The 57,671-nt window shown below is 48.3% G+C and carries 53 protein-coding genes and 1 tRNA gene (1 of these 54 running past the window's edge); 10 read left to right on the top strand and 44 right to left on the bottom strand.

Translation table 11 applies throughout. The features are described 5' to 3' along the window. The 12 genes from cobA to BBG47_RS12840 all read right to left on the bottom strand — a co-directional run. Window positions 1-1,306, bottom strand: the 5' portion of a protein-coding gene (cobA, locus tag BBG47_RS12895; RefSeq protein WP_065292029.1) for a uroporphyrinogen-III C-methyltransferase. Its footprint begins 281 nt before the window's first position; only the first 1,306 of its 1,587 coding nucleotides appear in the window; it begins with the start codon at window positions 1,304-1,306; the stop codon falls past the left edge of the window. Window positions 1,307-1,311: 5 nt separating this feature from the next. Continuing rightward, entirely contained in the window at window positions 1,312-2,244 is a 933-nt protein-coding gene (gene hemC, locus BBG47_RS12890) for a hydroxymethylbilane synthase (protein ID WP_065292028.1), read from the bottom strand. 33 nt (window positions 2,245-2,277) lie between these two features. Continuing rightward, window positions 2,278-2,925: a precorrin-2 dehydrogenase/sirohydrochlorin ferrochelatase family protein gene (locus tag BBG47_RS12885; protein ID WP_065292027.1), complete on the bottom strand. Its 648-nt coding sequence runs from the start codon at window positions 2,923-2,925 to the stop codon at window positions 2,278-2,280. Window positions 2,926-2,928: 3 nt separating this feature from the next. Then, window positions 2,929-3,756, bottom strand: coding sequence for a cytochrome c biogenesis protein CcsA (ccsA, locus tag BBG47_RS12880; RefSeq protein ID WP_065292026.1), 828 nt, complete (start codon window positions 3,754-3,756; stop codon window positions 2,929-2,931). 27 nt (window positions 3,757-3,783) lie between these two features. After that, window positions 3,784-5,169: a glutamyl-tRNA reductase gene (gene hemA, locus BBG47_RS12875; RefSeq protein ID WP_065292025.1), complete on the bottom strand. Its 1,386-nt coding sequence runs from the start codon at window positions 5,167-5,169 to the stop codon at window positions 3,784-3,786. A gap of 196 nt (window positions 5,170-5,365) precedes the next feature. Beyond that, entirely contained in the window at window positions 5,366-5,905 is a 540-nt protein-coding gene (locus BBG47_RS12870) for an S-adenosylmethionine decarboxylase (RefSeq protein WP_065292024.1), read from the bottom strand. A 151-nt stretch (window positions 5,906-6,056) separates the two neighbouring features. Further along, entirely contained in the window at window positions 6,057-6,455 is a 399-nt protein-coding gene (speD, locus tag BBG47_RS12865) for an adenosylmethionine decarboxylase (protein WP_021252328.1), read from the bottom strand. A gap of 338 nt (window positions 6,456-6,793) precedes the next feature. Beyond that, window positions 6,794-7,378, bottom strand: a complete 585-nt coding sequence (locus BBG47_RS12860; RefSeq protein ID WP_065292023.1) for a non-ribosomal peptide synthetase module — start codon at window positions 7,376-7,378, stop codon at window positions 6,794-6,796. A gap of 157 nt (window positions 7,379-7,535) precedes the next feature. Continuing rightward, entirely contained in the window at window positions 7,536-8,129 is a 594-nt protein-coding gene (gene yihA, locus BBG47_RS12855; RefSeq protein ID WP_021252330.1) for a ribosome biogenesis GTP-binding protein YihA/YsxC, read from the bottom strand. A gap of 119 nt (window positions 8,130-8,248) precedes the next feature. After that, complete coding sequence (gene lon / locus BBG47_RS12850; RefSeq protein ID WP_065292022.1) at window positions 8,249-10,585, bottom strand: endopeptidase La; 2,337 nt, start codon at window positions 10,583-10,585, stop codon at window positions 8,249-8,251. Window positions 10,586-10,681: 96 nt separating this feature from the next. Continuing rightward, window positions 10,682-12,418, bottom strand: coding sequence for an ATP-dependent protease LonB (lonB, locus tag BBG47_RS12845; RefSeq protein WP_065292021.1), 1,737 nt, complete (start codon window positions 12,416-12,418; stop codon window positions 10,682-10,684). Between the two features lie 102 nt (window positions 12,419-12,520). Then, on the bottom strand, window positions 12,521-13,936 hold the full coding sequence (locus BBG47_RS12840; RefSeq protein WP_175400529.1) for an alanine/glycine:cation symporter family protein: 1,416 nt from the start codon (window positions 13,934-13,936) through the stop codon (window positions 12,521-12,523). 287 nt (window positions 13,937-14,223) lie between these two features. Here BBG47_RS12840 and BBG47_RS12835 point away from each other — a divergent pair, with 287 nt between their 5' ends. Both BBG47_RS12835 and BBG47_RS12830 read left to right on the top strand, forming a co-directional pair. Continuing rightward, window positions 14,224-15,285, top strand: a complete 1,062-nt coding sequence (locus tag BBG47_RS12835; RefSeq protein WP_065292020.1) for a M23 family metallopeptidase — start codon at window positions 14,224-14,226, stop codon at window positions 15,283-15,285. Between the two features lie 27 nt (window positions 15,286-15,312). Further along, on the top strand, window positions 15,313-15,717 hold the full coding sequence (locus tag BBG47_RS12830) for a bactofilin family protein (RefSeq protein WP_065292019.1): 405 nt from the start codon (window positions 15,313-15,315) through the stop codon (window positions 15,715-15,717). Between the two features lie 115 nt (window positions 15,718-15,832). On the opposite strand, the gene ispG is transcribed toward BBG47_RS12830, so the two are convergent. The 5 genes from ispG to BBG47_RS12805 all read right to left on the bottom strand — a co-directional run bounded on the left by ispG (window position 15,833) and on the right by BBG47_RS12805 (window position 21,594). Beyond that, on the bottom strand, window positions 15,833-16,930 hold the full coding sequence (gene ispG, locus BBG47_RS12825; protein WP_021258198.1) for a flavodoxin-dependent (E)-4-hydroxy-3-methylbut-2-enyl-diphosphate synthase: 1,098 nt from the start codon (window positions 16,928-16,930) through the stop codon (window positions 15,833-15,835). Window positions 16,931-16,973: 43 nt separating this feature from the next. After that, window positions 16,974-18,221 (bottom strand): ATP-dependent protease ATP-binding subunit ClpX, encoded by a 1,248-nt coding sequence (gene clpX / locus BBG47_RS12820; protein WP_021252337.1) that lies wholly within the window; start codon window positions 18,219-18,221, stop codon window positions 16,974-16,976. A gap of 13 nt (window positions 18,222-18,234) precedes the next feature. Continuing rightward, on the bottom strand, window positions 18,235-18,831 hold the full coding sequence (gene clpP / locus BBG47_RS12815; protein ID WP_021252338.1) for an ATP-dependent Clp endopeptidase proteolytic subunit ClpP: 597 nt from the start codon (window positions 18,829-18,831) through the stop codon (window positions 18,235-18,237). Window positions 18,832-19,184: 353 nt separating this feature from the next. Beyond that, on the bottom strand, window positions 19,185-20,471 hold the full coding sequence (gene tig / locus BBG47_RS12810; protein WP_065292018.1) for a trigger factor: 1,287 nt from the start codon (window positions 20,469-20,471) through the stop codon (window positions 19,185-19,187). A gap of 172 nt (window positions 20,472-20,643) precedes the next feature. Next, on the bottom strand, window positions 20,644-21,594 hold the full coding sequence (locus BBG47_RS12805; RefSeq protein ID WP_065292017.1) for a hypothetical protein: 951 nt from the start codon (window positions 21,592-21,594) through the stop codon (window positions 20,644-20,646). 258 nt (window positions 21,595-21,852) lie between these two features. Here BBG47_RS12805 and BBG47_RS12800 point away from each other — a divergent pair. After that, window positions 21,853-21,929 (top strand) — tRNA-Arg (locus tag BBG47_RS12800). Between the two features lie 180 nt (window positions 21,930-22,109). On the opposite strand, the gene BBG47_RS31075 is transcribed toward BBG47_RS12800, so the two are convergent. From BBG47_RS31075 to BBG47_RS12790, 3 genes are all read right to left on the bottom strand, one after another. Then, window positions 22,110-22,238, bottom strand: a complete 129-nt coding sequence (locus tag BBG47_RS31075; protein WP_260612424.1) for a hypothetical protein — start codon at window positions 22,236-22,238, stop codon at window positions 22,110-22,112. Between the two features lie 96 nt (window positions 22,239-22,334). Further along, entirely contained in the window at window positions 22,335-22,685 is a 351-nt protein-coding gene (locus BBG47_RS12795) for a carboxypeptidase (RefSeq protein ID WP_065292016.1), read from the bottom strand. A gap of 7 nt (window positions 22,686-22,692) precedes the next feature. Then, window positions 22,693-23,001, bottom strand: a complete 309-nt coding sequence (locus tag BBG47_RS12790) for a hypothetical protein (RefSeq protein WP_021252342.1) — start codon at window positions 22,999-23,001, stop codon at window positions 22,693-22,695. 205 nt (window positions 23,002-23,206) lie between these two features. On the opposite strand from BBG47_RS12790, the gene asnB reads away from it, so the two are divergent. Further along, entirely contained in the window at window positions 23,207-25,054 is a 1,848-nt protein-coding gene (gene asnB, locus BBG47_RS12785) for an asparagine synthase (glutamine-hydrolyzing) (protein WP_065292015.1), read from the top strand. A gap of 94 nt (window positions 25,055-25,148) precedes the next feature. Here the strand turns inward: asnB and BBG47_RS12780 are convergent, their stop codons facing one another. The 4 genes from BBG47_RS12780 to BBG47_RS12765 form a co-directional block, all read right to left on the bottom strand. Further along, entirely contained in the window at window positions 25,149-26,456 is a 1,308-nt protein-coding gene (locus BBG47_RS12780) for a homocysteine synthase (protein WP_065292014.1), read from the bottom strand. A gap of 274 nt (window positions 26,457-26,730) precedes the next feature. Continuing rightward, window positions 26,731-27,390, bottom strand: a complete 660-nt coding sequence (locus BBG47_RS12775) for an XTP/dITP diphosphatase (RefSeq protein ID WP_065292013.1) — start codon at window positions 27,388-27,390, stop codon at window positions 26,731-26,733. Beyond that, on the bottom strand, window positions 27,374-28,159 hold the full coding sequence (gene rph, locus BBG47_RS12770) for a ribonuclease PH (RefSeq protein WP_021252346.1): 786 nt from the start codon (window positions 28,157-28,159) through the stop codon (window positions 27,374-27,376). Before rph ends, BBG47_RS12775 begins: the two co-directional genes overlap by 17 nt. An 81-nt stretch (window positions 28,160-28,240) precedes the next feature. Beyond that, window positions 28,241-29,299, bottom strand: coding sequence for a GerMN domain-containing protein (locus BBG47_RS12765; protein WP_065292012.1), 1,059 nt, complete (start codon window positions 29,297-29,299; stop codon window positions 28,241-28,243). Window positions 29,300-29,572: 273 nt separating this feature from the next. Between BBG47_RS12765 and BBG47_RS12760 the strand changes: the two genes are divergently transcribed. After that, complete coding sequence (locus tag BBG47_RS12760; RefSeq protein WP_065292011.1) at window positions 29,573-30,118, top strand: phosphatidylglycerophosphatase A family protein; 546 nt, start codon at window positions 29,573-29,575, stop codon at window positions 30,116-30,118. Window position 30,119: 1 nt separating this feature from the next. Here the strand turns inward: BBG47_RS12760 and BBG47_RS12755 are convergent, their stop codons facing one another. From BBG47_RS12755 to BBG47_RS12720, 9 genes are all read right to left on the bottom strand, one after another. Next, on the bottom strand, window positions 30,120-31,097 hold the full coding sequence (locus BBG47_RS12755; protein ID WP_083189270.1) for an MBL fold metallo-hydrolase: 978 nt from the start codon (window positions 31,095-31,097) through the stop codon (window positions 30,120-30,122). Between the two features lie 95 nt (window positions 31,098-31,192). After that, window positions 31,193-31,930: a class I SAM-dependent methyltransferase gene (locus tag BBG47_RS12750; protein WP_036590195.1), complete on the bottom strand. Its 738-nt coding sequence runs from the start codon at window positions 31,928-31,930 to the stop codon at window positions 31,193-31,195. A gap of 202 nt (window positions 31,931-32,132) precedes the next feature. Further along, window positions 32,133-33,293 carry a glycosyl hydrolase family 8 gene (locus tag BBG47_RS12745; protein ID WP_065292009.1) on the bottom strand — a complete coding sequence of 387 codons (1,161 nt, stop codon included), beginning with the start codon at window positions 33,291-33,293 and terminating at the stop codon, window positions 32,133-32,135. Window positions 33,294-33,310: 17 nt separating this feature from the next. Continuing rightward, entirely contained in the window at window positions 33,311-33,472 is a 162-nt protein-coding gene (locus BBG47_RS29915) for a hypothetical protein (RefSeq protein WP_175400528.1), read from the bottom strand. A 266-nt stretch (window positions 33,473-33,738) separates the two neighbouring features. Then, window positions 33,739-34,794 carry a Gfo/Idh/MocA family protein gene (locus BBG47_RS12740; RefSeq protein WP_083189268.1) on the bottom strand — a complete coding sequence of 352 codons (1,056 nt, stop codon included), beginning with the start codon at window positions 34,792-34,794 and terminating at the stop codon, window positions 33,739-33,741. Between the two features lie 87 nt (window positions 34,795-34,881). Next, window positions 34,882-35,601, bottom strand: a complete 720-nt coding sequence (locus BBG47_RS12735; protein ID WP_065292008.1) for a ThuA domain-containing protein — start codon at window positions 35,599-35,601, stop codon at window positions 34,882-34,884. Between the two features lie 155 nt (window positions 35,602-35,756). After that, window positions 35,757-36,725, bottom strand: coding sequence for a sugar phosphate isomerase/epimerase family protein (locus BBG47_RS12730; RefSeq protein WP_065292007.1), 969 nt, complete (start codon window positions 36,723-36,725; stop codon window positions 35,757-35,759). A gap of 56 nt (window positions 36,726-36,781) precedes the next feature. Further along, complete coding sequence (locus BBG47_RS12725) at window positions 36,782-37,864, bottom strand: Gfo/Idh/MocA family protein (protein WP_065292006.1); 1,083 nt, start codon at window positions 37,862-37,864, stop codon at window positions 36,782-36,784. Between the two features lie 115 nt (window positions 37,865-37,979). Then, window positions 37,980-38,747, bottom strand: coding sequence for a sugar phosphate isomerase/epimerase family protein (locus BBG47_RS12720; RefSeq protein ID WP_094183161.1), 768 nt, complete (start codon window positions 38,745-38,747; stop codon window positions 37,980-37,982). A 124-nt stretch (window positions 38,748-38,871) separates the two neighbouring features. Between BBG47_RS12720 and BBG47_RS12715 the strand changes: the two genes are divergently transcribed. From BBG47_RS12715 to nagA, 4 genes are all read left to right on the top strand, one after another. Continuing rightward, window positions 38,872-39,816: an AraC family transcriptional regulator gene (locus BBG47_RS12715; protein WP_254659813.1), complete on the top strand. Its 945-nt coding sequence runs from the start codon at window positions 38,872-38,874 to the stop codon at window positions 39,814-39,816. Between the two features lie 158 nt (window positions 39,817-39,974). Next, complete coding sequence (locus BBG47_RS12710; protein ID WP_021252358.1) at window positions 39,975-40,832, top strand: MurR/RpiR family transcriptional regulator; 858 nt, start codon at window positions 39,975-39,977, stop codon at window positions 40,830-40,832. A gap of 8 nt (window positions 40,833-40,840) precedes the next feature. After that, a complete protein-coding gene (gene nagB / locus BBG47_RS12705) occupies window positions 40,841-41,569 on the top strand; it encodes a glucosamine-6-phosphate deaminase (protein WP_065292005.1) in 729 nt (242 codons plus the stop codon). Further along, a complete protein-coding gene (nagA, locus tag BBG47_RS12700) occupies window positions 41,562-42,740 on the top strand; it encodes an N-acetylglucosamine-6-phosphate deacetylase (protein WP_065292004.1) in 1,179 nt (392 codons plus the stop codon). Before nagB ends, nagA begins: the two co-directional genes overlap by 8 nt. 289 nt (window positions 42,741-43,029) lie before the next feature. Here nagA and BBG47_RS12695 read toward each other — a convergent pair whose 3' ends face one another. Both BBG47_RS12695 and BBG47_RS12690 read right to left on the bottom strand, forming a co-directional pair. After that, the gene (locus BBG47_RS12695) at window positions 43,030-43,254 is read right to left on the bottom strand and encodes a helix-turn-helix domain-containing protein (protein ID WP_005547175.1); all 225 of its coding nucleotides are present in this window, start codon (window positions 43,252-43,254) and stop codon (window positions 43,030-43,032) included. A 240-nt stretch (window positions 43,255-43,494) separates the two neighbouring features. Beyond that, window positions 43,495-44,385, bottom strand: a complete 891-nt coding sequence (locus BBG47_RS12690) for a YhcN/YlaJ family sporulation lipoprotein (protein WP_065292003.1) — start codon at window positions 44,383-44,385, stop codon at window positions 43,495-43,497. A gap of 336 nt (window positions 44,386-44,721) precedes the next feature. Between BBG47_RS12690 and BBG47_RS12685 the strand changes: the two genes are divergently transcribed. After that, entirely contained in the window at window positions 44,722-45,732 is a 1,011-nt protein-coding gene (locus BBG47_RS12685) for a ketoacyl-ACP synthase III (RefSeq protein WP_065292002.1), read from the top strand. Between the two features lie 223 nt (window positions 45,733-45,955). On the opposite strand, the gene BBG47_RS12680 is transcribed toward BBG47_RS12685, so the two are convergent. The 9 genes from BBG47_RS12680 to kdpF all read right to left on the bottom strand — a co-directional run bounded on the left by BBG47_RS12680 (window position 45,956) and on the right by kdpF (window position 57,324). Then, a complete protein-coding gene (locus tag BBG47_RS12680; RefSeq protein ID WP_254659814.1) occupies window positions 45,956-46,984 on the bottom strand; it encodes a DUF4340 domain-containing protein in 1,029 nt (342 codons plus the stop codon). Window positions 46,985-46,989: 5 nt separating this feature from the next. After that, on the bottom strand, window positions 46,990-48,378 hold the full coding sequence (locus BBG47_RS12675) for a GldG family protein (RefSeq protein WP_254659812.1): 1,389 nt from the start codon (window positions 48,376-48,378) through the stop codon (window positions 46,990-46,992). Window positions 48,379-48,381: 3 nt separating this feature from the next. Further along, window positions 48,382-49,089: an ABC transporter permease subunit gene (locus tag BBG47_RS12670; RefSeq protein ID WP_021252365.1), complete on the bottom strand. Its 708-nt coding sequence runs from the start codon at window positions 49,087-49,089 to the stop codon at window positions 48,382-48,384. Next, on the bottom strand, window positions 49,076-50,026 hold the full coding sequence (locus BBG47_RS12665) for an ABC transporter ATP-binding protein (RefSeq protein WP_065292000.1): 951 nt from the start codon (window positions 50,024-50,026) through the stop codon (window positions 49,076-49,078). Before BBG47_RS12665 ends, BBG47_RS12670 begins: the two co-directional genes overlap by 14 nt. Before the next feature lie 235 nt (window positions 50,027-50,261). Beyond that, window positions 50,262-52,592, bottom strand: a complete 2,331-nt coding sequence (locus tag BBG47_RS12660; RefSeq protein WP_065292035.1) for a histidine kinase — start codon at window positions 52,590-52,592, stop codon at window positions 50,262-50,264. A gap of 48 nt (window positions 52,593-52,640) precedes the next feature. Continuing rightward, window positions 52,641-53,225: a potassium-transporting ATPase subunit KdpC gene (gene kdpC / locus BBG47_RS12655; protein WP_065291999.1), complete on the bottom strand. Its 585-nt coding sequence runs from the start codon at window positions 53,223-53,225 to the stop codon at window positions 52,641-52,643. A gap of 183 nt (window positions 53,226-53,408) precedes the next feature. Next, complete coding sequence (gene kdpB / locus BBG47_RS12650) at window positions 53,409-55,418, bottom strand: potassium-transporting ATPase subunit KdpB (protein ID WP_227775126.1); 2,010 nt, start codon at window positions 55,416-55,418, stop codon at window positions 53,409-53,411. Window positions 55,419-55,512: 94 nt separating this feature from the next. Next, the gene (gene kdpA, locus BBG47_RS12645) at window positions 55,513-57,192 is read right to left on the bottom strand and encodes a potassium-transporting ATPase subunit KdpA (RefSeq protein WP_094183160.1); all 1,680 of its coding nucleotides are present in this window, start codon (window positions 57,190-57,192) and stop codon (window positions 55,513-55,515) included. Between the two features lie 54 nt (window positions 57,193-57,246). Next, window positions 57,247-57,324 (bottom strand): K(+)-transporting ATPase subunit F, encoded by a 78-nt coding sequence (gene kdpF / locus BBG47_RS31210; RefSeq protein WP_227775128.1) that lies wholly within the window; start codon window positions 57,322-57,324, stop codon window positions 57,247-57,249. Window positions 57,325-57,671 lie beyond the last annotated feature (347 nt).

The following is a 57,671-nucleotide window of genomic DNA, read 5'->3' as shown; positions in this document are numbered from 1 at the left end:
ATTCCACTAAATAAGGATCATCGTACTCAGGCAGCACAGTCTCGTACAAATCGACCTCATCCACAAGCAGGCCATGCTGCTGCAGCATCTCCTTCAGCCAAGGGCGCGCCAGATCACCCCGCGCAAGAAGCACGCGCTCTTCTGGCGAGATTAATGGACGAAGGGCATCCCATACCCCTTCTTGGCTATACTGAGCAGCAGATACATCTGGCTGCACTCCATATTCGCGAAGCGCTTCAGCAGTCTTGGGGCCTACCGTTACGATTCGTACATTCGCCCATTGGCGAATATCCTGTCCTTGCTCCTGCAAGTGTTGGAACCAATACTTGACGCCATTCACACTCGTCAGAACTAGCCATTGATATTGCTGTGCATGGATAAAAGCCTGATGAATCGCTTGTTGTTTCCCAAGAGAGACAGGCGCCCGCATCTCAATGACCGGGTATTCATACGTCTCCCCTCCAAGCTGTTCAATGGCCTTAACAAGCTCGCTAGCCTGCGAACGACTTCTCGTGACAAGTACTCTCTTACCGAACAGCGGCCGCTCTTCTGCCCAAGCTAGCTGTTCTCGCAGCTTCACGACATCCCCCACGACAATGACAGCCGGCGACTCGAAGTGAGCACGCTCAGCTTCATCCGCGATCGTCGCTAGAGTCCCTACGAGCGTGCGCTGCTCAGCCCTTGTTCCCCAGCGCACTAATGCAACAGGCGTATCCGCTGCCCGCCCGTGACTCATCAATCGTTCGGCTATTACACGCAGCTTGCCGATACCCATAAGGAACAGCAAAGTTCCAGCAGATTGGGTCATCTGCTCCCACTCGATGAACTCATCCAGCTTGTCCGGGTTCTCATGACCAGTCACTACACAAAAGGAAGATGCGTAGTCCCTGTGAGTCACAGGGATGCCCGCATACGCAGGAACCGCAACAGCGGAGGTGACACCCGGAACGATCTCATACGGAACTCCATGCTGCTTCAGTACAGCTACTTCTTCTCCCACTCTACCGAACACACAAGGATCGCCACCCTTTAAGCGAACAACCTTGTTTCCTTCCTGAGCTAAATCAGCAAGCAGTTGGTTAATATCCGCCTGCTTCATCGCATGTCGATCAGGCAGCTTGCCTACATAGATTTTGCGAGCGCCTTGCTTCATATATCTGAGCAATTGAGGGCTAGAGAGACGATCATAGACAACAACATCTGCTTCCTGCAAACAATTCATGCCTTTGACCGTAATCAATCCCACATCACCTGGCCCAGCGCCAACCAGATAGACAATACCTATTTCAGAGGAATGCCGTTTCATTCATATCAGCCCCTTAATTGGGATAGCATTTGTTCCGCTCCTCGATCCAGCAGCCGCTCTGCAACAGCAATGCCAAGTTCCTCTGGATGTCCACCTTCCATAGTTTCACTCAGTATCGTATTCTCTTCAGCCGAGCCTACAAGACCAGTCATGCGTATCGTGTCATCTGCCTTATGAAGCTCTGCATAGGCTCCGATCGGCACTTGGCACCCGCCATTCAAGCGCCCTAAAAAAGCCCGCTCCGCCTGAACGGTACGAGCAGTATCTACATCGTGATAACGCGCAAGCAGCGACAACACTTCCACATCATCTGCACGGCATTCAATACCTAATGCCCCTTGCCCTACCGCGGGGAGACTTAGTTCTGTCGGCAAATAGGATGTGATACGATCCTGCCATCCCATCCGATGAAGTCCTGCTGCAGCAAGAACGATTGCATCGAATCCTTCCGTCTCTAGCTTCTTCAACCGTGTATCAATATTGCCGCGCAATGGCTCGATCTGCAAATCCGGTCTATGCGCCTGCAATTGACAAGCTCTGCGCAGACTGCTCGTGCCTACCTTCGCACCTATAGGCAAATCCTCAATCGAGGTGCCAAACTTCATAATCAAGCAATCTCTTGGATCTTCCCGCTTGGGCACAGCGCCAACCGTCAGTCCATCCTGAAGTTCCCAAGGCATGTCCTTCATGCTATGAACCGCGATATCCACTTCCTTATCCATTAACGCTTGTTCAATCTCCTTCACGAACAACCCTTTGCCGCCTACCTTGGACAAGGTGACGTCCAGGATGCGATCTCCTTTCGTTACGATCTTCTTAATTTCGAATCGGAACGGAAGATTGTTCTCTTTGCAAATGGTCTCCAACGCCGCAATCACATGCCCGGTCTGCGTCAATGCCAAGGCGCTCTGCCTTGTCCCAACAATGATAGTACGCATCTAGTTCCCCTCCTGCTTGCCTATAGTATTCATTCATTTATTGATATTTGCGAGCCACGCCATGACCCAGTCCTCCCATTTGGGAAGTGTGACATTACATTCATAGGCCCGCCAGCATTCTTCTGCATAGTGCCGCATTGCTCGCTGGCGATCTACCGTGTCTGGCAGCACATCATGCGAAACCTTGCGTGCGTACAGCAGCATCTCCGCTACTTGCGCTAACTCATCATCCATTAACTTGGACAGCTTGGCTAATATGCTTCTCGTCAAGGTTGGACTAGCGCCGCCAGTCGATACAGCGAGATGAACATCTCCGTGCTGCACCGTCCCAGGATTGGCGAAGTCACTCTGTTCCGGACTATGAGCAATATTGATGAGCGCCCCACAGCGCCTTGCTTCCTCAGCTACTCGCTCATTCACTTCACAGTGATCTGTCGCAGCAAACACAAGCAGTGCTCCAATGGCGTCCCCCTCTTCATACTCTCTTGCGATATGAACAATGCTACCTTCATGGACAAAGTGCCACAGCTCTGCAGTCAATACGGGACTGACCACTTTCACTTCAGCACCACTCGCCAGCAAGTGACGAACCTTGCGCGCAGCTACCTTGCCGCCGCCAATCACTGTACATGGCTTGCCAACAAGCTTCAGCATAATCGGATACAGAGGGGAATCTCCCATTCGCTACACTCCAATCCAGCGATGAAATGTCGACAATGAATTCAATGCGAAATTGAGCATCATTACCGCATAACATCCTAAATTCAACAAAGAAAGTCGAAATCCTGTTGAATCATTTCGTGAGCGTTTCACAATATAAGAGCCATAGAATAAAAGCGCTAATAACGTAAACCATATCTTAAAATCAATCAGCAATTCCGTACGATTGTCGAGCAGAATAGCCCCAACTGCTACGGAAAGCGACAGTAAAATCATCGGAATGCCAATTACGACAGCTAGAAACGAAAAGCGTTCAATTCGTTCAAGACTAGGCAAGCGCCGCACCGCGTCAGACCATTGCTTAGCCTTCAACTTATGATGGAGAAATACATACATGCCCGCGAATACGGCACTAATCGTTAAGGCCGCGAAACCAAAGGCTACAAGCGAGATATGGAAAGAGAGCAAATTGCGCATCATCTCCCATTCCTTCATCGATGCAGGCATTGTCGGGTCGTTAAGCATGTTCACGAGCAATAAGGCAAACCCAATAAGATTGACGAAAAAAACGATAAATTCGATATGAAAGAACCTGCTAATGACAATGGATACGGTCACGAGGAACCATGAAAACAAAAACATAAATTCAAAACTACTAAAAACGGGCACATCCTGATGCCTCACCATTCTTACAATCAAGAAGATCGTCTGAAGTACCCATACAAAAGTAAGAAGCCCTGCGCCCATCCGCTTCGCTTTCCGATTGACTCCTACCACATCGGAAAAATAAAACAGAAGGCTCAGGGCGTATGTGTAGATAATCGCATCGTAAATCCAACTATTCGTAACCATCGATGCCTGCCGCCTCCTGTTCTTCCTCTACCATGTGACGGCTGCCCAAGACAGCACAGACTTCCCCCGCTCGGGTTCCGTATTTCGATTCACGGTGACTTGGGATGAGGGCTGTTCCTTGCCTCGCTCCTCCTTGCCACCTGCTTCTGGCTGCTCCAGTGCGAAAATTTGCGAAAATAACCGCAATGCCTCGTCCCCATTTTTCTCAGCGGCGAGCTCTTTAATTTGATTAATTGGGTCGTGCATCATTTGGTTCAACATGCTCTTCGTCAGACGGCGTATCAATTTTTCTTCCCGTTCAGACAGCGCGGGAAGCTTATTGAACAAGCTTTGCAGCGTATCCTGGTGGATACGTTCTGCTTTGGACTGTAAAGACCGAATCATCGGAGTTACACCCAGCATTTTGAGCCAATGACGATGCTCCTCGAGTTCATCTGCGATGAAAGCTTCGATCTTCGCCGCTTCCTTGCGGCGACGTGCCAGATTGCTCTCCACAATACCTTGCAGATCATCGATATCATATAAGAATACATTCGACACGTCACTAATCGCCGGATCCAAGTCACGCGGCACGGCAATGTCAATGAAGAACAGCGACCGAGATTTGCGCCTGCTCATCGCCCGCTTCACATCATCCGCTGTCAGTACATATTCCTTCGAACCCGTTGAGCTAATCACAATATCAGCCTCAACCAGCATCTGTTCGGCCGCATCAAGCGTACCTGCCCGGCCGTTAAACTGCTTCGCCAGCTCTTCCGCGCGAGATAGGGTACGGTTTGCCACCATTACCTCCGCAGCCCCGTTGGCATATAAGTGCTTCACAGTCAGCTCGCTCATTTTGCCTGCGCCTAGAATGAGCACCTTCTTTCCTTGGAACGATCCGAATATTCGCTTGCCAAGCTCCACTGCGGCATAGCTGACCGATACCGCATTTTCGTTAATGCTTGTTTCGGCATGTGCTCTCTTCGCGAGTGTTATCGCCTGCTTAAATACTGTATTCAGCCACGTCCCGGTTACCCCTTCATTTTGCGCGAACAAGAAGGCATTACGGATTTGGCCTAAAATTTGCGTTTCGCCGATGACCATGGAATCCAAGCCGCAGCTGACCCGGAACAAATGCTCGACAGCCTGATCATCTTCATATATATAGAGGTACGGTGTAAATTGCTGTCTGGAAATGCCGAACCACGTCTCCATAAAGCTGCGGATGAAGTGACCGCACATGTGCAATCTGTCGACAACCACATACAGTTCTGTGCGATTGCATGTCGACACCATCACGCATTCGAGCACGCTCTTCGTCTGTCTCAATTGTCTCAGCGCCTCTTGCCAATCACTTTCGGGCACCGCAAACTTCTCCCGAATTTCTACGGGCGCCGTACGATAGTTCATGCCGACGACGATGATGTGCATTCATTTCACCTGCTTTTCAAAATTTAGTACATTCTCAGATGATAATCATTATAACATAGATCAACAAGAACATTCGTTCGTAATTTGAAAATATTATGAAATGCATGTCAAATTTTAGTTTGTACGGGCTAACTGCACCTTATACTATCATTGCAACGCCCCAATGTCATTCTTTTTTTATGTACTTTTTGCCAGTTCACTTCGGTGTAAAATAAGATTCCAGCACTTCCTTCAAATCCTTGTCTGCGCTAACCAGTTCTTCACGCTTGGATGCGATCCATCCCCCGCTGCTGTTATAGACGAGCGCATAGCTGTCATAGAGTCGGGTCATTGCCTCAGCGCTCATGCTGATCATCTCTTTCTCACTGTCCGTTAATGGGCGATCGCCATTTAACTGCATCAATGTGATGGTTTCTACAACCTTATTCAGACTTGGCAGCTCTGGCAGCTGCTTCTTCCCTGCCGCACGAACCAGTCTTTCATGTGCAAATGCTGCTGAATAAGCAACAAGCTTCAATTTTTGAAGTGGTTCTGTCGAGTCATATCGCGCCGCTTCCTGCAATGATCCTTTTAACAGGTTCGTTTGAAATTGAGCTACTTCGTACAGCATTTTAAGCGGATCGGACGCTTCTGCCTTCGGAGAGAATAAGTTGTACACTTGAATGGAAGGCCATATTAACAGCATGAACAACACAACCATCCATACGATACCGCCTCGAAATCGTCTAGGTCTCATCAGCATTCTCCTACTATATATGATTATGTATATAGCTTATGGAGCAACAAGTGGACAAATAACCGAGCTATGAGGTTGACTCTCTATAAGAATAAAAAAAGCCCGCTCCACCCTGTGCCAAGCACGAGGATGAGCGGGACTTTATTGTCGTTTATACCAATTCGGATACTTTCATATCCGGAGTAACCACTTGCAATTCGCCTAATCCGCGAATAAGTTTCTTCGCGTACGTTTTCTCCGGTTTCAACACAGAGACCAGGTAATCAATGGCTAGCTGCGGGTCTACTGTTTCTCCGCAAGTGTAACAATCGATTGCTGCAAATCCACGTTCAGGATAAGTGTGGATTGAAAGATGACTTTCTGACAACATAACTAGAACTGTTGCCCCTTGTGGGTCAAACTGTTTAGATTGAACAGACAAGACCGTTGCACCACACGCTTCAGCGGCTTCTACCAGTTGTGCTTCAAGCAATTGAGCATTGTTCAGCAAATCGAAGTCGACTCCCCACGTGTCAACAGCAACATGTCTTCCGAAAGTTGAGTATTCCATCTTTCGGTTCCCCCTTCCTAGGAATAAAATGTTTGAAAAAATAATTTCATCCGCTAGGACCTACGTCATTCACTTCCCGAGGGAAAAATCTCTCGCAACATGCAATGTCCTGAGTGAATCCTGGTTCCTATATTGTTTTCAACGAGATTAAAAATAACATCTTACTCACATAAATGCAACACTTTTTTATCCACTTATCCCCTGACTATTCCATTTTCCCTGTCTACTATATGGCGAAAGCCTCTAATAGGTGTCTAGTACGCCCGCCCAATATTCGCTGTAGAACAAAAAAAGAACTTAAGGCATACGCCTTAAGTTCTTTCATATTCAAGTGCCGCTCAGGCTTCCAAGATGAACAATTGCTTTGCCAGTGCTGTTAGCTGCTGATCTACAGCTTGAACCTCATCTGCTGACAGGCTTCGATTGCGCTTATCGAGCAAATTGTTGATGCGCTCCTTAATACTCGCAATTCGTATTTCTACATGTTCGTTACGATACATGTTATGCAAGTCCTGTACCGTATCCTTATGCTCGAAAATAACGCGAGGCTCTTCCTTCTGCTCTACAATCTTGCGAACAGCCCCATCTGCGTAATAATAAGTGATTGTAAATCCCGCAAAAATCCGATTGACTACCGCTTCGCCACGGAATGTCGCCACAAGCTTATGCATCACTTGTGTCAATTTCGGATGAACCAAGCGGCAAGACGTTACACAGACATACCGATTGCCTTGTTTCTCGAACAGGAATATGATCTCATCACCCTGGCCGTCCTCAAGAACCACCTCTTGATTACCGTTTTCTAATACTTTCACCCGCCCCACAATAGATTGCTTCGCGAGCGATTGCACAAATCGGGTCAATTGAGCTTCCGTTAACTGTAAACTGGCTTTCACATACTCTGTGGCTAACCGCCGAGCCATAAAAACTCTCCTTACCTGTATTCAACATATAATATTTATACATGTTTATTATACTACAGGGAGAATATGAATTCCTGTTCATGAGCCGCCATTTTATGGTGCATTTCGCAAAAAAACGGACTGAGGCCGGAACTACCCCGCTTTTTATCCAACATGCTTACGAATTAACGCTTGCATGCTGATTAATAATGTCCCATAACTCTTCACGGCCTTGTCCTGTCTCCGCGGAGAACATGACAAACGGAGCATCCGATGACAACCCAAGGGTGGTACGAACTTGCTTCACATGCTTCGGAAGATGGTTTCTCGATATTTTATCAGCCTTCGTCGCAACCACACATACCGGGACGCCGTAATGCGTAAGCCAGTCATGCATCATGCAATCGTCTGCTGTAGGCGCATGGCGCAAATCAACAACCAGCAGCACAAGGCGAAGTGTCTCACGCTCTTGGAAGTACGCTTCAATCATGCGTCCCCACGCAGCGCGCTGCGTCTTCGATACCTTTGCATACCCGTATCCCGGCACGTCCACGAAATACATATTGTCATTAATGCGATAGTAGTTCAACTGCTGTGTCTTTCCCGGCTGCGAGCTTGTACGCGCCAAGTTCTTGCGCATAATCATGCGATTGATTAACGATGACTTCCCTACATTCGATCGGCCTGCCAGACCAATCTCCGGGAACCCGTCATCTGGATACTGTGCAGATCCAACAGCACTAATAATAAATTCAGCATTTGTTATTTTCATACGCGATTATCCTCACCTTACATTCTGTTCTGTCTATTGTACAATTGTACACGATTCCCGTCATTTCACAAAAAGAAAAACGGATGCGCTGCACGCGCATCCGTCTTGTTGCTATGCCATTATGATGAAGTCGCCTCCAGCAACGCATGCTGCAGCACTTCATCCATATGAGCTACTGGTATAAAGGTCAGCTCCCGCCGTACTGTATCCGGGATATCCGCTAGATCGCGTTCATTGTCATGCGGGAACAGAACCGTCTTGATTCCTGCACGAAGCGCGGCCAGCGACTTCTCTTTCAATCCACCAATCGGGAGTACTCTCCCGCGCAATGTAATCTCACCGGTCATTGCAACATCCTTGGATACATACCGATTAGTGAACGCCGATACAAGTGCCGTCGCAATTGTGATTCCGGCGGAAGGGCCATCCTTCGGAATCGCTCCTTCAGGGACATGGACATGAATATCCAGCTTCTCATGGAAGTCGGGCTCCAATCCCCACTGCGCCGCCTTCGAGCGGATGTAGCTAAATGCAGCCTGTGCAGACTCCTTCATGACATCGCCAAGCTTGCCTGTCAATTGCAGCTTGCCGGAACCAGGAACAACGGTAACCTCAATATTAAGCGTATCCCCTCCCGCTTCGGTCCACGCAAGACCTGTCACCGTTCCTATCTGATCATCTTGTTCTGCCAGACCATAGCGATATCGAGCTACACCTAAATATTCGGATAATTGCTGGGCGTGAATCTGTATGTCTTCCACCTGTTCAGATACAATTCGCTTTGCAGCCTTGCGGCATAGCGCAGCCAATTGCTGTTCCAGTTGACGAACTCCCGCTTCACGTGTATATTCACGAATCACTTTCAGAAGGCAGTCCTCTTGAACCGTCAGTTGATTCGCCTGCAATCCATGGGCTTCCTTCTGCTTCGGAAGCAGATGCCTGTTCGCGATTTCCAGCTTCTCAAGCTCCGTATATCCAGACAAGGACAGCAGTTCCATCCGATCTAGCAGCGGACGCGGTATATTGTGAACCGCATTGGCAGTTGTCACGAACAGAACCTTGGACAGATCGACCGGGAGCTCAACGAAATGATCACTGAATGCATTATTCTGTTCTGGATCCAATACCTCCAGCAGTGCAGATGCCGGATCCCCACGGAAGTCAGATGCCATCTTGTCGATTTCATCAAGCAGCATTACTGGGTTCATCGTGCCCGCATTTTTGAGCGCCTGAACAATTCGTCCTGGCATCGCACCTACATAGGTACGACGATGACCGCGAATCTCCGCCTCGTCACGCACCCCACCTAACGAGATACGAACAAATTTCCGTTCAAGCGATTTCGCAATTGACCTTGCAAGCGACGTTTTCCCGACACCCGGCGGGCCAACAAGGCATAGAATCGGCCCTTTCATTTCTTTGACTAGCTGCTGTACAGCCAAATATTCAAGGACACGTTCCTTCGGCTTCTCAAGTCCATAATGATCGGCCTCCAGAATGGATTCTGCCTTGCTCAGATCCAGATCATCCTCCGAGAGCTGAGCCCACGGAATCTGAAGCAGCCAATCGATATAGTTTCGAATCACCGAACCTTCTGCGGAAGAAGCCGGCATTTTCTCCAATCGATCGATTTCTTTGCCGATTTTCTCACGAACTTTATCCGGAGCCTCGAGCTCCTTCAATTGGGCACGCAGCTCCTCGGCCTCGCCCGTGCGGCCTTCTTTATCTCCCAATTCCTTCTGGATCGCCTTCATTTGCTCACGCAAATAGTATTCCTTCTGTGTCTTCTCCATCTGCTTCTTCACGCGCTGGCCAATCTTCTTCTCCATCTCTAGCACTTCGCTCTCATTATTGAGCAGCTCAAGCAGCTTATGCAGACGGGCTTTGCTATCCACCATCTCCAGAAGCGCCTGTTTATCTTTGAGCTTGATGGACAAGTGGCTGGCGATTACATCCGCCATCCGCCCCGGTTCTTCGATGTCCGTTACGGAAGCTAGTGTCTCAGGCGACACCTTCTTCGACATTTGCACATAGTTCTCGAACTGGGTCAATGCCATGCGCATGAGCGCTTCTGTCTCTGAAGGATCACCCGACGTCTCTTCATGCAATACATGCACCTGAACCTCATAGAACTCCTCATTAGGCACATATTCAACGATCTCAGCGCGCTCAACACCCTCAACAAGCACACGTATTGTGTTATTAGGCAGACGTAACATTTGACGAACCTTCGCTATCGTGCCTATACGGAAAATATCATCCTGAGAAGGCTCCTCGATGCTGACCTCTGACTGCGTGCACAACAGCAGCAATTGATCTTCCAGCATCGCATGTTCAAGTGCCCGTACCGACTTATCGCGCCCCACATCCAAGTTCAACACCATGCTCGGGTACACGAGCAAGCCTCGTAGCGGGAGCAGAGGCAGGCGGCGGTCTTTGTTCGATTTAAGCCCCATCGTTCGGCACCCCCATGGCTATCATGATCTATCTAGTACATTGCATCCAACATTTTATCAAATGTTCAAGTAAAACACCAATTTTCCACAGGCCGATCAGCTATAGCTGCTCCCATCAGAAGAACTGCTATTCTTCTCCGATCCTTCTGCATGCAGCAACGGCAGCGAGGTGCCCACGGCACGTTCGAACGGTTGCGGCTTATGCTCTGCATCTCCCTTCCATTCACTGCCGAATGCATGTTGGAAGCCTTCCTCAATGTGTTCGACGGGTATGACTTGCACTCCATCCAAGCCTGCGAAGATATCCTGCCAATTCTCCTTCGGAATAAGCACGCGAGTTGCTCCTGCTTGAAAAGCCGCTTCCACCTTCGCAAGTACGCCGCCGACCGGCTTAATGCGCCCATGAAGACTGATTTCACCTGTCATCGCAAGCTTATTGTCCACAGGCCATCCATTCAATGCTGATGCGATGGCTATCGCCATTGCCATGCCCGCGGATGGACCATCTACTGGCGATCCGCCTGGGAAGTTAATGTGCAAATCGAAGTTGGATGTCTCATGTCCCAGGCTGCGAAGCACGGTCAATACGTTCTCAATAGACCCCTTCGCCATACTCTTGCGGCGCAGCGTTCGGCTTCCACCGCCCAGCTCTTCTTCCTCGACAACACCCGTAATTGTATACTTGCCGTGCCCACTCTTCACACGGATCGCACTCACTTCAATTTCCAGCAGCGCTCCCATGCTAGGACCGTACACAGCCAAGCCATTCACGAGACCAACCTGTGGTTCTGCGGGAACTTTGCGATCAGGACGCGGAGCAATCTGGCTGCTGTTGGCAACCCATTCTACATCAGCCGCATCAATCGATGTCCGCCCTTCTGACATCGCCAGTCCAGCCGACAGTTGGACAATATTCACCGCCTCACGCCCATTGGTCGCGTACTTCTTCACCATATCTACCGCTTCTGGCGAGTGCGGGAAGCCAATTTTCTTCAGCCCGTTTTCTGCAATAGCTCCGATTTCATCAGGAAGCAGCGGCCTGAAGTAGATTTCCATACAACGTGAACGAAGCGCTGGCGGGAGTTCTTGGGAAGAGCGGGTCGTCGCTCCCACAAGCCTGAAGTCCGCAGGCAATCCATTTTGAAAAATATCGTGAATATACGAAGGTACATTCGAGTCTTCCGAATTGTAATAAGCGCTCTCCAAAAATACTTTACGATCTTCAAGTACCTTCAACAGTTTATTCATCTGTATCGGATGAAGCTCACCAATCTCATCAATAAACAGCATGCCCCCATGTGCCTTCGTCACCGCTCCCGGCTTCGGCTGTGGAATCCCAGCGACTCCCATCGCACCAGCACCTTGATAAATAGGATCATGAACCGAGCCAATTAATGGGTCGGCAATGCCACGTTCATCAAATCTTGCTGTCGTCGCATCTATTTCAGTGAACTTGGATTCCATTGTAAATGGCGAGCTCGCATTCTTCTTCGCTTCCTCCAGCACTACTCTCGCAGCAGCCGTCTTACCTACGCCTGGTGGGCCATAGATGATCACATGCTGCGGGTTCGAACTGCACAAAGCAGCTTTGAGCGCCTTCAATCCATCTTTCTGCCCAACAATATCGCTCATGATCGCAGGTCTTGTCTTCTCTGCTAGCGGCTTCGTCAAGGAAATAGACCTTAGCTTGCGCAGCTTATCCATCTCCTTGCGCGATTCTCGATCAACAGCTGTGCGATTTCCTTTCTGACTGCGCAGCAGATTCCAGAAGTATATGCCAATAACTACGGCAAAGAACGCATTGATCAGCATCAATATTACGCTTAAATTCATCGTTTCATCCTCCCATAACGCCCTCGCAAGGACAAAAAAATCCGGCAAAGTTTACTACTTGGTAGTATTACCCTTTGCCGGATGCATTATAAGCGTATGCGATTATGAGTTATTATTTCTTTCCCAACATTCTGCATGCTTCAGTCCTGGAACAGAATCCGCATAGAAGACTGGCTCCTCGCCACGCTTACGCTGACCCATATAATCTTTCAAAGCCGCAAAAGCCACTTTACCAAGCAGCATAATGGAAATAAGATTAATGAACGCCATGAAGCCCATGAACAAGTCTGCCAAATTCCAAACTAGAGTCATCTTCGCAACAGAACCGAAGAGAACCATCGCTACAACACCTAACCGATAGGCAAGCATCCATCCCTTTTTCTTTGTAATGAATTCGATGTTGCTTTGACCGTAATAGTAGTTTCCAATAAGTGAAGTAAATGCGAATAAAAAGACAGCTAAGCCAATAAAAATGTGCGCCCAATCCCCAACCTGAGTCGCAAGCGCATGTTGAGTCAATCGAATGCCGTTCTGCTCGCCTGTCGTTGAAATCCCAGAAAACAGGATAATGAACGCTGTTGACGAACAAACAAGCAATGTATCGACGAATACCCCGAACGACTGGATCAATCCTTGCTTGACTGGATGACTAACATTGGCCGTCGCCGCTGCATTCGGAGCACTACCCATCCCGGCCTCGTTCGAGAACAGACCACGTTTAATTCCGTTCATCACCGCTGCGCCTACACCGCCAGCCAGCGCCTCCTCAAATCCAAAGGCATTTTTTATAATAGAAGCAAATACTTCCGGAATTTCGCTAAAATTGACCAGCATGACGAACAAAGCAATGGCCATATATGCTAGCGCCATGATAGGAACTACGGTCGCAGTAACCTGCGCAACCCGCTGAACCCCTCCGAATATCGTTGGGACAACAAGAACCGCCAAGATGATCCCCATCCAAATCGGATCCAAGTTAAATATATCTTGGAATGCTGCACTTGCAGTATTAGCCTGCACAGAGTTGAAGACGAATCCGAAACTGAAAATAATGAGGACTGCAAAAATAATGCCTAACCAACGTGCGTTCAACGCCCGTTCCATATAGTAAGCCGGGCCGCCTCTGAAATGCTTGCCATCACGCACTTTGTACACTTGTGCCAATGTCGATTCGACAAACCCCGAAGCCGCTCCAATAATGGCAATCATCCACATCCAGAATACAGCGCCAGGGCCACCTAACGAAATAGCAATAGCGACTCCAGCCAAATTCCCCGTACCGACACGTGAGGCTGTACTCATTGCGAATGCCTGGAAAGAGGAAACGCCTTGCTTTTCACCGGATGGCTTTCCTTTATCCCGTCCCAAAATAAGACGGAATGTTTCTTTAATTGCAGAAAGCTGCACGAAGCCTGTGCGGAATGAGAAATATAATCCTGCTGTTACTAGGACAAATATAAGCATCAAATACCACAAATCATTAAACTTCCCGATCCAATCCTGAAGTTGATCGATCAATATATCGCACCTCTCTTATTGTCTAGTCCTGTCGTACGCATATGTCAACTTTGCTAACACGGTACTAACTGATTGTAGCGTAAATCGCGGGCGATGGCAAAATGTTTTTTATCATTTTTCAATTAGTGATAAAATTTACCTTTTTGTCATTCGACACAAACTGATTTTTATGTCGAATCGTTGCATTATCTACTTACTTTTCACCGAAAATCATGTACAATAGGAATGTTATGTAAACGTTTCTAGCTTATTTTACCTTTGTGTCGTTAAGGAGGAATCCTTGAAATATGACGAAATCAAACGATCGCCACTGGACGTGGATGCTCATGCGAGGACCAAATCGGCCAGTTATTCAATACAGTATTCCAACTGTTGTGGTTAAACTTGTCATGTTTATTGTCATTGGCGGGATTAGCGCATTACTTTTATCGTTAGTCATTCAACGATTTACCATGCATGATATTGTTGCTCGTCATGAACAATTACAGCTTGAGCTGCAGGAGAAGAATCAACTGTTAGCAGAGATGGACAAGCAATTATCCATTATTACCGCTTCTTCCAACGATATGAAACAGAAAATGGACAAAATCTCACAATGGGAACAGCAATTGCAATCCTATTTACAAGTTCCAACTGGCGCTAACCACCCAAAGAATAGCAAGCAGTCTCCTAGCATGGGTAAGCCCAATTCGATGTCATCCAAGCGCGATACCGCTTCTTTGCCTTTGCCGCTAGGCGGTGAATATATTATGCTTCCTGCATCTAAGTTGTCGACGCTTCGTTCTGCCGCCACAGAAGTGAACAGCAGCGACCAAAAGCCTGTCTCACCACTTGAAGCATGGGAGAACACGAATAAGCAGCTCCATCATATGAATAAGAAGTGGCAGGATTGGGAACGAACAATGCCTTCTCTGTTTAAGAATGCCGAAGCCTTCCAGCAGCAGTTGAACGCTACACCAACCCTATGGCCAACAGGTAGCACACGAATCACCTCTCTTTTCGGAGAACGCAGTGATCCGTTTCAACGCAGTGAAGCATTCCATGCTGGATTAGATATAGGCGGAGATACAGGCGATCCGGTTTACGCTACTGCCGAAGGGGTCGTCATTGATTCCGACAGGGATGAGCTGAAGGGGAATTATATCATCGTGAATCATGGCAGCGGACTTACTACACGCTACTTGCACCTAAGCGAGAGAGTTGTGGCCAGCGGAGATTCGGTGAAAAAAGGGACACTCATTGGCAAAATCGGTACAACAGGTCGGAGCACAGGACCTCATCTACATTTCGAAATTCGTAAGAACGGACAGCCTATTGATCCAATGACTTATGTAAACACTCCTGAATAAGATTTTTATATAAGAAAGGAGCACGATATGTTCGCCAAATCCTCTGGCAAAAAAATTAGCGGAACCGACACCTTAATTGGACAGGCTACTACATTTGAAGGAAAGCTTGTATGCGAAACTGACCTACGGATCGAGGGAACCATTACTGGTGATGTTCATTGCAATCAGAACGTAATTATTGGAGAGTCGGGCAAAGCCTATTCCCATATTCAAGCTTCCAGCCTAGTTATCGCAGGGTTCATGCAAGGTGATGTCAACGTCACAGAAAGTGTCATCATCGAGAGCTCTGGCAGATTGGAAGGCAATGTATTGTGCCAATCCTTCATTATCAAAGAAGGCGGCAAATTCAACGGAAACAGCAAAATGCAGCAAAATGCTCCCTCACTAACCAATGCTCCTATCGCTGAGGTTACTAACTCGTCTGACACATGAACGAGATCATTGAATTAGAAACTTGGATGCAGACAAAGAAAACACCCACATGCGCCACTGCTGCATGTGGGTGTTCTTGTATCATATGATAACAAGATAGCTTCTTATATTTCGATTAGTGCTTACGCCCTGGAATCTGACCCGTACGCTCATATTCAGCGACGATATGGTCGATTTCCTTCTTCAACTCAGAGACAAGCTCTGCCTCCGGTACTTTACGAATCATTTCTCCGTAGCGGAATAACAGCCCTTCACCACGAGCTCCAGCGATGCCGATATCCGCTTCACGAGCCTCGCCCGGACCGTTTACCGCACAACCAAGCACCGATACCTTAATTGGAACTTTCACTTTGGAGATATACTCCTCTACTTCGTTCGCAATCGAGAACAAATCGATGTCAAGTCGGCCGCATGTTGGACATGATACAAGTGTAGCTGCATTGGAAATCAAGCCGAAACATTTCAGCATCTCACGCGCAACCTTCACTTCTTCTACTGGATCCGCACTCAAGCTGACACGAACCGTCGAGCCAATTCCAAGTGATAACAAGGCTCCGAGCCCTGCCGCACTCTTAATCGTCCCTGAGAACAGTGTTCCAGCTTCTGTAATCCCTAAGTGAAGCGGGTACGGAATTACCTCAGAAGCCTTTGTATAGGCAGCGATGGCCATAGGCACATCTGATGCCTTCAACGAGACAATAATATCGTGGAAATCAAGTTCTTCTAAAATTCCGATATGGAATAGAGCACTTTCGACCATCGCCTCTGGCGTTGGATATCCATACTTCTCGAGCAGGTGGTTCTCCAGCGATCCTGCATTAACACCGATTCGAATCGGAATGCCGCGCTCTTTGCACGCCTTCACGACTGCTTCCACTTTCTCACGGCGCCCAATATTGCCCGGATTGATCCGGACCTTGTCAATACCGTTCTCAATCGCCTTCAAAGCGAGCCTGTAGTCAAAGTGAATGTCAGCAACGAGCGGAATCGAGATACGCTTCTTAATCTCCTTAATCGCATCCGCTGCTTCCTCATTGTTGACCGTAACCCGAACAAGCTGGCATCCAGCTTCTTCAAGTCGATGAATTTCCGCAACAGTGGCTTCTACATCTGCCGTCTTCGTCGTGCACATGCTCTGAATGACAACCTCATTGTTGCCGCCAATCGTTACATCGCCCACTTTTACAGCTCTAGTCTGATGTCGCAAATACATGATACATTCTCTCCCATGTCGGAAACGGACGGAAAAGCGCCTATTAGGCGCTTTCCTCTTGTTTCTTATCTGTCGTCAGTTCCGGAATCATTCGTTCTTTTACTACTTGCTCCGTAATGACACATGTTGTTACATCATCGCGCGATGGCACTTCATACATCACGTCAAGCATAATGCCCTCGATGATGGCACGCAATCCACGCGCTCCAGTGTTGCGCTTGATCGCTTCGCGAGCAATGGCTTCCAGTGCACCAGACTCGAAGTCAAGCTTCACATTGTCCATCTCAAGCAACTTCTGGTACTGCTTCGTCAGCGCATTCTTCGGCTCGCTCAAGATACGAACCAATGTATGCTCATCAAGCGGCTCCAACGTCGAGATGACTGGAAGACGCCCAACAAATTCAGGAATAAGTCCGAATTTCAGCAAATCCTCCGGAAGTGTCATCGTCAAGTATTCGCCAGGCTTCAAATCCTTCTGACCACCATCAGCATTGAAGCCAATAATTTTCTTCCCTACACGACGCTTGATAATTTGCTCCAGTCCGTCAAACGCACCGCCGCAAATGAACAAGATGTTCGTCGTATCAATTTGAATAAATTCTTGGTGAGGATGCTTACGGCCACCTTGCGGCGGAACAGAAGCAACGGTTCCCTCCAAAATTTTCAGCAATGCCTGCTGTACCCCTTCGCCAGATACATCGCGAGTAATCGAAGGATTCTCGGATTTGCGAGCTACTTTATCGATTTCATCGATGTAAATAATACCGCGTTCCGCCTTCTCCACGTCATAGTCTGCCGCTTGGATCAGCTTCAGCAGAATATTCTCAACATCTTCGCCCACATAACCTGCTTCTGTAAGCGATGTGGCATCCGCAATTGCGAATGGCACGTTCAAGATTTTAGCCATGGTCTGCGCCAAGAGTGTCTTACCGGAGCCAGTAGGCCCCACAAGCAAGATGTTACTCTTCTGAAGCTCAACATCCTCAATCTTGTTCTGGGTGTTAATCCGTTTGTAATGGTTATATACCGCTACGGACAACGACTTTTTCGCTATTTCTTGACCAATGACATATTGATCCAGAATTGCACGAATTTCCTTCGGCTTCGGTATATCCTTCAGATCAACTTCCTCTTCGTGACCGAGCTCTTCCTCTACAATCTCATTGCACAGCTCGATGCACTCGTCACATATATATACGCCAGGACCGGCAACCAACTTGCGTACTTGCTCCTGCGACTTGCCGCAGAACGAGCACTTCAATTGCCCCTTCTCATCATTAAATTTAAACAATCGGTGTCCCCCCTTACTTGAGCCCCGGGCTTGCCGGATGTAAAACTTGGTCAACAAGACCGTATTCTTTCGCTTCATCAGCGCTCATGAAGTTGTCCCGATCTGTATCGCGTTCAATCTTCTCAATCGGCTGACCTGTGCGATCCACATATATTTGGTTCAGCTTATGTCTTGTCTTCAAGATCCAGTCCGCATGAATCTTAATGTCGGACGCTTGACCGCGTACGCCACCCAGCGGCTGGTGAATCATGATCTCACTGTTCGGCAGAGCAATACGCTTGCCTGGCGCCCCAGCCGTCAGCAAGAGCGAACCCATACTTGCAGCCAAGCCTACGCAGATTGTAGATACGTCAGGTTTGATATGCTGCATCGTATCGTAAATTGCCATGCCGGCCGTAACTGAACCGCCCGGTGAGTTGATATACAAGAAAATGTCCTTCTCTGGATCATCTGCTTGAAGGAACAGCAACTGCGCAATGACGCTGTTCGCTACGTCATCATCGATGGCGCTGCCCAGAAAGATAATGCGATCTTTCAGCAGACGCGAGTAAATATCATAAGAGCGTTCGCCGCGATTTGTCTGTTCGATGACCATCGGGATTAAATTCATGGTACCGACCTCTTTTCTTTACATAGCTTTACATTTCTATTCTAACATTTTCTGAACGTGGTGTCATTTTTACACCGATTACCATTATTCTATGTGCGGCAAATGCCCGTAATCCCTGCAAATAAGCTCTATATTCGTGACTTCTCGCGGGTCGGAATCGCCTAATATGTTACATACTGATTATGTACACCCTTTACTGGGTGGTGAAACGTTATGTAGTAAATCAAGAACTTACAATCCAGCAATCTTTCACCAGACAGGTGGTAAAAAATAAGGCACGCCCTTAAAAAGTAACGTGCCTTATCCTGTTACGCCGCTCTCACATGCATGATGCAGTTGCAGCCGATATGCAATTAATTCTTGCTGTTGTCCACAATGAACTTAACTGTTTTGCGAAGAGCTGCCTCTTCACGCAAGTTTTCAATCGTGCCGTTCTTCTCCAAGATGGAGCGGATTTCGTCCGCAGAACGTTGGTAAGAAGCTGCCATTTTATCAAGCTCTTCTTGCAGCTCTTCTTCGGAAATTGTGATGTTCTCTTCTTTCGCGATTTGCTCAAGAACGAGGTTGTTTTTCACACGCTTGTCAGCCTCTTGTTGCATTTGCTCGCGCAAGTCTGCAATCGTTTGGCCAGACAATGTCAAGAACATATCCATGTTCATGCCTTGCATGCGAAGACGGTTGTCCAAGTCTTTAACCATGTGCTGAATTTCAGTCTCGATCATCGCACGTGGAATTTCTACTTCTGCATTTGCAGATGCTTTTTCAACGAGCTCAGCTTCACGAGCTGCTTCCAGTTCGCGTCCTTTGCGCTCTTTCAACTGTTTTGTAAGATCAGCTTTGTACTCATCCAAAGTTTCGAACTCGCTAACATCTTTAGCGAACTCATCATCAAGCTGTGGAAGCTGCTTGCGCTTGATTTCATGAACTTTCACTTTGAATGTTGCAGGCTTGCCAGCCAAGTTCTCTGCATGGTAGTGCTCAGGGAATGTAACTTCAACATCTTTGAAGTCGCCTGTTCCAAGGCCAACCAATTGATCTTCGAATCCAGGAATGAACGTGTTAGAGCCAAGCTCCAATGTGTAGCGCTCGCCTTTGCCGCCTTCAAATGCTTCGCCATCAACGAATCCTTCGAAGTCCATAACAACGCTGTCGCCTTTTTGTGCTGTTTCTTCGTCAACGATAACGAGTTCAGCATGACGCTCTTGCAGACGCTTCAATTCAGCGTCAAGCTCTTCTTCAGTAACTTCAGCTTCCTTAGCTTCCACTTCAAGACCTTTGTAGTCGCCAAGCTTCACTTCAGGTTTAACTGTTACTTTTGCTTTGAACTTGAACGTTTTGCCTTTTGCAAATTGTTCAACTTCGATTTCCGGCTGATCAACCGGTTGGATGTTTGTTTCTTTTACAGCTTGTGTGTAAACTTCGCCCAAGATGATGTCAATCGCATCTTGATACAAGCTTTCCACACCATATTTTGCTTCGAAAATTGGGCGAGGTACGCGACCTTTGCGGAAGCCAGGAACGTTAACACGCTTGGACACTTTTTTGAATGCCAAGTCCAATCCTTCTGCTACGCGATCTTCATTAACCTCTACTTCCAATACCCCAATGTTCTTCTCTATTTTTTCCCAAGTTGCTTTCATTTTATGCCTTCCCCTCCAAAAAAAGATCATGGCTAGAGTGTACCTAACATAACACGTCCAGAATAACCATTTTAGTATAGCCGACTACGATAACTTTTTCAAGGAGGGCGTCATTCCCACATTCGTCCTTCTACGAAAGCGCTATCGACCGTTCATTGCTTAGCCTCAGATCCTATGACTGCACGCGCAATGATCGATTTAATGATCGGAGCGCTAGCTCATATTGCACACGCAGTTCATTCGTGATACCGTACAGCTGCTTCACTTCCACTTCTTCGTCGACACGCAGCATTCGAGCCACGATGAAATGCAGCGCCGCCGCCCAAGCGTTCGAATCCTCTTGCCCATGCCCGCACAACTGTTCATAGGATGGAGAACCGTATATATGCTTCAAATACTGCTGCCATATCTCCTGAGCAAAATAAGCGAGAGAAGGCTCTCTTACAGAAGCAGCCTCGTTCACACGCACCGCTGGTGCCTTGGCGGCCTCTGGGAACCCCGAATTATCAAGCGGAGTATCCTCTATTTGTACGACCAGCGACTCCTGCCCGCGAGGGAAGCGGATTTCTCCATGCATTCCCCGTCTCTTCATAACTTGAAGAATTCCGAATTGAAGCAAGGAGTTAAGGTTCTCCTCTTTGAGCAGTTTAGCCAAAGCTTCATTAACACCCGGATCTTCTGCTGCTGCAAGCTGCTCAAGAATAAGGAGCTTGCGGTCATCCATCTCTCCCTCTACAAGGGTAGCAAACAATCGCTCTGTATATTGTCCATCCGCATTCAGCTTCTGCTGGAATTGGCGTCGCAGGATATCTTGTTCGGTCTCTTCAGACTCCTCTTCCGGTGTGGACTCCGGCCAACTGGCTATTCCCTCAGCCATATTCAAATCACGAGCAGCACGTACTGCCTCCGGGAACGCCGACACGAGCCATTGCAGCAGCGCGTCCCACTCTTCCCGAATCCGTTCGTCCTCACCATCACATGTCAGCAGGAATTGAAGAAGGGCAATTGCTTCGCCGTAACGCTCAGATTCCAGCATCCGTGTCAGCTCAATTTGGTAGTAATCATGAGTTTTCGGAAACAGGATGACATTATTCTTTGCCGGCTCTTTGTAATCTTCTGTCATACGAACACCTGCTTTCTGTACTGCGCCTATGTATTACGATAATCTCTCCTATGTATGCAGCTCGTTCTCCCTCAATTAGGTGAGCTTCTTATATGATGCATTATATCATATTCACTCTTTATCCTGCGCGGTCACCATATGTGCTTTCCTGATACTCAAACTGTAAAAGATATGTAAATTAATATTTTTTCATTTTCCTATTGCTAAGAGTCAATTTCTTTGATACAATCATTTATGTTCTAAATTTAACTTATTCATGTCCCAGTAGCTCAGCTGGATAGAGCAACGGCCTTCTAAGCCGTCGGTCGGGGGTTCGAATCCCTCCTGGGACGCCATTCATTTGCTTACTAATATACATGAACATGCTTCACAGAACCTTTTATTGGTTGGTGAGGCTTTTTTTTTATTTCCCACTCACATCGCCCAGAATACCTCTGCATGAGAGGCTCTGCTTATCGCAGAGCCTTGTATAATTGCCGCCTTCTTTTGATGCAGAACTTACTTATTTACTTACTTTACTTATTGTGAAACTCCCAATGGTTCTTCTCGCCTGGATGCTTGAAGTTTTTCGATAGTACGGCATCCGCATGTTTCTTCTGATGGGCATATTTATTGCCCTTGTTTTGCTTGAATTGCTCTGACATCGTTTCTCACCTCCCTTCATCGTACCTTGATCATTTCTTTCCACGAAGCCGATGATAAGAAAGCGAACCATTTCCGCTGCATGATAACGGATACCATTACGTGTCTAATTGAAACAACTCATCCACCGCTGATCGAACTTCTGTGGAACCTAAGACAGCATCAACAATCGAATCGCGATCACTGCAGCTGATTTCGTTATTGCTTATAATGAATTCCTCCGCAGCGATTTCCTCGAAGGCGTTATGCAAATTGTTGTCATACCAATCTGCTTCATAATGCGCATCGTTGCGCAGAAGGCGAACAATCTCATAACCACCATTTCGTACAGGAGCCACATACGCAAGCAGAGGAGTCTCCTTGTCATCATCAGGGATAAGTCCTACTTCTGCACACAGACGCCCTTCGATTTCAACAGGACGACGAAATTTTGCAGCCTTAAATTCCATTTTTGACTCACTCCTTATTTAAAATTTGCTCCACAAACCGCTTGGTATCAGTAGTCCCGAATTTGTATATGTAGGCATATACTTTGTTGAGGTTATGCTGATACGGAACGTTAATCGTATCATCCGATAGGCTTGTCAATAACAAGAGGCTATCCCGCATCTGATCCGTTTCGGCATCCCCCACTTCATTCAGCAGCCTTTGAAGCTCATCCCTTTCCGCTTCATTTACATGGACTACAAATTCATAACTCCCTGCATGTTGTTCCGCAACAACAGAATGATTCTGTACGGATACATAATAAGGCTGGCGCTCCATGGAGCACCTCCTTTCCATTTAAGGGCCATTGCCTCGCCCTGTTTACTTCGGGGTTCAGCTTTTATGTGAAGCTTTTTTTATCATCTCCCGATGGACATACATCTTATGCCGATTTGCGCATACCCATGGTATTATCTCAATCTTCCAGCATGCCGGTGCTCGTTCTTCCGGATGGACAGATTGGTGCGGAAAGGATGAACGTAACATGTGTGGAATTACAGGATGGATTGACTGGAACCGTGATTTGACCCAATGTTCTGGTGTTGTCGAACAAATGACCGCAACATTATCCGCTCGTGGGCCGGATGCGAAGGGAACATGGTTAACCAGTTCATGTGCGCTGGGGCACCGGCGCTTATCTGTCATTGATCCCGCGAATGGCGCCCAGCCGATGGTTCGGCACACGGAGCAAGGGGTGTTTGCCATTGTATATAATGGCGAACTGTACAATATGAAGGAATTAAGAACAGAATTAATCAGCCGCGGGCATTCATTTGTCACGCAGTGTGATACGGAAGTGCTGCTTGTTGCCTATTTGGAGTGGAAAGAGGCTTGTGTTGAACGATTTAACGGTATCTTTTCCTTTGCAATATGGGATGAATCAGAAAGACATCTGTTCATGGCTCGTGATCGGCTCGGGGTAAAGCCATTGTTCTATTCACAGGGCGAGGGCTGGTTCGCATTCGGTTCTGAGCCTAAATCATTGCTTGCTCACCCGGACATCGAACCGGTCATCGGGCTGGAGGGAGCCGCTGAAATATGGATGATTGGTCCCGCTCGAACTCCGGGACACGGTATATACCAAGCGCTATCAGAACTGCGGCCAGGCCACACCTTGAAGTACAGTCCGGATGGTCTTAGAATTCATTGCTACTGGAAGCTGGAGAGCATCCCGCATGAAGAGGACGCCGAACAGACAGCTAGACATGTGCGTGAGCTGCTGGAGGATACCGTTGAGCGGCAGCTCATCTCTGATGTACCCGTCTGCACCTTGTTATCTGGCGGGCTGGACTCCAGTGCGCTGACGGCCCTTACCGTTCAACATTACGAGCGGCATAAACTTGGCCAGGTGCATACGTACTCGGTCGATTATGTTGATAACGATCTGTACTTCCAATCTCATGCATTTCAGCCCAATGCCGATGAGCCCTGGATTTACCGTATGGTGGAGGAACTTGGCACAACCCATCATTGGATCAAATTCGATACCCCTGAGCTTGTCGCCTCCCTAGAACAGGCTGTGAAGGTTCGTGATTTGCCAGGCATGACCGATATTGATGGTTCTCTCCTCTTATTCTGTAAGGAAATCAAGCAAGGCGCCACTGTCGCTCTCTCCGGCGAGGCGGCCGATGAAGTATTCGGCGGATATCCTTGGTTCCATCGAGAAGATGCCCTGAATGCCGGTACCTTCCCGTGGGCACTAGCTACCCCACTGCGTTCCAGCCTCCTGAAGCCTGAAGTTTCTTCCTTGCTTCGCGCAGAGCAGTACGTAGCCGATCGGTATGCAGATGCCGTTCGCGAAGTCCCTGTGCTGCCTGGCGAAGATGCACAAGCCGCCAAGATGCGGGTCATGTCCTATCTCAATATTACCCGCTTCATGCCTACCTTGCTGGATCGCAAGGACAGAATGAGCATGGGGGTAGGATTAGAAGTTCGTGTACCTTATACAGACCACCGCCTCGTCCAGTATGTATTCAACATTCCATGGAGCATTAAGACATATGGTGGGCGAGAAAAGGGTCTGCTTCGCAAAGCACTTGAAGGCGTATTGCCGGAAGATGTACTGTACCGCAAGAAGAGCCCTTATCCGAAAACCCACAATCCGAACTACTTGAATACCGTTCGTCGTCTTGCGTTGGAGCGGCTGGATGATACATCATCCCCACTCCATCAATTTGTGAATGCGGAGCGAATCCGCAGTATCGCAGCCTCCGAGGAAGCGAGCTCGAACTTTCCTTGGTTCGGTCAACTGATGTCCGGCCCTCAATTATTTGCTTATTTGCTTCAAATGGACACTTGGCTGCGAGAATACCGCATTCGTGTAGCATGGTAACCTGAAGCCCACAAGAGCTCATTCATCCAATAAAAAGAAGACACACGGGATACGCAGCAGCGTATCGTCCGTGTGTCTTTGTTTTTATGGCTTCTTATTTGACAGCAGCAGGCTGACTTGCACGAATCGCCTGATCCAAATCAAATAAGATATCGTCAATGGATTCCGTACCGATAGATAAACGAATAAGTCCTGGATTTACACCTGCAGCAATTTGTTCATCTTCACTCAATTGCTGATGCGGTGTGCTGGCAGGATGGATAATGAGCGACTTCGAATCACCAACATTCGCAAGATGAGAGAAGAGCTTGACGTGATTGATCACTTGGCGTCCTGCTTCGATTCCGCCCTTAATCTCAAATGTTAAGATGGCACCCTGGCCCTTCGGCAAATACTTCCGCGCAAGCTCATAAGATGGATGGCTAGACAGACCACTGTAGCTGACCGACTGTACACCTTCATGTGCTTCAAGGAACTGAGCAACCTTCAATGCATTCTCGCTATGGCGCTCCATACGCAGGTGAAGCGTTTCGAGCCCTTGAAGAAGCAGGAATGCGTTGAATGGAGATATGGCAGCTCCCATATCGCGCAGCAATTGCACACGGGCCTTAATAATGTATGCGATTGGCCCAACAGCATCCGTATATACAACCCCATGATAGCTAGGATCCGGTTCTGTCAATCCCGGGAACTTATCATTGGCAGCCCAATCGAACTTGCCTCCATCTACGATTACCCCGCCAATCGAGGTGCCATGACCGCCAATGAACTTCGTTGCGGAATGAACTACAATATCCGCACCATGCTCAAGGGGGCGAAGCAGGAATGGGCTTGGGAATGTATTGTCTACGATGAGCGGAATACCATGATCATGTGCGATATCGGCTACTGCCTCAATATCGAGAACATCGCCCCTAGGGTTGCCGATCGCCTCCGCATACAGCGCCTTCGTCCTGCTCGTAATCGCCTTGCGGAAGTTTTCCGGATCGCTGGAATCAACGAACCGAACCGTAATGCCGAGCTTTGCTAATGTTGTCGAGAACAGATTATACGTTCCGCCATACAGACTCGTCGCAGAGACAATCTCATCCCCTGCTCCCGCGATATTCAATATAGCGTACGTAATCGCAGCCTGACCAGAGGCAGTGGCCAGCGCCGCTGCACCGCCTTCCAAGGCAGCGACTCGCTTCTCAAACACATCTGTTGTAGGATTCATCAACCGTGTATAAATGTTGCCAAATTCCTTCAGAGCAAATAAGTCCGCAGCATGATCAGTATCCTTAAACGCGTAAGACGTTGTTTGATACAGCGGAACCGCGCGGGACAATGTAGTCGGGTCAACCTCCTGTCCTGCATGCACAGCTAAAGTTTCCAGTCCAAATTCACGTGGAGCTTCACTCATCTTTAACCAATCCTCCTTCGCCTTATTGCCCAATATTTTCTCATATTTTTCCGATGTTGGAAAGTATCAATTCTGAGTATTTTGATGTGAAAAAAAGGACACCTTAACTAACTATGCAGTAAGGTGCCCTCCGATGCTTGTTATTCCGTTGTAAATAGGTTAAAAATGCTTCTGTGCGTTTGTTCTCTACAAGAGGAACATACATTATGCAGCTATGTAACATGCAGTAATCAGGATTCAGCACGCGGATCAAGATGCATCTTGCGGCTACCCGCTATACTTCCGCTTGCTCCGCCTTCATCACTTCAAGCAGCTTGCGAATCGCGTTGCCGCGATGGCTAATGCTCTGCTTCTGCTCTGGAGACAGCTCCGCCATCGTCTTGCCGAATGCAGGAACATAGAAGAGCGGATCGTAGCCAAATCCATGCTCTCCACGCGCCTCATCAATGATGAATCCATCACATGTGCCCGTGACATCGACATACCGCTTCTCTACTGGATCATACAGCACGAGGCAGCAGACGAATTGAGCCGCACTCCGTACATGCTCTGCTACTTCTCCCAGCTCCTCATGTTCTGTACGGGATACCGGCAGCTTCTCCAACTCTTCGAGAAGCTTGGCATTGTTCGCCTTCGTATCGCCATGCCCACCAGCATATCGTGCAGAATACACGCCAGGGGCACCCTCTAAGCGCTCCACACAAAGTCCTGAATCATCAGCAAGAACAGGAAGTTGAATCGCTTCAGCGACTTCCTGTGCCTTCTTCAGCGCGTTTGCCTTGAAGGTATCTCCGTCTTCTACTACTTCAGGCAATTGCGGATAGTCTGCCATGCTGAGCACACGCTTGCCAAGCGAGGCGAAAGCAAGCTGAAATTCCTTCAGCTTGCCTTGGTTGCTCGTCGCAATAATGATCGTATCACTTGCTAGATGCATGACCGGCTGCCTCCCCACGCTCCAATGCTGCCCGTGCAGCGATCTTGTCTGCAATAGGGCCAAGTGCTTCCTTCTGCATCTCAACAAGCTCCAAGATCCCTTTCTCCGCGCTGGCAAGGAGTTGGTTAAGCTCTTCACGTGAGAATGGACTCTCTTCCCCCGTACCTTGCACTTCAACGAACTTGCCTTGTCCTGTCATCACAACATTCATATCGACCTTCGCTGAAGAATCTTCTTCGTAATTCAAGTCAAGAAGCGTATTTCCTTGAATGACACCAACGCTAACCGATGCAAGGAAATCTGTAATCGGGTATTTATTCAATGAATGCTGGTTCGCCACTTTATGAATCGCCATTGCCATCGCAATAAAGGAACCGGTGATGGAAGTGGTACGTGTACCACCATCAGCCTGAATAACGTCGCAATCAAGCGTAATTGTTCTCTCACCTAATGCATGCAAGTCAACAACCGAGCGTAGAGCCCGCCCAATCAGCCGTTGAATTTCCATCGTACGGCCAGTTAACTTGCCCCGGTTCGCTTCACGCTGGTTGCGTGTCTGCGTTGCACGTGGGAGCATCGAATATTCTGCCGTAATCCAGCCCTTGCCTTGCCCCTTCATAAAAGGAGGAACTTTCTCGTCAACCGTAGCCGTGCACAGCACCTTCGTGTCGCCTACTTCGATGAATACGGATCCTTCCGCGTATTTGTTCGTGTTTGTTCGAATCGTAACCGGGCGGAGTTCATCCGCCTTGCGTCCGTTGCTTCTCATTTAATAGTGCCTCCTACATTTCCACTGTCGTCCGTAAAAAGTAACATCCCCTATTCTACCAAAGAGCTTGGCGAAAAGCATCTATCCTTTCCAAGCCATATTTACAACAGGCCGCGTGACCGGCTCCGAATAGTTTATCTTGTCTGTTCCTTGAATATCCATATTGCCGTTTATTTTCAACTGAACCTTCTTCACTCCTTGCCGTTCAGTAAGCGATAGAACAACCGCCTTCACCAATTCTGCAGGAACTTGATCCCCTTTTTCGAACATCGTATCAGCGAGATCCACTGTCAGTGTATCGCCGTTGGCCATAATATCATTAATTTTCGTTTCTTTGGTCATGACCATGTTCATCGCTTTCTTATTCAACGGCCCGGATATCATCTGTTCCAGTGTTGCTCTCACTGAATCCGATGATGGCTCAACCAGTCTAGTCACAGGAATAAAATAGGCCTTCCCCTCTTCACTGTAACTGGAAAAATACAACGTAACCGGCATGGAGCGCAGATAATTGACCGACAAATCCTTCTCTAAATTAATTCCTAATTGTCTGGAAAGCGGCGTATCCATTGGGGTGTGGTCTACTGGCATCTCAGACAGCTTCTTAGAATCCATCCATAATTGCACCTGATCTACATTCGGCAGAGAAGTAAGCGTCCACGTGATAGACTCCATCACCTTGCGCTCATCGTTCTTGTCGTAAGTGGCAAACTCCTTCGATAATTCCACAAATGCAGTCTTCTGCTCCGGCTTGAGCGTTACCTTCAAGCTCGTCCCCTTCGGCAGCGTGGCCGTAAAGCCTGGAGGCAGCATTCCCTTATGCACCCCGTCCTTCACCAGCATTTCCAGTGACGCCTGCGCCACTACCGCCGGATCCTCAGAGTTCCATTGATACGATATTGGAGCCAAGTAGCCATGGCGATCCTGCGCATATATCGTCATATTCGCTTGCTGCTGCGCTGCATCCATTGGATTAACAGTTAATTCGCTCTTACCATCTGTTGCAGTCATCATCTTAGCCTCAACATCTGCTGGCGGCGGATCGATCGCACCGCTCGTGCCATTGCAAGCTGTTAATAGCAAGGGCAGGGTCAGTACTGCTGCCAGTACACCTTGTCGGAAATATTGTGTCCGCACCATAGGCGAAGCAACCTCCTCTATGCATCTATCGTGTGATCAGCGGGAGCCCGTTTCCTTATATAATGCGTGCATAAGGCGTCCCTTCGTCATACACCTATATATACGAGAGGGCTGTCCAAAACATGACGAGGTTTCTATATTGCAACGAGAAAATACAAGAGAAAGAGAGTAAGGAAAGCAGGGATTGGGTATATCATTGTCGTATACTTTCCTCATGCAATGGTGCAAAATGATAGGTATAGGAATGATGACAAAGAGATAGAGGTGACTTCCATGACAGATCATAAACATACTGCCAAGGCGTATAGCCTAGACAGTGAGAAAGTCGAAGCTGAGACACGCGAGTGGCTGCATAAACGGGGAGTTCGCGTAGAAGAAATTGCAGAGTTGGTTATGTTCTTGCAACAAAAATATTTCCCTGAATTGACAATCGACTATTGTATCTACAATGTGGAACAGGTGCTGCGCAAACGTGAGGTTCAAAATGCGGTTCTGACCGGTATCCAGCTTGATATCATGGCAGAAGAAGGGAAGCTGACACCCGCGCTGCAGGAAATGATTGAGAATGATGAGGGACTGTATGGCGTGGACGAAATTCTAGCCTTCTCCATTGTTAATGTATATGGAAGCATCGGATTCACCAATTACGGATATGTTGATAAACTGAAGCCAGGAGTCTTGGAACGATTAAACAATAAGGATAGCGGGCAGATCCATACGTTCCTTGATGATATCGTAGGCGCCATTGCCGCTGCGGCAAGCAGTCGAATTGCTCACCGCAAGCAGGCGGAACGCGAGCAAGAAATGCAATCTATGTAGTTTATGATGACTTCCACAGCATGAACTCGCCAGAAGCAGAAGTAGTCATCGCTAAGCCGCGCCGTTGAAGTTCGACGAGATGAGCCAGAGTCTCGCCCATTGCAAAGCGGAATTGGTGCACAGTTAGACGATCCAGCGTACCGAAGCTGGCACAGCACAGCTCGTAGGCTGTCATCGGCTTGTGGAGCACGTCCTGCATCTCCTGCAGACGTGCTTCATGATGCTGGATTAACTCTTCCGCACGACTCCTGAAATGTTGGAATGGATGTCGATGCCCTGGAAGCGCCAGTTCTACATCCAGAGCAGCAAGACGCTCAAGCCCGATGAGGAAGGACTGCAGTGGCTCGGGATCACTATTCGGCATTAAGCTGACATTCGGCGTTATTTGCGGCAGAACGTGATCACCGCACAATATTATACGCTCTTCCGCATGATAGAAGCTCATATGGCCTGGAGCGTGCCCTCCTGTCTCAAGTGCCTGCCAAGCATCATCCCCTAGCGTCACCAAATCTCCATCCCTAATGAACGATATATCGGGCAGCGGGGTTACCTGGGGAATGAAGCTATCCATATGAACTCCGATGGATTCCACTACCGCTATCGGCGCCCCATGCTTACGGTACAACTGCTGCATGTCCACAGTCATAGGAGATCTCCCATCCCACAGTCTCTCAACGTGATTCCAGCCTATTTCCGACAACCATACGGGTACGGACAACTGCTGCTGAAGCCAGCCGGCAATCCCGCTATGATCAGGATGGTAATGCGTCAGCACAATGGAAGCCGTGTTGCCAGCATGAATGTCCATTTCTCCCATTAAGCTGACCCATGCACTCTCTGTCTCATTGTTACGAAGCCCCGGATCAATGATAGTCCAGCCTGCTGAGCCATGAAGCAAATAGGTATTCACCCACCGAAGTGAGTTAGGGAGCGGCATTCTGGCTACATAAATATTCGCATTCACCTGCTGCAACTTCATTACTTGTTCCCCCTCATCCACAAATTGAGTCAACATTTAATCATCTATACTGGTCTAATACACCCATGTTATCGCTGACAATTGGTAGTTCAGACTTACTCCGGACGTGTTCCAACCATGATGAGTCGAGAAGAAACGGCTTCATTGTATAAGGAACCATCATACCCACCATATACCTTCTCCATTTGCAACCCTGCCTCTTCAATCATATGATGGAAATCGCCTAATTCATACAGTCTAACACGCTCCTCATAATGGCGCTGTTCCCCTGTGCCCTCATCCGTCAACGTAATTTCCTTCTTCACGAATCCATTCTCAATATGCCGCTTCTCTTGAATCCATGTCCCCTTATCTTGGCGCTCAGATACTGGAACCAGATGCTGCATAACATAGCTCGGATTTAAGAAGTCTATAATAAATTGCCCGCCCGGCCGGAGCACCCGATGAATTTCATGGAATACCTGGCCGTTGTCTTCATCCGCTTGGAAATATCCAAAAGACGTAAATAAATTCACAACGGCATCAAACGCCCCCTCCACTGGTAGCTCTCTCATGTCCCCTGCCAAGAAGGTTACGACATGCTCTTCATCCAGCTTCGCCGCCTCTCGTAGAAGCACCTCAGACAAATCTACTCCTGTCACCTTGTACCCAGCTTCCGCGAGCGCCAGTGAGTGCCTGCCCATCCCACAGCATAGATCCAGCACAGAGGCTGCTTCGGGCAGCTCCAGCCACTTCATCATCCGATGCACTTCTTGTGCGGCCCCTTGAAAATCACGATGTTTATATACAACTAAATAGTCGCGACCGAAACTCCGCTCGTACCATTCTTTCATACCTGTCACCTCAATTTATTTCTCCATTTCATTGTATCGAGTTAGGATCTAAAAGCAATGTTTCTTACAGCATTACCTATTTCTATTATGTAAAAGGACCGCCCAGCAGATAAGTGACTATCTGCCATGGCAGTCCCTTTCCTATAACCTAAACCAGTTCATCCATCATCGTATCTACTTGTAGATTTCGTTTCCGTTTACTTCACTTTCCCTTGATTTCATTCTTCTTGCTTCCTACAGGATTGACTTCCGTCAACAATACTTGCAGCTGGTCGAATGAGAAGGCACTATTGTCCTTCTCTTCGACAAAGCCGCCGAAATTCGGCGAGGAGGAACGCTGCACGGCAAATTCATACATTCTCCGCTTCAATTGCTCCGCAAGTCCATGCTCATTCTTCAGCTGGAGGATCCGAACAGCAAGCGCATAAACTGATGGAGATTCAAAGGTTTCTCGGACACTCCCATCCTCTGCGTATACACTCGGGATCTTCCCTTTGTGGAGGCTCCATTCCTGTTTCAGAAATCGGATTGTCGCACTTACATCCTCGCCTTCTTCCGCCAAGTACAACGCAGTATATAAGGAATCGATCATATTGATGGATCCCGTTGAGGAATAACCTTGGTCAGGTGTCCAGTACGTCTTGAACAACCCGTTCCCAAGCGAGCCCTTCTTCATTAGCTGCAAACTGTTATTCCGAACCGTCTCCCACTTCTTATCGAACACAGCCAGCATTCCCATCGTATGAATATCCATATAGGAGATCGTTGCACGGTCTGAGCGGGATTTATACTTCCAATCATAATGGTCGAACATGTAGTCCTTGCTCACATTGCCATCCAACAGCGTCTTGCTGATTCCCTTCGCGATCCGTCTTGCTTCCTCGACCCCCCATAATTGATCCGCATCGAGCAGTGCCCGAGCAATACGCAGATCATCGACCGCCGCATTAACGTCAGTCGGTTCATGCTTAGGGGAGTAGCGCCAGCGGACGTAGCCTTTCTCCGCTAATAGACTCCGCTGCAAGAACGCGAGCTGATTATCGAACAGGTTACGATTGTTCATCTGTACTGCATACAACATCATCAGCCCTGTTGATTCTGAGAGCATCTGATGATTGGCTGCTTGATGCTCTGACTCGGGCAAGTCGTCACGCAAATTCGTAAAGACTCCGCCATCGCTGCTCATCATGTGTTTCGCGACAAACAACAGGAGCGACGATTGCTGCTCCGTTAGCTGCAGAGGAACAGCTGCAACCTGTTTCGTGTCTGAATACCACATATCCGCAGCAACCCATATTAATACAATGAATAAGGCGCCCCCTATGATCTTTACACCTATCGATCGATTTCTCTTCAAATTCATTGGAGATGGCTCCTCCCTTAGTTTCCGTTATTTCCTTCTCCGCTGAATCGCTCTCCATATAAGTACAGTGATTGCAAATAGCGCAATCCAAAGACAGCCTCTATCTCAAATCGAACCCAGATCTGATCGTCAGTACGGAACGATTTGCATTCCAAGGAGATGGCATTATATGAATACATCCATCCTTCTCAGGATGCCATACTTTCCCCTCTAGTGTCCACCCTACGGCGGGCCGGTGAAGATGAAATGCTTGTCCTGCTGCTGGGCAAACTGGAACTCCGACGCCTTTACGGCAGAATAGGCAACACGGCTTCCCGGCAATGACGCAAGTTGTCACACCATGAACCAAACGTAATTTTTAGGATGTGCTTGTTGAACACAAAAAAACCTGAGTACAAATGAGCGTACAGCACATTTGTACTCAGGTTTACATCAGCATGAATGGCTATAGAGACAATCTTACTTCTTGGCCAAGCTTCGCTGATTCATAAATCGCATTTAGTATGCGGATCATGTCTACACCCTGTTCTGGTGTGAATATCGGATCAGCTTTGCCTAATATCACATCGACAAAGTGATCCACATTCTCCTTATGTCCTGATCCGTCTGTAAATCCTTCCGGCTTCATGTTCATATGCTTGCCAGCAGCAACTGTGAACATCTGAAGCTCATTATCATGCAGGCTGAAGCCAGCTTGTGTCCCACGCAGCTCCACGAACGATTGTTCCTTCTCGATATGTGAAGCCCAGCTTACTTCCAGTTGGAGCGTCGCCCCATTGTCAAAGCGAATGAATCCAGTTGCCAGATCTTCCACATTGAACGTATCCCGACTCCCTGATGGAGCAGCCTTATCCATGAAATGGCCGTATGTCGCTCCTGATACTGCAACTGGCTTCGGATTGCCCATCAGCCAGATGGCCAAGTCGATCATATGCACACCCAAATCGATCAGAGGCCCTCCTCCAGATTTGGATTTGGTTGTGAACCAGCCTCCTGCACCTGGAATGCCATATCTGCGCACCCAGCCGCATCTTCCCGTGTATATCTGCCCCATCTGTCCTTCATCAATGTACTGTTTTAGAAATTGAGAACGCGAGCGGAAGCGATTATTCCGCATGACCATCAGCACTTTGCCCGACTTCTCGGCAGCCTGCTGCATACGTACCGCATCTTCTGGATTCGTCGCATCAGGCTTCTCGCAGAATACGTGCAACCCTTTTTCTAAGGCAGAAATCGCAACTGGAGCGTGCAAATAGTTCGGGGAGCAAATATCTACAATATCCAACTCCTCGTGTTCAAGCATCTCCTGCCAGTCTTCATAGACTCGAACCTGACCAATTTGATCCGCAACTTCGCAAGCAGATGGCTTATGCGGATCGCATACAGCGACGATCTGAACATGCGGATTTGAGAGAAATGCAGGCATATGCGCCCCACGGAATATGTTGCCTGTTGAAACAACTCCGACGCGTAATGGTTGTGAAGATTCAATTGATGTCATGTTTATACCCACTCTTTCTTTCAAATTACATTAGGCTGTATGATGATAACTCCAACGAAATCCGTGCATGTTGTCTAACTTGTCCCATTAATTCAATGGTTCAAGCGGTTGAGCGTTGCCATACTTCGGATATGTGCGTTCCGACGGCTTAGCCCACTTCACCGCATTGGCGATGACACGACGGATTTGCTCATTGTAATAGGTCGGATATGTCTCATGACCTGGACGGAAGTAGAAAACTTTGCCCATGCCGCGCTGATAGCAGCAGCCGCTGCGGAATACTTCTCCGCCAGTAAACCAGCTGACGAATACAAGCTCATCCGGTGCCGGAATGTCGAAGTGCTCGCCGTACATTTCTTCCGCTTCAAGCTCAATATACTCCCCAATTCCTTCTGCGATCGGGTGCCCTGGAGCTACGACCCACAACCGTTCCTTGTCGTTCGCTTCACGCCATTTCAAATCACAGCCGGTTCCCATAAGCTTTTTGAAAATTTTCGAGAAATGACCGGAATGAAGTACAATTAGCCCCATCCCGTGGAGCACGCGTTGATAGACACGCTCTACAATCGCCTCGTCCACCTCTTCGTGTGCCTTATGCCCCCACCAAATCAATACGTCTGTCTCATTCAATACTTCCTCAGTCAACCCATGTTCAGGCATATCGAGCGTTGCATAGCGCACATGAAACTCCTGACCCAGTCCCTCGCCGATCGCTGTATGAATCCCTTGCGGATAAATATCAGCTACGGTCTTGTTGTGTTGTTCATGTCTGTATTCATTCCAGATCGTTACGTTTTGTTTTGTCATCGCTGCATGCTCCTTTGTCCATTCATATAGATAAGCTCATTACTGATAACATCTTAGTTAGAAAAGCAATCGCACCTTCCATTCATCCATTGATGCACGAGAACGAGGAAGATGCGATGCCTATATCCCATTACTTGGCGTGCATGATTTGAGGCCTAGACCCACCACATCTCGCCAATCGGTTCCTTCATTAAAATCGGCTTCAAATTCTCAACAGCTTTCGTGAAGCCCTCATCAACGGACATCAAGCCATCCTCATGTTCTATGCTCACAACATAGTCATAACCGACAAGGCGAAGGGCACTAATTATATCAGCCCATGTCTTCGTATCATGACCATAACCAACAGTACGGAACTGCCAAGCGCGATCCAACATCATCGTATAAGACTGCATATCTGTTATCCCGTGCTTATGGATGTTCACAGGATCAATGGTCGTATCCTTGGCATGGAAGTGATGAATGGCATTCGCCTGCCCCAGAATACGGATTGCCTGTACCGGATCTATGCCTTGCCACCACATATGGCTCGGGTCAAGGTTCGCTCCGATTGCCTCGCCTGCCGCTTCGCGGAGACGAAGCATCGTACCTGGCGAGTGAACGGAGAAGCCGCCGTGCAGCTCGAGTCCGATCTTCAAGCCGCGTTCAGTGGCTAACTTGCCCACCTCTGTCCAGTACGGAATAACCTTTTCCTTCCACTGCCAGTCCAGAATTTCCTGATAATCTGTAGGCCATGGTGCCACAGGCCAGTTCGGGTATTTCGCGCCTTCATGGTCACCCGGGCAGCCGGAGAAGCCGTTCACAACTGGCACTTCCAGCTTCGCAGCGAGATCCAGCGTCGCCATGAAATCTTCATGATACTGCTTCGCAATATCCATCTGTGGGTGAAGCGGATTGCCATGACAGCTTAGCGCACTGATCGTCAAGCCCCGGGAAGCAACAGCTTCCTTAAATGCCTTAAGCTTCGCCTCACTAGCTAACAGTTCATGCGGGTTGCAATGCTTCGCACCTGGATACCCGCCAGTCCCTATCTCAACAGCTTCAACACCTTTAGCTGCTACTGTATCCAATGCCTCTTCTAATGGCAATTGTCCGTACAGAACTAAGAATACGCCTAATTTCATGAGTGTTCTTTGCCTCCTTCGGTACGATTCATGTGCATTCGTGCTGCTTATTCCGATTAGTCAAAGTAAATTGCTTTTCCTGTGCGCGAGGATTCGTAAATGGCTTCCAAAATCTCAGAAACGACGCACGCTTGTTCCGGCGTAATGATTGGTGTCTTGTCATTTTCAATCGCATCAATCCACATATGCATCTCTACATCTGGCGGATTATCAGAATCACCTTCATAGAAATCAACGCCACTTGCAGTCAAATGAAATTTTTGATCGTACAGTTGGCCGTGTCTTTCCCCGTTAATCGTCAAGCCGTCATTCATATCTGCCCCGCCTTCTGTACCGCATAGCGTACACTTCGCTTCGATGTTGGATGTTACGTTAAGCGCCCAACTGGATTCCAAAATAACTGTCGCTCCGTTCTTCATCACAATCATCCCGAACGCGGAATCTTCAACCGTGAACTTCGCTGGATCCCATGAACCCCAAGCGTTCGCTGCATTCTCACGGCTGCTCAACTTATGATAAGCCTTGCCAAGCACGATATGCGGCTCGTAGTTGTCCATCATCCACAACGTCATATCCAGCGAGTGTGTACCGATATCGATAAGCGGACCTCCGCCTTGCTTCTCTTCGTCCAAGAACACGCCCCATGTAGGAACCGCGCGGCGACGAATCGCATGCGCTTTGGCGAAATAAATCTCACCCAAGGTGCCCTCTTCACACAGCTTCTTCAAATAGCGGCTGTCACTGCGGAAGCGGTTATTGTAGCCTACTGTAAGCTTCTTGCCTGTACGCTTCGCCACTTCAACCATGCGGCGTGCATCTTCCGCCTTCTTCGCCATTGGCTTCTCACACAATACATGCTTATCGCTCTCCAGCGAAGCAATTGTAATCTCTGCATGGGAATCATTCGGCGTACATACATGAACGATGTCGATGCTCTTATCTTCCAATACAGCCTTATAATCGGTATAGACTTTAGCATCCGGTGTGCCGTACTTTTCCTTCGCCTCAACCGCACGCTCCTCAACAATGTCGCAGAATGCTACCATTTCAACATTTTTCAGCTTGGCCAAGCTAGGCATGTGCTTGGCATTGGCAATGCCGCCGCATCCGATAATCGCAATTTTATATACTTTTGACATGAATCTATTCCTCCCGAGATTAGATTGATGATGTAGGTCATGTATTCAACTGTAATATGTGTAGAGGTCGTACCTCTTGAAGTTTTCTCTTGAAGTTTTCTCTTGAAGTCTTCTATTAAAGTCCGAGATTGTCCTTAATCCATTGACGACTTCCGCGCACGCTATCAAGTGGTGCACGCTGACAATCATCCTGCTCTACGATAAGCCATTCCGTTCCTGCTTCTCGAGCAGCTTGAGCTACACCCACTAAATCGAGTTCACCCTGACCAAGCTCCATTGTCATTGGCTTGCCGTCTCCATCATATTTGAGATCCTTATAATGAATGAACGGAACACGACCTGAATATTGAGCGATTACTTCCAACGGGTTGAAACCACCATGCTTCACCCAACATACATCCAGTTCCGCGAAGAGATTGTCTTCAGGCAGCTTGCTGAACAGCAAATCAAATACCGTCTCCCGCCCAATCTTAGCTTCAAATTCATATCCATGATTGTGATAGCCCAGCTTAATTCCATGCGCTGCAAGTCGCTCTGCAACAGCTGCAAGCACGCGAACCGACTCTTCCAAGATGTCTTCATCGGCTTCGTGCAGCTTCGGAATTCCCGGACAAATGATGTTCCGGTTGCCGATGGCAAGATTCATTTCAATTTGCTCATCTAGGTGTTCAGTCAATTGCTCGATACTGACATGAGACCCGGCCGCCTTCAAATTCAGGCGCTTCAGTTCACCTGCTAATTTCTCCGGCGCCAATCCGCCGTAGCCGGCAAATTCTACACCTTCATAGCCCATAGCCGCCACTTGCTCCAGTGTTCCGATAAAGTCTTTTTGCATCTCATCGCGCAATGTATAAAGCTGTACTCCAATTTTCAATGGATCCACCTCATTTTGTATAAATCGTTATGAACGATTATGATATCGGCTTACTTTTTGAAAAGGTTTTCAATGAACTGATTTCATTGTGCCACATTGCTTTCGGGGTGTGAATGAAGGATATCCTTTTAACATGAACAATCTTGCTATCTTTGCTATACTCTTTGTAAAGAGCGTAGACACCTATATGGACATGATGGAGGAGAATATGTCGCAATCTGCTATCAATCAAGAAGAATTTACGATTATGTACTCCGGGCATGCGAGACACACGAAGCCATTCACTCTCGTCATCCCCAAGCTGGAGCATTACCTCATTCGCATACAGTTGGAAGGCAATGCTCATGTCTGGATGGATGATCAATATACGGAAATTACACCTGGCGATATGCTCATGCTGTCTCCGGGCTCTCATTATGATTTGAAAATAGGGTACCGCCACCCCGAATCAGGCATCCCTCACAAAAAAGTGCACAGCCTCGACTACTACTTCATATTGAATGGTCCATGGGTACAAGCGTGGTGGAACCAGGTTGCCACTCAGGGCAAGGTAGACATCGGAATCGACGATCGTCTTCTGTCGATATGGCGGGAGATTATGCAGGAGCAGCGGCTCTATGGAAGCCACAACATGAACGATATTGTTAGACACCTAAGCTTTGCTTACTTCCGCATGTTGGAGAGAACCTTAAGTGAACGCGCACATCCCTCTTATTTGAATCGCAATCGCAGTGAGCGGGTCGCCCATCAAATGAAGCATTATATTGAAATGAATGTTACGGAGCCGTTTACGCTGCAGGATGTTGCAACCCGCGTGCAGCTAAGTGTGTCCAGAGCATCACATATTTTCAAAGAAACATTCCATCAATCCGTCATGGACTATGCCATCCAACTCCGATTGACGATGGCTTGCGAACGGATTTTGCATGGGTATATGCCGCTGGAGCAAATTGCTGAAATGTGTGGATTTCAAAGTTACTCCTATTTCCATCGAACGTTCAAAACTCGCCTTGGCATAGCGCCACGTGATTTCCGGGAGCAGCGGCAGCTGGACAACCATGCGGATTCGAGCAATTGACGGTCGCGAAATGATTTGTGAGGAAATTGTGGTATTTTGCATAATCAGCTTGTGTTTCTGCTGTGGATTGACTATGATGATATTGAAATAATTTTCATCAAGATTAGATATATGGTTAAAATTATTTTCACCATTTTTCACGTAAGAGGATGATATTTTTGTCGAGCATTTTGCATGCGATCCGGCAGCAGGTTCAAGATTTTCACCCGCAGGAGCGCAAAGTGGCGGACTATATTTTGCAGTTTCCGGGCAATGTAGTGACGATGGGCATCACAGAGCTGGCTGAACAATCCGGCACTTCACCCGCAACCGTCACTAGATTTTGTAAAACCCTTCATTTCCGTGGATTCCCGGACTTCAAGACGAAGCTGGCGGCCGACATGGCACAGCAGTCCACACCACTATCCTATCAGGACATTATCGCAGGTAATCCGCTGCGCGATATTATTACGGCCATCGAGTCCAATCATATACGCTCGATATCCGACACGACGCGGCTATTAGACATGGTTACGCTGGAGCGGGCAATGCATGCTTTTCAGCAGGCAAGACAGATTGATCTGTACGGAATGGCAACGTCCGGTATCGTAGCACTGGACTTCTACCAGAAGCTGATTCGTGTTGGCAAACGCGCGACCTGCTTCTCCGATCCGCATATGCAGATTACATCCGCCGCCAACTTGAATGAGCTTGATGTGGCGTTCGCCATCTCCTATTCTGGAGAGACACCAGAGACGATCGATGCGCTGCAATGCGCCAAGGAGCGCGGCGCGACCACCATCTCACTAACGAAGGTTGGTTCTAATCGCCTCGCTAGTCTTGCTGATATTCATTTATCTGCTTCTTCTCTCGAAGAAGGCATGCGTCGCGGTGACATGGCTTCCCGTATCGCACAGCTCCATATAATTGATATTTTGTTCGCGGGAATGGTCACGGAGCAGTTCGATGATCATATTCCGAAGCTAGAACAGTCGTATCGCATGGTACGCAAGTACCGTAAAGATAAAGGGAGGTAACTCAGTTCATGAACATCTTAACGTTCCAAACAAACGAGGAATTAAACCAAATCGCTGCAGGCATCTTTGCAAGCCTCATCCAGACAAAGCCTAATGCCGTACTCGGCTTGGCAACTGGCAGTACGCCAATCGGCATCTACCAAGAGCTGATTCGCCTGAATGAGAAAAAGTATGTAAGCTTCAAAAATGTGCGTTCCTTCAACCTGGACGAATACGTTGGTCTGCCTGAAGGCCATCCAGAATCGTACATGTCGTTCATGAACAAGCAATTGTTCGATCATATCGATATCAATAAAGAGAACACTCGTGTACCAAACGGCAATGCAGCCGACTTGGAACACGAGTGCAAGCAATATGATGAGATGCTCTCTGATGCATCCATCGACCTGCAGCTGCTCGGCCTTGGCCACAATGGTCACATTGGCTTCAACGAACCAGACCAAAATCTGCATGCAGGCACACATCTTGTCCAATTGAAAGAAGAGACTCGCCAAGCGAACAAGCGCTTCTTCGATTCCATTGATGAAGTGCCAACACAAGCGGTAACAATGGGCGTTGGCTCGATCTTGAAGGCTAAAATGATTATGCTCGTAGTTCGCGGTGCGGACAAGGCTGACATTGTTCATCGCGCTTTGACTGGCCCGGTTACAACAGAAGTTCCGGCATCATTGTTGCAAACTCATCCGAATGTAGTAGTTTTGCTTGACAAGGAGGCGGCACAACATTTCCATGGCTAATTCAACGTTTACCCTAACCAATGCAAATGTCGTAACACCGAACGGTGTATTGTATGATGGAGTCGTTCGGGTAGAAGATGGCCTTATTTCCTTTATTGGAAAGTGGTCAGAATTGGCACAGCCTGAGCAGGATGCTTGGGGCAAGGAAGCAGTAGACGCTAAGGGCGGCTGGGTGCTACCAGGCTTTGTCGATCTGCATATTCATGGCGGCTTCGGCGCAGACTTCATGGATGCAAATGCCGAATCTTACGATAAAATTACGAAGTTCCATATGGAGCACGGTACAACTGCTATGCTCGCTACTTCGATGACACAATCTCATGAAGCACTGGATCGTGTTATGGTAGCGGTTGATGCCTACATCAAGCAAGGCATGAGGTATACTCAATTGGCAGGCGTTCACTTGGAAGGTCCGTTCGTGAATCCGAAGTACAAGGGCGCACAGAACGATATCTACATGATCGATCCTCAAATCGACTGGTTCGAGGATTGGCATGCACGCTTCCCTGGCCTGATGAAGCAAGTGAGCTTAGCGCCTGAGCGTAACAACGCTACGGAAGCCATCCGCTGGCTTCGCGCTCACGACGTAAATGCTGCTGCAGCACATACAGCAGCTACGTACGATCAAGTGACGGCCGCAGCCAATGCTGGTCTGAACCAAGCGGTTCACACGTTCAACGCAATGACTCCAATCCACCATCGTGATCCAGGTGTAGCCGGAGCCGTGCTTACCGATGACCGCATTACAGCTGAGATTATCTCCGACGGAATTCACGTACACCCTGCTTGCATCAAGATGCTAAGCCGTACGAAGGCTTCCGGCAAGCTCGTAATGATTACAGACGCGATGTCCGCAGCTGGTATGCCTGATGGACAGTATGATCTTGGCGGTCTCGCTGTAACGATGAAGGAAGGCGTATGCCGATTGACTGACGGCGGTTCGCTCGCAGGCAGTACACTTACGATGATTCAGGCTGTGAAGAATATGATTCAATTTACCGGACTCCCGCTGCATGAAGTATCACGCCTTGCAAGCTTGAATCCTGCGAAGCAAATTGGAATCGACGGCTATACAGGCAGCATCGAAGTTGGCAAGCAAGCTGACTTGGTATGGACAGATGCTGATCTGAACATTGAACGCGTATGGGTAAAAGGCAGCACGCATATGTAAGCAGCTGTTGTTATCATACCTTGTTTACAACCATATCCGCATAAAAAAGAATGGCTTTCCGAAACGATACCTGCATCGTATTCGGGAAGCCATTTGTTGATTGCAGGGCATGACCATCGGAACAAAAAATAAAGCGTACTTGCCACGATGCTCGTTCTATGCAGCATGGGTATACGCTCGAATCTATCCGAGTCTGTCATCCGGACCTACTCATCAAAGACCTTCCTTCCCACATCAACCGATGTGTTCCAGAAGGCTGAATTGTCAGGGCGATGGGCTTAGCTTATTGTTAGATTTTTAACTCCCCAAGCTTGATTAGCTCGACTACCGCTTGCGAACGACCTTTTACATTCAATTTCTGCATCACATTCGAAATATGATTTCGAACGGTTTTCTCACTAATGAACAATTGTTGTGCAATATCACGGGTCGTTTTGTCCTGAACTAATAATTCAAAAACTTCGCGCTCACGATTAGTCAGTAGAAACTTATTTTTGTGATCGCTACCCTTCAAGTGTCACCCCTCCTTGCCCGAGTTTTTGTAATTTAACAAGGTTTAGGGATACAGTCAAATTTATACTATGAAGAGCCATTACACTTGGTGCGGTAATGCGCAAAAATGGGCTAACTAACGTGTTTGTTTGGCTAAAACCGTATAATTCCTTATGTTCGTCGAATGCTACCCTTATCCGAATATGTAAACAGGACTCCGCCCTCAACAGAGTGAGGAATGAAGTCCGTTCGAAGCGTGAAATTAACGAGTTCCTGTTGTTCCTGTTCCTGGAGCCATATTGTGCAAGCGAGTTGGATGATTGTACGATTGATTTGTTACATTGGTTGGGAACAAACGGTACACCATCTCAGAGAATTCATTAGCAAATCCTGCAATCGGATGGCCTGCACTTACTTGCTTGCTGTACTCATTCATGCGGTTGACGAAGTCTGGATTGGCAGATACATACACATTATTGCAGCTCGGATCTTCCTTCTTCACCGCGTTGGCAATGTGTGCCTTCAAGTCACCAGATATGTTATCATTCACATTAGATGTACCGTCATAAGAACCGAGGCTGCCAGCAGAGTATGGCCGTGGTCCTTGTCCTGGCTTAACGCTCTTGCTGTGAACTCCTTTAGATGAATGATCAGTTACAACAGCAACATAAGCATTGTTGTTGTTCGTCATCATGACATGTGCCGACTTCACACCCTTAATGGAAGCGATTTTTTTGGCCAGTTTTTGGTTCATTTCCAGCTTGTTCGCGGAATGAGTGCCGTAGCGCCCTCCGTTAAAGGCATTGTTACCATACGTACCATTGTTACCATTCGTACCATACTGTCCATACGTACCATTGTTGAAATTATTGGTGCGGTAACCTCCATCATAACCGTAACCACGTGTATAACCATCTGGGCTGAACTGATTCATGTTATAGGAACGTAGTCCATCACCCGAGAAGTTCGTATTGTAGCGGTTCGCGTTATAACGATGATCCGTTCCGAGCGGTCTTACACCATCATTGCCATAATTCATATTATGCTGACGCACACTCTTCGTGGACATATTGTCCCGATTTCCACAACCTGTAAGCCCCATTGTCATCACTAATGCTGCCGTCAACGTTAGCAAAACTGCTTTTGCTCGCATCAATGTTCCTCCTTGTTCAGTTCATAATTGAGGTGCCAACAATGTTAGCATGCGCTGACCGCCTGATGTTATGCCGATAGGTTTTTCCGATACTTCCACTCCTTGCATCTTGTTATCAGCTTGTCCTAAAAAGAATGACGAATTCCCCAATCGTGCAAATTACAAAGGCATGGATTGACAATTTTTTACCGGACGTATTATCATATTAGTATTAGACTATAGTACCTGGTACTAATTTAAATTATATACACTAATTTTTGTTTAGGCGTTCATTCATCTCGATTTACTTGGATCGCACGCTCCCTTTCGGTCCGAACATAAAGAAGGAGGATAAGCATGCAAACGGTGAAACTGCATACCAAAGCGCAAATTACAGCATTCGGCACCTATGTGCCTGAGCGCCGCTTAACAAATGAGGATCTGTCGCACATGGTTGATACGAACCATGAATGGATTGTTCAACGAACGGGCATGATTGAACGACGGATTGTAGATGAAGGAACATATGCCAGCGATCTTGCGTTCGAAGCTGCTAAGAATCTGGCAGACACGTATCATGTTGATCTGCAAACGGTTGATGCAGTACTTGTAGCAACATCAACACCAGATGCCTTCTTCCCAAGCACGGCTGGCATCATTCAAGGAAGACTTGGCATCCCTCAAGCAATGGCGCTTGATATATCGAATGCATGTGCAGGATTTGTTAGTGCCATGCAATTGGCGATAGGACTCATTGATGCTGGTATGCATCACAAAGTATTAGTAATTGGAACCGAAGTGCTGACCCGCACGGTTGATTACACGGATCGCAGCACTTGCATCTTATTCGGAGATGGGGCTGGAGCGGTTCTTCTAGAAGCTGGGACTGCTGAGCAGCAATCTTGTTTCCTTGCTTCTGGTTCATTAACGACAGGAGACTTAGGCGGGATCTTGCATCGCAAGGCTGTCGCCGATCGGATTGGCGATGTGGAGATGAAACCTGACAGCACGTTAGTTCAAAATGGGCGCGAAGTCCTTAAGTGGGCGCTCCGCCAAGTTCCGGTAGGCATTCAGCAATTGCTTCAAGACACTGGCTACACGACAGAGCAAATTGACATCTTTGTGCCACACAGCGCTAATCTACGGATGATAGAGTCCATATGTGAACGAAGTGGGATTCCGCTTGAGCGCACGCTTACTAGTGTCCAATATTATGGTAATACATCTGCAGCCAGTATTCCGCTGGCGATAGCGGGAGGATTAGCAGACGGCCGTCTGAAACCGGGAGCACTCACTTTACTGTATGGATTCGGCGGCGGATTCTCGCAATCGATCTTGCTGCTGCGCTGGCCGGATTTACAAGCATAAGCTCGGATTGGGCATCTCTATGATTCACCTAATTCTCTTATAACTCCTACACAATGGAACCAGAGGGTGCCCCTAATTTTGAATGAGCATGCATAAAAAGACGCTTCCATCTCCACCAATACAGTGGTTCCGGAAGCGTCTTTGTTCATCTAGCAGGACTAGCTCACATTCTTGGGACAGACCCACATGCATTCCTACTTATATACATGAACACGTACAAACTCTATTTACCTGTTGCAGATGCACTATTTCCTTCAATTTCCCATTCTTTGATTGCTTCATCAAGCTTCGCCTTCGGGACAGCATATGCCCATTGCTCGTCTTGAGGGATTATCCATATCTTCTCTCCGATCACGTATCCTTCAAATATCCTCTTCTCCGTAGCATTGATGGCATCTGGCTTCAATGAGAGTTCCAGCTTCCAACCTGGCTCGTGAGATGATCCTGCCAATAACTCCTTCTTCTGCTTCGGCAGTTCGGTTGTCGACCAATCTCGGAATTGATTAATGAGCACATTAGCTTTATCTTCCGTAATAGACTTGTCCTGAAGCCGCCAATTCATCTCTGTTTGATTGCCTGAATCTGAATTCCCTGCTGAAGATTCTCCCTCACTCACATTCGTTGGAACGGATCCTGAATCATCATTTGAACTTAGGTTATATGTGTTCCCCGCATAGCTCCAACTGAATTGTTCCACCCGTTCAATTGGGAATGTTATCGGTTCCTTCAACACAAAATCATACGCGCTCCGCTTCAATCCCGACCATTCAGTAGCAGGGACTTGATATACCTTGTTATTGTCATCTACCATTGCATAGTAAGTGCCTGAAATCGGGGTTTCATTGCCGATCTTAAGATTATGTCTTATCCCGTTAGCACCAGTTGCCTGGAATACCCACGTCGGCTTATCCAAGCCATATTTCCCAAGGTTCGCTGACTCTCCCTCAACGATCGAATCTGCCTTCGCCTTTGTCACTATAGAGATCCAGTCATTAATCGGATACGAATTGAGCGGATACGGACGCGGCTCTAACATCTCCCACTGTTCGCCCTTCTTATGAAGCGATACTCGGGATCCTTCCCCCGCTATCATAATAGAATCAATATCCTGCGCTTGCATCGTTATGAGCGGCACGGCCTCCGTATTCTCCTGTTTGGTGCGGAAGAAATCGTGTGTAGAGGCGTACACATAACCGGCTATGAATACAATCAATAGTAGAAAGGTTGGGATGAGCCTTCTCATCTGTCTCATATTATTCACGACGCCCGTCTCCTTCTCCACCATAATGCTGCCCCTATACCAAGCAATAGCACCGGGAAGCCGATAACAGTCGTCCATAGAATTGCCTTGCCCTGTCCAGGAGTCAGGTATGCAATTTGATAGGCTTCATTCTCCCGTGGCCTGATCGTCACTTGTTCTTGATTCCCCTGGAGCCAGTTCATGCTATTCAGCGCGAAGTCCCGATTACCCTGCGTATATAGATTCTGATCTTCGATATAACTCGATCCACCGACAATAACTGCCTTTGGCTTCCCGTCTGTTGTCGTTACGGCTACGCCCAGCGTTAATGGTCCAGCAAGATCCTTATCGTCGCGTTCGCTTCCCTCTTGCATTAGCCTTGGAATATCTGTCTCCCCATAAGAAGTTGTAGAAGTCTTCAAGATCGGCTCCACTGACAGCTTATCTGTAGACGAAGCTTCTAAAGGCAGCCCCAACGTCAGCAAAGTAAGCAAATTATACTGCGACAGCTTGGATGTTAGTTCATGCTCCCCGTATTCAGGTACAATCGTAAATGGATCATACAATGTGCTCTTCTTCTGCTCGACTGCGACTGCATGCTTGTTCGTCACACCAAGATGCTTGAGCAAGCTGTCAATGTTCTTCCAATATTTCGACATGTCTGGATTGAAGCCAAGCGCAATGTACAACTTCCCCTTGTCATCCACATACTGTTGCAGAAGCTTCGCTTCCTTATCCGTAATATCTTTGTTGGCGCCTAGTATCATGACCATGTCCGCATCCTGTGGGACTGCACCTTCTCGATATAAATTCAGCTCTTTGACTTGGATATTGTCCTCTTCCAAGCTGGAGCGGAGGGCAGTTACTTGCGACAACGGCAGCTCTTCATGGCCAGACAATACGTAAGCTGTTGCTTTGCGCTCAGATGTTAGGCTTCTAAGTGCTTGGGTCATTTTTTCCTCGCCACTAAAACGATAAGCCCCATAGTCCTCTCCACCACTGAACATCTCATACAGTCCAACAGTCTTGCGCTTCGTTCCGCGCTCGAACACAAGGGAGCTCCCCGCTAAGCCATATTGCTGTGCTAGGGAGGGTTCCTTCATTAAATCAATTTGTTCGACCTTAATATGTTTATTTCGCAGTGCATACTGTTCTGCCATGTCAGCAACTTCCCTAATTAGCATAGGATCATCCTGCGGCGTATAGAACAGCTTCACATTGACCTTATCTTCGACCGAAGTCAGAGCGGCAATCGTTTGTTCCGATAGCGTGAAAGACTTATTCTTCGTGAAGTCCCACTGCCACCCCGTCATCGATTGTAGAAAATAGGTCAACAACACAAAAATTCCGAGGACAGCGACTGATCGTACTGCCGCATTCGTTCTTCGCAGCCACTTGTTCATCATTCGTTACCTCCACCGTTTTCTTTCAAGTACTTGGATACTCAGCACGACAAATACAATCGCGAGTGTTAGGAAAAAGAGTACGTCCGGCCCATTCAGTACCCCTTTCATAAAGGACTGCAATCGATTGTTCATCGAAAATGGAGCAATCCAATCACCGACGGCAGAAGAAGGAATGGCATCCAGCAGCCAGAACATGAGCAGGATCACGAATGCAGCGATGGCGGTTACCATCTGATGCTCAGACAGTGCAGATGCAAATAAGCCAATAGAAGCCATTGCAATCGTAAGCAGCAGCAATCCGAGTACAGACGTCAGCAGCACACGCATATCCAATGTTCCGAAGAACGACATGACGAATGGATACACCAAGCTAAACCCGACAAGCACAACCATCAAGACACATGCTGCAGCATATTTGCCAAGAACAATCTCGCTCAGACGGGCAGGCGAAGTAAGCAGCAGCTCATCGGTACCGTGGCGGAATTCATCTGCGAACAGCCGCATCGTCAACAAGGGAATGATAAAAATATACATAAATGTGGTATTGCCCGTTACAAGCCGGAAATCAACGATACTAGGTTGGAACAATACAAAATTCAAATAAAACATAATCCCTGAAATCAACACATACACCGAGAAAGCCGCATAAGATGTCGGCGATGTGAAATATGCGAGCATTTCTTTGCGAAATATCGCGCTAAATCTGCGCATCACCAGACTCCTCCTCTGTCGTCAATCTCGTAAATACATCCTCCAGACTTGTCGATTCCCGCTTCATCTCTAGCAGGGGATACCCTGCATTAGCCAAAGTGAAAAAAAGAGCTTCCCTTATATCCACCTGCTCCTTCGCAGTAACCTGAAGATGAACCTCTTGATCATTGCTTTCAGATTCGATGTGGGCGATCTCGGGAATAACCGTTATCGCTTCAACCACCTCAGCAGCTGTTCCCTTCACAATGAGATGCAGCTTCGATTCTTGACCAAGTGCAGTTCCCAATTGTTCAGGCAGCTCGTCAAGCACAATTTGCCCTTGATGAATAATAATGACCCGGTTGCATAGTGTGTTCACTTCCGGGAGAATATGTGTACTGAGCAATACCGTATGCTGCTCCCCGAGCTCTCGAATGAGCTGGCGTATTTCCACGATCTGATTCGGGTCTAGCCCTGATGTAGGCTCGTCCAGAACAAGCAGATCCGGCTTGTGAATGATGGCTTGCGCAAGTCCTAGCCGCTGCTTGTAGCCCTTGGATAGCCCCCGAATCGCCTGATTTTCTCTGCCTTGCAAGCCCAATCTGTCTACCATTTCACTAATTCGCACGCTGCGTTCTCGTACCGATACACCTCTTATATCCGCCACAAAACGCAAATACGACTTCACCGTCATATCTGGGTACAGCGGCGGGCTTTCCGGCAAATAACCAATCTTGCTTCTGGCCGTACCCCCATGGTCTGCCATGGAAATGCCATCAATGGAGATGCTCCCGCTTGTCGGATGCAAATATCCCGTAATCATCCGCATCGTCGTCGTCTTCCCCGCACCGTTAGGGCCTAGAAAGCCCACAACTTCGCCGCGCGCCATAGAGAAGTCGATATGCTGAACACCACGACGCTCGTTGTACAGCTTACTAACGTCCTTCACTTCTAACATCTGTATCCCCCTTGTCCAGACTTCATCCAAGACATACCTCACCCATGTTAACTAAGTAAGTCTGTATGAATCGCTATACTCATGTTAACGATTCAACTCTAAATCAAGCTGAAAAGAGGCTGAAAGGTAACTTAAAAACCCGTGTCTAATTTGTGAACAAAAAAATCATAGCCCGGCAAGGCTATGATTCATGGCATTGATATAAAAATAGATAAATAGAGGGATAGATAATAGGTTATCGCACTCGCAAGTCCTCCCATTCAGAGAGAACTAGCACATCCATATGCCTCGCATGACGCACCAACGCCTTCATAGCTCCTAACCTGCCCAAGCGGCGTACACGACTCGGCATCCCTACGATGATTTGGCTTGCCCGCAGTTGATCTGCTACATACACAGCCGTACTGGCCCATCTTCTGCGTGCAACTGCCTCATATTCTTGGTACGTACCGCCAAGCCGTTCGGTCAATGCCTGCACAGCGGCCATCTCCTTCTCTATATCTGCCGTCTTTCCTCTTCTTCTCCATGGAGCAATAGGCAGATGTACCACATGCATAGGCGCCTTCAAGCGATGGGCAATGCGGAAGCCATGGCGCACCAATCTCTCGGGCCGCACGTCAGAGTCGATACATACGAATATCACTTCCTGCCTCCGCCACGGTCCACGGAACAGTGCTCTTCGTTCCCATGACTCCAATCGCTCATCCACATCGTCAGCAACCTCGCGCAGTGCAAGCTCCCGCAGGCCAATCAGATTCGGCGTACGGAAGAAATTCGATAAGGCTTGATCTACCTTATCCGCCTTGTAGATCAACCCAGCGCGCATTCGTTCCTGGATCGTCTGCGGCGTTACATCAATCAATTGAATCTCCCGCGCCTGCCGAAGCACGATGTCCGGAACTGTCTCACGCACGCGTACTCCTGTTACATGCTCTACTGCATCATTCAAGCTTTCAATATGCTGGACATTGACCGTCGTCACGACGGATATCCCCGCCTCAAGCAAACATAAGACATCTTCATATCGCTTGGCTCGAATACTTCCCGGCACATTCGTATGCGCCAGCTCATCGACAAGTACAACCTCTGCATGAATGCGGAGCAGCTCCTCCGTATCCATCTCCTCCAGCATCTTGCCATTATACGCAATGCGCTTGCGAGGAATAACCGGAAGCCCTCCTACTTGACCGGCTGTCTCCGCTCTCCCGTGCGTTTCCAGCAAGCCAATGACGACGTCAACGCCCTGCTCCCGCAAGCGGTTGCCTTCCTGAAGCCTATGATAGGTTATACCTACCCCTGGTGCCGCACCAATAATCACTTTCAGCTTCCCTCGCTTTAGTCCGGCTGCCTTCTCTTGAACCCGCTGTTCCGTCACCCGCTTAAATGGCGTCTCAGCCTCAGCTGCGCCGGATAGGCGGGCAGGCAGTATCCGCTCCCCCTCTGCAATCGAGTGATCGGCAATGAGGAACAAGTCCGTCAGCTCGATACGTTTCAGCAGAGCTCCAATCAGCGAACCTTTCAACAGCTCCTGCCACCGCGTCTGACGAGAATGGCCGAGTACGAAGCGGGTTATCCCATGCATCTTCGCATATTCAGCCAATGCAGATGCCATATCGTGGCGCGTTCGGGAAGGAATCTCCTCCCATACCGCTTCCGTCTTCATCGCCATCTTCTTCAGCGAGCGGCGGAATGCAGCCTGCTCCGTCGTCAATTCCATATCTGGCTGAACAAAGGTCACAATATACAGTTCACCGTTAAGCCGCTTCGCAATTTGCTGCCCTCTTCGAATATGAATCGATCCATTCCAGCCGTATTGTGCAAGAACAAGAATCCGTTCGGAAGCTCCCGAAGGGCCTGTAAGGCCCATCTCATTCCGATGCTGCTCAAGTGAGCCGTTGACATGCTCCGCCATCGTGCGGAGCGCGAGCTCGCGCAATATACTTATACGGCTTCGCTCTTCCGCTCGATGCTTCCGCGAATGCTTAGCTCGACTGAACTGCCCCTGCATTCTACGCTCCATTAAAGACTCTGCAGACACATCAAGGAGGCGGACTTCGTCTGCCTCCTTCAATGCCTCACTTGGTATCGTCCATTCGCTGACGACGCCGGTCATTTTCTTTGCCGCAGCTTGAACACTTTCCTCTTCATAAGCATTCATCGTCGCAATTACGTTCATGCCCCGTTTCAACAATTCTCTTACATCTTCCTGCCTCGTTGAACGTAAGGCTTCCGGTCGATTGCGATGAGCAAGTCCATCAATAAGCACCACATCCGGCATCCGAACTGTAATGGCCTCCACATCGATGTCGTAACGATCCTGTCCATCCCTCTGCCATGCGATCATCGGAATGGCTTGAATGGGGGAAGAATCAATGCCAACGTGCAGCCCAGCCTCATTCCATATTTCCTGCGTCGGCAGCACTGTGCCGTACACCACATCCAGCCCTTGCTTGGTACAATTCACCCCTTCCAGCAGCAGCTGTGTCGTCTTGCCCGCCCCACTGGCAACAGCCATAAGAATCCGCAGCCTTCCCCGCTTCATCTGCTCAAGCATTCGCAATATCATTTCCGGCGATTGCCTACGGTACTCATCCCCTTCATTCACAGCCGACACCTAACCTTTCATTTCGTGCTGTACTTCCAGGTTCAGCAACAATACATTGATGCGCTGTTGACCGAATACTCCCAAGTCTCTTCCTTCTGTATATTTCGTAATCAACTCTTCAAGTCGTTCCTTCGAGATTCCGCTAGCCTTCGCTACACGAGGCAGCTGTACACGTGCCGCCTCCGGTGTAATGTGCGGATCCAGTCCCGAGGCAGAGTTGGTCAGCAAATCCTGTGGAATCCGCTTCACATCCGCATCTGGATTCTCCTTGCCCCATTCCTCAACTGACTTCTCAACTCTCTCTTTAAGCGCTGGATTCGAAGGAGCGTAGTTCGGCGAACCAGAGCCAGCAGCATCGTTCCCGATGCTAGATATTCGCCCATGGAAATATTGCGGTTCTGTAAATGTCTGTCCGATCAACTTCGAGCCCAGCAACTGCCCCTTCTCATTGTATACCATGCTGCCGTTCGCTTGATTCGGCATTACCGCCTGTGCAAGCCCCGTCATCGCAAATGGATAAGCAAGGCCGCACAGCAGCAGCAAGCCGATTGTCGTCCGCACCATCGCTCCACCAATATTCATACGCTCTGTCATGTTCGTTCATCCTCTCTTCTTCCTTGCTTGAACCCGATATGATTATTTCAACAATCTTCTCTATCTACATACCATCCATTGGATTTATTTCAGTTATTGCCGCTAATTACAATTTGGGACAGCTACTCAGCTATTACAGTTAAGGTTGTTATTCGGCTATTTGCAGTTACAATTGTTGCAAGGTTACACTAAAATGCCCACAATTAGATCGATCAGCTTAATGCCGACGAACGGAGCTACTAATCCGCCCAAGCCGTATACGAACAGGTTGCGCTGCAGCAGCTTAGCCGAAGACATCGGCTTATACGCCACGCCTTTGACCGCCAGCGGAATTAATAACGGAATGATGATGGCATTAAAGATAAGCGCCGACAAAATGGCCGATACGGGCGAATGCAAGCCCATAATATTCAGGGCTGACATCTGCGGAATGGCAATCATGAACATTGCTGGAATGATGGCAAAGTATTTCGCCACATCGTTCGCAATACTGAATGTCGTCAATGCGCCACGCGTCATGAGAAGCTGCTTGCCGATCGATACCACCTCAATGACCTTCGTCGGATCAGAATCAAGATCGACCATATTTGCCGCTTCCTTCGCTGCTGCCGTACCGCTGTTCATCGCGATGCCGACATCCGCCTGTGCCAGTGCCGGAGCGTCGTTCGTACCGTCTCCAGTCATTGCTACCAGCTTCCCTGCCGCCTGCTCCTTGCGAATCAGAGCCAGCTTATCTTCTGGCTTGCTCTCTGCGATGAAGTCATCTACCCCCGCTTCCCGAGCAATGGTTGCTGCCGTCAGTGGATTATCCCCTGTACACATGACGGTGCGAATGCCCATGCGGCGAAGCTGTTCGAACCGTTCCCGCATGCCTGGCTTCACCGTATCCTTCAAGTAGATCAGCCCATAAATATCGCGTCCGACGGCCACAGCCAGCGGCGTTCCGCCAGCAGAAGCAATCGCATCCGAATTGGCATCCAAATCCTGCGGAACGGTACCTCCCTGGGCGATAACCCAGCGTTTCACCGCATCAACAGCCCCTTTGCGCACGCTGCGCCCATCCTTCAGGTCAACACCGCTCATGCGTGTTTCCGCTTTGAACGGGATGAATTCCCCTTGTATAGCAAGTTCTGCTTCATACTTAATTCCTGCCTTGGATACCCAATCCACGACAGAGCGACCTTCAGGTGTCTCATCATGATGAGAGGCAACAGCTGCCCACTGAGACAATGTGTTTACATTCGTTCCTTGCACCGGAATGAGTTCATGAGCCAAGCGATTCCCGAACGTAATGGTTCCCGTCTTATCTAGAATAATTGTATGAATATCCCCGCAGGCTTCAACCGCCTTACCTGACGTTGCAATGACATTGAACCGAGTTACGCGGTCCATACCTGCAATACCGATCGCGGACAGCAACCCCCCAATCGTAGTAGGAATCAAGCAGACCAGCAGGGCAATTAGCACCGCCGCATTCAATTCGACCTGCAAATAATGACTGAATACAGGCAAGGTCACAACGACAACCAAGAAGATAAGCGTCAAGCTGACAAGTACAGTATGAAGAGCAAGCTCATTCGGAGTCTTCTTGCGCTGCGCGCCTTCAACTAATGAAATCATTCGATCTAAGAACGATTCTCCCGGATCGCTTGTAATCCGAATACGAATCTCATCACTAATTACCTTCGTTCCAGCAGTTACCGAGCAGAAATCCCCGCCTGCTTCTTTCAATACTGGCGCAGACTCCCCAGTAATCGCTGATTCATCCACAGAGGCCAATCCGGAGATGACCTCGCCATCGCCAGGAATCGTCTCCCCTTCACGAACGACTACGACATCACCCTTACGGAGCTCGGATGAGGATACGCGAACCGTTCCACCTTCGGTTATCTTGTTCGCCCACAAATCCCGCTTCGCCTGCTTCAACGAATCCGCCTGTGCCTTGCCGCGACCTTCAGCGAGAGCCTCAGCAAAGTTCGCGAACCAAACCGTAATGAATAAGATGAAGCTGACCGCGCCGTTGAACCAACGTGGCATTGGCGAACCAAAGGCATCCGGCACGAACGTAAGCAGCAGTGTAATAACGAAGCCAACCTCGCAAATAAACATCATCGGGTTTTTAACCATCTGGCGCGGATCGAACTTCCGCAGCGCATCGATCGATGCTGCCCGCATTAAGCTGCCTTGGAACATGCTCCGTTCCTTGTCTTGATGTGTATGCGTACGCGCCGGTTCAAATGGCGCAGGTGTTTTCATCTGTTTTTCCGTCTTCATTTTCCGTTCCCCCTTATTTCCACAACGTCAGATGTTCTGCGACCGGACCGAGCACGACTACCGGGAAGAACGTCAGAGCACCCACAATAAGTACTGTGCCGACAAATACGATACCGAACAGCGCCGTATTCGTCTGGAACGTACCACTTGTGTTCGGAATTGGCTGCTTCTTCGCCATCGATCCTGCTACGGCAAGGAGCGTAACGAGCGATACGTAGCGCCCTAAGAACATGACAATACCTGTGGAAATGTTCCAAAACGGCGTTGCATCTCCCAACCCTTCAAACCCGGATCCATTGTTCGCCGCAGATGATGTAAACTCATATAATGCTTGCGACAATCCGTGGAATCCTGGATTGGACAGGGTGTCCGCCTGTGTAGCAACTGCAATTGCAGTCGGTACTAGAATCAATATCGGATGCACCAGCAAGGTAACCGCCAGCAGTTTCATCTCCTTACTTTCCAGCTTGCGGCCCAAAAATTCAGGTGTCCGTCCGACCATGAGACCGGATAGGAATACGGCGATCATGACGTACAGCAGCACGTTCATAAATCCAGCACCGACGCCGCCGAATACGGTATTCAGCATCATATTCGCCATCGGGATCAAGCCACCGAGTGGTGTCAGCGTGTCATGCATATTATTGACTCCGCCCGTCTCCGATGCAGTCGTAACGACCGAATACAGTGACGATTGCACAACGCCAATGCGCACTTCCTTCCCTTCCATGCTGCCTGTTCCACTTAATCCTGCTGCGTTCAGCACAGGATTGCCCATATGTTCGGCCGTAAGCGATGATCCGAGCATAATAAGGAACAAGATCGCCATGGAGACGAACAGCACTCGCCCTTCCTTCTTGTTGCCGACCATGCGGCTGTAGGCAAACGGCAGCCCCGTGCACAGCATCAACATGAGTAAAATATGAATTAAATTCGTCACACCGTTCGGATTCTCGTATGGATGTGCGGAGTTCGCTCCATAGTGGCCGCCGCCATTGTTGCCAAGCTCCTTAATCGACATCATGGCTCCTACAGGGCCGAGCGGAATGTGCTGCTCTGCTCCTTCAACGGTTACTGCACTTTCCATTGGACTTAAGGATTGCGGAACCCCATTCCAGATAAACAGTACACTGGCAACGATCGCAATAGGCAGGAAAATGCGCGTAATCGAACGCACAAGATCTGCCAAGAAGTTGCCGAGCGGCTTGCCAGTCAAACCGCGAATAATCGCCATTACTGCCGCAAGCGCAGTAGCAGGTGACGTAAACATCAAGAAAATAATGCCCGTCATTTGTGACAGCGGAGACAGTCCACTTTCACCGCTATAGTGCTGCAAGTTCGTATTCGCCATGAAGCTGATCGCCGTATTGAATGCTACTCCCGGTTCCATGCCAGGAATGCCATTCGGATTCAGCGGCAATACCCCTTGAAGGCGGAATATTGCATACGTCACCACAATCATTAGCACGTTCGTGGCAACTGCTGTAAAGGCGTATGCCTTCCAGCTTTGCGATTGATCCTTAATGCCGAAACACTTAAATAAAAAACGATCTATCGGACCAAATACAAGGTCCAGCGGTCTTGGAGCTCCGCTATTATCAAACACCCCTGCCATATATATTCCGATCGGACGCGCTATCGCCAAGGCAAGCAATAAGGTAATTCCAATGGCGATCCATTCGATTGCACTCATTGTTCCGTTCCACCCTTCTCTAATGTACAAATATCATCAATCACTCTGCCCAAACTAAAATCGTTCCGGCTTGACTAAGGCATATAACAAATAAATGAACAGCGCCGTAATCAAGGTGAATAACACGATCATCATGAGCGATCACCCCGTTCATCCACTTCCGCCTTGCACCAATGGAGAATGCCCATTACGCTTAGTCCAAGCAGTGCGAGAAGAATCATCATGACTGCATCAAACATAGTCCCTTCCTCCTCCTGAATAAGGTTCTTATCTCTCCAGGCAATGCTGCCGCGATCCCGCTCCTACCAAGACTTCTCGCTCAGTAGGAACGCGCAGGCAACACAAAAAGCCACACGGAAAGAGGGACCCTTTCCGTGTGGCTTCACTCACGCATTGTTAAATAAACGTGCGCGTAATGTTCCACGACGAAATAAAGGCTTCCTCCTTGGACGCTTACGAGGTTAGCTGACGGATTCGGG

The sequence above is a fragment of the Paenibacillus sp. KS1 genome, assembly GCF_001680695.1.
In the GTDB taxonomy this organism is placed as follows: Bacteria; Bacillota; Bacilli; order Paenibacillales; family Paenibacillaceae; genus Paenibacillus_B; species Paenibacillus_B suaedae.
The sequence above is the reverse complement of the archived record's forward strand: the minus strand, read 5'-3'. Positions and strand labels throughout refer to the sequence as shown.

Excerpts from the sequence above, each read along its gene's own strand:
- hemC (WP_065292028.1), bottom strand. The coding sequence starts at position 2,244 with ATGCGTACTATCATTGTTGGGACAAGGCAGAGCGCCTTGGCATTGACG.
- BBG47_RS12885 (WP_065292027.1), bottom strand. The coding sequence starts at position 2,925 with ATGGGAGATTCCCCTCTGTATCCGATTATGCTGAAGCTTGTTGGCAAG.
- ccsA (WP_065292026.1), bottom strand. The coding sequence starts at position 3,756 with ATGGTTACGAATAGTTGGATTTACGATGCGATTATCTACACATACGCC.
- hemA (WP_065292025.1), bottom strand. The coding sequence starts at position 5,169 with ATGCACATCATCGTCGTCGGCATGAACTATCGTACGGCGCCCGTAGAA.
- BBG47_RS12870 (WP_065292024.1), bottom strand. The coding sequence starts at position 5,905 with ATGAGACCTAGACGATTTCGAGGCGGTATCGTATGGATGGTTGTGTTG.
- speD (WP_021252328.1), bottom strand. The coding sequence starts at position 6,455 with ATGGAATACTCAACTTTCGGAAGACATGTTGCTGTTGACACGTGGGGA.
- BBG47_RS12860 (WP_065292023.1), bottom strand. The coding sequence starts at position 7,378 with ATGGCTCGGCGGTTAGCCACAGAGTATGTGAAAGCCAGTTTACAGTTA.
- yihA (WP_021252330.1), bottom strand. The coding sequence starts at position 8,129 with ATGAAAATAACAAATGCTGAATTTATTATTAGTGCTGTTGGATCTGCA.
- lon (WP_065292022.1), bottom strand. The coding sequence starts at position 10,585 with ATGGGGCTTAAATCGAACAAAGACCGCCGCCTGCCTCTGCTCCCGCTA.
- lonB (WP_065292021.1), bottom strand. The coding sequence starts at position 12,418 with ATGAATTTAAGCGTAATATTGATGCTGATCAATGCGTTCTTTGCCGTA.
- BBG47_RS12835 (WP_065292020.1), top strand. The coding sequence starts at position 14,224 with ATGACGAAATCAAACGATCGCCACTGGACGTGGATGCTCATGCGAGGA.
- BBG47_RS12830 (WP_065292019.1), top strand. The coding sequence starts at position 15,313 with ATGTTCGCCAAATCCTCTGGCAAAAAAATTAGCGGAACCGACACCTTA.
- ispG (WP_021258198.1), bottom strand. The coding sequence starts at position 16,930 with ATGTATTTGCGACATCAGACTAGAGCTGTAAAAGTGGGCGATGTAACG.
- clpP (WP_021252338.1), bottom strand. The coding sequence starts at position 18,831 with ATGAATTTAATCCCGATGGTCATCGAACAGACAAATCGCGGCGAACGC.
- tig (WP_065292018.1), bottom strand. The coding sequence starts at position 20,471 with ATGAAAGCAACTTGGGAAAAAATAGAGAAGAACATTGGGGTATTGGAA.
- BBG47_RS12805 (WP_065292017.1), bottom strand. The coding sequence starts at position 21,594 with ATGACAGAAGATTACAAAGAGCCGGCAAAGAATAATGTCATCCTGTTT.
- BBG47_RS31075 (WP_260612424.1), bottom strand. The coding sequence starts at position 22,238 with ATGTCAGAGCAATTCAAGCAAAACAAGGGCAATAAATATGCCCATCAG.
- BBG47_RS12795 (WP_065292016.1), bottom strand. The coding sequence starts at position 22,685 with ATGGAATTTAAGGCTGCAAAATTTCGTCGTCCTGTTGAAATCGAAGGG.
- BBG47_RS12790 (WP_021252342.1), bottom strand. The coding sequence starts at position 23,001 with ATGGAGCGCCAGCCTTATTATGTATCCGTACAGAATCATTCTGTTGTT.
- asnB (WP_065292015.1), top strand. The coding sequence starts at position 23,207 with ATGTGTGGAATTACAGGATGGATTGACTGGAACCGTGATTTGACCCAA.
- BBG47_RS12780 (WP_065292014.1), bottom strand. The coding sequence starts at position 26,456 with ATGAGTGAAGCTCCACGTGAATTTGGACTGGAAACTTTAGCTGTGCAT.
- BBG47_RS12775 (WP_065292013.1), bottom strand. The coding sequence starts at position 27,390 with ATGCATCTAGCAAGTGATACGATCATTATTGCGACGAGCAACCAAGGC.
- rph (WP_021252346.1), bottom strand. The coding sequence starts at position 28,159 with ATGAGAAGCAACGGACGCAAGGCGGATGAACTCCGCCCGGTTACGATT.
- BBG47_RS12765 (WP_065292012.1), bottom strand. The coding sequence starts at position 29,299 with ATGGTGCGGACACAATATTTCCGACAAGGTGTACTGGCAGCAGTACTG.
- BBG47_RS12760 (WP_065292011.1), top strand. The coding sequence starts at position 29,573 with ATGACAGATCATAAACATACTGCCAAGGCGTATAGCCTAGACAGTGAG.
- BBG47_RS12755 (WP_083189270.1), bottom strand. The coding sequence starts at position 31,097 with ATGAAGTTGCAGCAGGTGAATGCGAATATTTATGTAGCCAGAATGCCG.
- BBG47_RS12750 (WP_036590195.1), bottom strand. The coding sequence starts at position 31,930 with ATGAAAGAATGGTACGAGCGGAGTTTCGGTCGCGACTATTTAGTTGTA.
- BBG47_RS12745 (WP_065292009.1), bottom strand. The coding sequence starts at position 33,293 with ATGAATTTGAAGAGAAATCGATCGATAGGTGTAAAGATCATAGGGGGC.
- BBG47_RS29915 (WP_175400528.1), bottom strand. The coding sequence starts at position 33,472 with ATGTATTCATATAATGCCATCTCCTTGGAATGCAAATCGTTCCGTACT.
- BBG47_RS12740 (WP_083189268.1), bottom strand. The coding sequence starts at position 34,794 with ATGACATCAATTGAATCTTCACAACCATTACGCGTCGGAGTTGTTTCA.
- BBG47_RS12735 (WP_065292008.1), bottom strand. The coding sequence starts at position 35,601 with ATGACAAAACAAAACGTAACGATCTGGAATGAATACAGACATGAACAA.
- BBG47_RS12730 (WP_065292007.1), bottom strand. The coding sequence starts at position 36,725 with ATGAAATTAGGCGTATTCTTAGTTCTGTACGGACAATTGCCATTAGAA.
- BBG47_RS12725 (WP_065292006.1), bottom strand. The coding sequence starts at position 37,864 with ATGTCAAAAGTATATAAAATTGCGATTATCGGATGCGGCGGCATTGCC.
- BBG47_RS12715 (WP_254659813.1), top strand. The coding sequence starts at position 38,872 with ATGAACAATCTTGCTATCTTTGCTATACTCTTTGTAAAGAGCGTAGAC.
- nagB (WP_065292005.1), top strand. The coding sequence starts at position 40,841 with ATGAACATCTTAACGTTCCAAACAAACGAGGAATTAAACCAAATCGCT.
- nagA (WP_065292004.1), top strand. The coding sequence starts at position 41,562 with ATGGCTAATTCAACGTTTACCCTAACCAATGCAAATGTCGTAACACCG.
- BBG47_RS12690 (WP_065292003.1), bottom strand. The coding sequence starts at position 44,385 with ATGCGAGCAAAAGCAGTTTTGCTAACGTTGACGGCAGCATTAGTGATG.
- BBG47_RS12685 (WP_065292002.1), top strand. The coding sequence starts at position 44,722 with ATGCAAACGGTGAAACTGCATACCAAAGCGCAAATTACAGCATTCGGC.
- BBG47_RS12680 (WP_254659814.1), bottom strand. The coding sequence starts at position 46,984 with ATGAGACAGATGAGAAGGCTCATCCCAACCTTTCTACTATTGATTGTA.
- BBG47_RS12675 (WP_254659812.1), bottom strand. The coding sequence starts at position 48,378 with ATGATGAACAAGTGGCTGCGAAGAACGAATGCGGCAGTACGATCAGTC.
- BBG47_RS12670 (WP_021252365.1), bottom strand. The coding sequence starts at position 49,089 with ATGCGCAGATTTAGCGCGATATTTCGCAAAGAAATGCTCGCATATTTC.
- BBG47_RS12665 (WP_065292000.1), bottom strand. The coding sequence starts at position 50,026 with ATGTTAGAAGTGAAGGACGTTAGTAAGCTGTACAACGAGCGTCGTGGT.
- BBG47_RS12660 (WP_065292035.1), bottom strand. The coding sequence starts at position 52,592 with ATGATATTGCGAATGCTTGAGCAGATGAAGCGGGGAAGGCTGCGGATT.
- kdpC (WP_065291999.1), bottom strand. The coding sequence starts at position 53,225 with ATGACAGAGCGTATGAATATTGGTGGAGCGATGGTGCGGACGACAATC.
- kdpB (WP_227775126.1), bottom strand. The coding sequence starts at position 55,418 with ATGTTCCAAGGCAGCTTAATGCGGGCAGCATCGATCGATGCGCTGCGG.
- kdpA (WP_094183160.1), bottom strand. The coding sequence starts at position 57,192 with ATGAGTGCAATCGAATGGATCGCCATTGGAATTACCTTATTGCTTGCC.
- kdpF (WP_227775128.1), bottom strand. The coding sequence starts at position 57,324 with ATGATCGTGTTATTCACCTTGATTACGGCGCTGTTCATTTATTTGTTA.